Genomic DNA, 57,671 nt, shown 5'->3' on the forward strand with positions numbered 1-57,671 from the left:
GCCGGCGTCTCCTGAAGAGACTCCAGGAGTACCTCAGCGAGTCGCGCCCGCTCTTCGGCGGACAGCGTACGCGCGACCCTCTCGAGTTCGGATGCCAACATGGCCCCTCCTGCCTATAACAAATAGGTTACAATTATAGCATATAACGTCGGGGACATACGCAGCGGTTCGCGTGCGGCAATGTATCGCGCCGTGGGCTTTGTCTGCAAACACAATCAGCCTTGCCGGGGCGCGCTACCACCACTTGCGACTGAAGTCGGTGGGACTCTGTTGTGGCGGCAGGACCTTGATGCGCCGCTCTTCCAGCCACGCCTGCACGTCCTCCTCGAACCACAGAGGTTTGCCTGTGGGGAGTTTTATGAAGGGTGGTAGCCGCTCCGGATGCCTGATTGTGTAGTCCGTAATCGTGTAGGGCTTCATGTGCAGCACCGCCGCCAGCTGTTTGGCGTCGAGCGTTGTTTTCGGCATACTGGTTCACCACGGTTTTGGCTGTGGTGTTCTTAGGCCCCGGGTGAAATTCACACGGATGTGGCTCCCGCCCGCGGGCGCCCGCCGCGACCGCTTTGGGCGCACTTTGGGCGCACTTCCACTCGAAAAACCGCCTCAGGGACGGAATTATCGGACTGGTAATTCATTGTTTTTGTGGGATTTTGTTGCGGGCGCTCAAGAGCTTAGCGCATTCACACGGCAGGGGTCAGTGGTTCGATCCCACTATCGCCCACCATTAAAATCAAGCAGTTACGATCACTCCTACCGATCACAACCCCGAATATGCGGTCATCCCGCCATAACGCGTATGGCAAATGGAAAGACGTTATGGTGACGTTCCGCAAGCGGCCCGGTTGACCTGGCAAAAACGCCTAGCAGGCGCAGATCATCCGGCGGGGGCACGAGCCTCTCTATAAAACATTCGACACCAAGGCCGGGGCCGGGGCATGGGTGCGCCAGATCGAGAGGGAGAAGGACCGCGGGGTGTTCGTCTCGCGCGCTGAAGCCGAGGCTACGACCTTGTCCGAGGTCCTGGAACGCTACCGGCGGGAGATCACGCCCCGAAAGCGCGGTGCGGCCATCGAGCAATTCCGACTCGACCGATGGGCGCGACATCCCTTGGCCCGCCGCTTCCTGGCCACTATACGCGGGTTAGGCATTTTGTCCGGCTTGACCTGAAGCGCTGCACTGTTTGATGTATGCCCCACGCAAACAGAGATGAGAGGAGGTCGGTGTAGTGCCCCATGTGCTCACGGACGTATGCCCCGCGCGAGCGGGGATGAGGGGGTTAGACTCGAAGACCCGACAATGCCACAATATCACTGGGTATTACCCGGTAATAGGGGCTTCTTATGGCGACATCTCTCAAGATCAGCGACATACTAAAAAATCGTATCCATCGGCTCGCTAGCCAGCGTCGTCGCTCGCCGCACTGGGTCATGCTTGAGGCGATCCAGCAGTACGTCGAGCGTGAAGAGGCGCGAGAAAGCTTCAAACAGGAAGCCCTGGCATCATGGGCAGCTTATCAGGAAACCGGGCGGCATCTGACTGGCGAAGACATTCGCGCCTGGCTGGATACTTGGGGCACCGGTGACGAGAAAGGCGTTCCTGGGTGCCACGAGTAATCATCACCGAGGGTGCGACGGAAGGCTTGGAGCGATGCCGGAAGTTCTTGGCCACCAAGGCCCCTGAAGCCGCCAGGCGGGCCGGCCAGGCGATTGCGCAACAATTTCAACTACTGGAAACGGCCCCTGACGTGGGTCGGCCACTCCCGGATATGCCTGAACTGCGCGAGATGGTAATAGCCTTCGGAGACTCCGGCTATGTGGCCCTGTACCGCCATGATCCCGCCCAAGGCAGGGTGTACGTTCTGGCTTTTCGTCACCAGAAAGAGGCGGGCTACTAAGGTTCCGGCCAGAACTCATCCATTGAACCAACACTGTTCGTGGTCCCCCACCGTATTCCCCACGCCGAGTTTTCTACCGACTAAAGAGCCGCACTCCCTTCAAGACTCAAATTCGCCACGCGACACACCGGATTGGCGAATAATAGACTGCAAGGTTCCCGTACGCGGTTCCTGGTGATTCGGTTCGGGCACCGTCACTGTGGTGTTCGGAAGTTTCTGCTGCATAATGATATGGCTGCCACGCTGACGCGCCTCCACAAACCCGTGCCGAGCCAAGATGGCACAGACCTCCTTCCCGGACAGAACGCGCAGCTTACCCAACGGCCACGTCTACCCGCGTGACATAGACCTCCTCGTGCAGACGCTGCTTGATTTCCTCAGGCGAGGCCGTCTCGAAAAAGAGCTCAAGCGCCTCCTGAAGGTTCGTGCGCGCCTCTTCTATGGTATCGCCTTGGCTTGTATGGTATCGCCTTGGCTTGCGATATCGAGTTCGGGGCAGAGCGAGACATACCCCTGCGCTTCACGCTCGATGATAGCCGTCAGTTGTTTGTGCATGGTATGGTCCTCTGGCGATGACGGGATCGCGGAAACCGATTACCGCCAAAGGCAGTGACGGTGATTCGTGCTTCGCGCGAACCCGAAAGTCCGCGCCTTCGCTCGTCCTCGCGAAAAGTACCACTTTATCGTGGCACGCCGAGCGACGACCCGTTATCCTTAATGCGCGCGACGCGTATTGTAATAGGCGACTTCGGCCGCGAACTCGGCGCGCGAGGGCGCCAAAAACCGCGCCGATTTCACTGGCCGAGGAGGCGCACTTCCGCAAAAACCGCTTCGGCGCTCACACTCTCGAGTTCACCGTGCTCATAGGCCTTAAGACGCGCCTCTATCTCGCGGTTCCAGGCGGCTGCCACCTCGGCCGCCGACGTGTCCTGAAGCGACTCCAGAAACACTTCGACAAGCCGCGCCCGCTCTTTGGCGGAGAGCGTGCGCGCGATGCCCTCCAGTTCGGATGCCAACATAAGCCCTCCTCACCCGCTTAACCAGGACCTCAATCTAGCAGCTAGCTGGTAATCGGCGCGCAATTCACCGCCACCCATACCCAGCATACCCAGGCCGGCCTCTTCTTAGCGCCAGACAAGTCCGAGAAGGGGAATCGAAGTTGCGCGCGGCAGACTAAAGCGCGTTTTGCTCGGTGACGCCCGCCGTCCCTAATCCGTTTTCGCCGGGCGAATGGCTATGTACTCCTTTCAGCCAGAACCGGCAATATTGAGCGTCACAAGCTTACCCGGCGAGCGGCGGCGAGGTTTTCGCCAGGGGCAATACAGGCAGCGCCGCGAGCCACGCCCCACATGGGACTGGCGCCAATACAACAACCTGGAGCCACTCGGGCGTACAGGTGGGGGCGGGGAGCCGCTACAGCGTCTAAGCCGCCGACGAATTGCGGCCAAAGTCGTCGCCAGCATCTCAGCCACGTCTTCGGTGGTAAGCCGCTTGTCTATGAGGTGGATACTACTACCACTCGCGACTGAAGTCGGTCGGACTCGTTTGCGACGGCAAGACCTTGACCCGCCGCTCCTCCAGCCAGACATGAATGTCCTACTCGAACCATAGCGTCTTGCCGGAGGGGGGCCGCACAAAGGGCGGGGCTTGACCGAGGCCCAAGTCGTCTTCAATATCGCTGGCAACAAATACCGTCTGGTCGCCTGGATAAACTATGCGCACAGGGTTCTCTACATCCGTTTCCTGGGCACACACCGACAGTACGACGACATCGACGCGCAGACTATTTGAGAGGATATCATGGACATTCACCCCATCAAGACTGACGCCGACTATCGCGAAGCATTGCGCGAAATCGAAACCCTCATGACGGCGGAACTGGAATCGGAAGCGGGCGACCGTCTCGATGTGCTGGTGACCTTGGTGGAGGCGTATGAGCACAAGCACTTTCCGCTGGATTTACCTGATGCCGTGGAGGCTATCCAATTCCGCATGGAGCAGCAGGGCCTGACTGTAGACGACCTAGTGCCAGCGATAGGACGCAAGAATCGGGTCTACGAGGTTCTGGCCCGCAGGCGCCCGTTGACCCTGCGCATGATTCAGGCCTTGAGCGGGCAATTCCATATCCCGGCCGAAAGTCTCCTCAACCAACAGAGCCAAGGCAAGCCACGGCATCCATCCCGACGCACGGTGCCTGCATAACGAACGACATGCGGGACTTCCTCCAGGCGCAACAGAGAGCGGCCGCTCGTGATGCCTGGTATCCGCCGCAGTGTACACACGCCTCGGCACCGTCTGTGTAGCTGCTGTTGACTCCCTGCATGGACGCCGGATGCTCCCCCACGTTATTCTTGCCCAAAACCCACCAGTAGCAGGATTTGTGGAAATCTGCGAAGGCTTTGCGGCACTTGCTGATGAGCGGGTGGGGAACCCCCCTGACCCGCCATGATGTGGACAGGAAACCCACACCCACGGTCACGACCGAGGAGATTTTTGCCCTGCACGAGCACCTCAACCTCTCCCGCGCCGTGTTCGCGCGTACCCTGCGCGCCACAACATCCGCACCCTGGAAAATTGGGCACAAGGCCGGGCGCGGCGCAAGGCCAAAGTCGTTCTCTTGATTCGCATGATGGAGAACTACCCGGATGCGGTGGCGCGGCCCTCAGGGCCTTCGTAAGCGCGTCCAGGCGTGCGGATCCGGGCCAGGTTACGCGACCCTGAGCGCCGGACGATGGTGGAGCACCAGCCAATCGGCCTCGGGTGCCGCGAGGAAGGCATAGGGCTCTCCCTCGACGTCCGCGAATTCCACCAAATAGACGCCCGGGGACGGGGCATCCACAACGGTACCGACCTGCCCGCGCCGCAAGCTTTCCTCGGGATAATCCTTGACCAAAGCGACGACATCAAGCGTTTTCATATCCACCTCGCAATGCCACCTTACGCACGTAACAACTAACCAGACGCGGTACTTCTTCCCCTCCGCGGATTATCCACACCGACCGCACAGGCGCCGTTCTGCCCCCAACCTGCATGATGAAATCCACGACGTACAAATCACCCTACGGGGTGGTTCCCGCTCGCTCTGCCGACTCCTCTGCCGCGGCTTTGCGAAGGGCCTTCTTCAAGATGTCGGCCTGTGCCGGTCCTAGACCAAGCACGGACTGGAAAACGCGCGCCTTGTGCCGGCCCTCCGGGTGCTCAGGACTCAGGCAATACCCGACGAGCTTGTCCTCTCCAACAATAGCCCGCTCTCCGCCTGGGAGCTTCACGGTCTCATCTCGCCCATCTCGCCCTCGCCACGCGAAAAAGTATAACGCGCCCCCTTGGGCGCGCAAAGCCGGACGTGAACCGGGTAACCCGGACTCCTAGCCCAGCAATGCCCCTTATTACCCTTCGCCCCGAGCCCCCGCCTCCCGAAACGCCGCATACACGAGACGCGCCAGCATGCCCTGCATGGCAGCGAAGGTCCTGTCGTCCTTGAGAATCTGGTCGGCGATGCGGTTATGCCCTTCCTGGCCGTCGAGTACGATATCGGTGAAGATATTCTTGAAATCGCCGAGCGCGAACTGCTCCTCGGTATTGGTGGCGGCTTGGGCGGCCAGCGTCTCGTTTTCCAGGAGCTTGCCCTTAATGGTGGTGACGTAACCCACCATGTCGGCCTCGCTCAAATCCCCGGAGAAGAGGTCGTTCATCTTCTCGACGATTTCAGCGAGCTTGCGCTGTTCGTCCGTGTGCGCCGTACCGGTCCCGGCTTCGCTCACCGGCTGGAGAGGCGTGGCCTCCCCGCCTTCGAGGTCGAGCGATTGTTCAGCGAGGCGCTGCAGACGGTAATGCGTCAACCGCACGTCGGCGTCAATCTGGAGGACACCGCTCCAGCAATTCTCAATGTGGGGCTCTATCCGACGTTCCCCACGGTATCGGCTTGATAATCAGGTAGGGCTGATGGGTGTGGCGGCGTAAACGGGCCAGGGTGGGATAGGCGTTAGGTAGGGTGATGTCTGTCGGGGTGTACAAGGGCTTGCAATGGAGGGTAAACACGGGGTCTCCTCTTAAGTTGTTGACGACTCATCGACAACCAAAAGAGGAGGCCCAGAGCCGCCTGACGTGGCTTACGAAAATACACCGCCTGAACGATCGGGAAATCACCGCACCCATTCCAACAACGCGATACGGAACTCCATCTCTGGGTCAAGCCCTTCAAAAACGGCTGCCGCTGCCCGGTGTGTGAGCGCCGCTGCCCCATCGTGCGCCAGGCCCAGGAGGCCCGTTCCTGGGAGGACGTAGCGATCTTGGGCCGCAAGACTCTGTTCTGGTACGCGCCTAAAGAGATCGTCTGTCCGACCCATGGGCTCGTGCAGGAGAAAATCCCATGGGCGGCCCCTTATGCCCGCATCACCTATCGCCTGGAGTTTCGGATCTGTGCGCTCTGCCAGATCATGACGCAAAAGGCAGCGGCCGCCATACTGAAGATGGCCCCGTCGACGCTCTCTAACTGTCTGCACCGGGTCATCACCCGCGTGCGTATGGGCATAAGATCCGGGGCTTGGTGACCCTCGGTGCCGACGAGATCGCCTACTGTAAGGGTAGGAAATACGCTACGATACTCTCTGACCTGGACCGTTCGCACGTCGTGTGGGTGGGGCGGGGTTTGGGCCGCGAGACCATCGACCGGTTCTTCAATGGGGAGGTATCGGATGGCCAGAAGCAGCGCATTCGCTGGGCGAATTGCGACAGGGGCCGCGCCTATACCGGGGCCATTAAGGAGCACTGCCCGAATGCTACCCTCGTGATCGACCGCTTTCACGTGGTGAAGGCCTTGAACGAGGCGCTTGATGCCGTCCGGAAAGACGAGTGGCGGGGACTGGATAAACGGGGGCGTCAGGCCATCAAGGGGCTGCGGTGGATGCTCGGGATGCATGCACGCAATCGCTCCAAGAAACAGTCGCGCTTCTTAAACGCGCCACGCACCTCCAACCGCCGCATCCATCGCGCCTGGCATTGCCGGCCGCATGGCCGGGTCTTGAAGGATGAGTTCGAGCGCGTCTGGCACTTCACATACCCCGGTGCGGCCAAACAGTTCTTGAAGCGCTGGATGACGGCCGCCTTAAGAAGCCGCTTACCCTCTCTCAAGAGGTTTGTGACCACCGTGCGTAACCATTTCGATAACATCCTCTCCTTCATGGGACGCCCGCTCACCAATGCCGTGGGCGAAGGCATCAACCGTCTACTCAAGATCGTGAAGAACCGCGCCTCGGGATTCCGCGGTTTGGAGCCCTTCGCTGACCTGATCTTCCTGACCATCGGAGACCTTGATATCCCTGCGCACATTCCTTCCGATTTACGTACGTTGTGAGGGCAGAGGAAACCACTATGAAGCTAGGGAATCTGAGGGTTTTAGTGGTGGGGAGATCCGGATATAGCCATATTATTGTCTTCCAGCCAAAGACCGAATTAGATGCTCGTGCGTATTCTGGTCATCGTGATCAACGGTGGTTGGTGCGTAGCGCCGGTCCCTTTGTTTTAATGTAAGAGCCTCAGAGGCGAGCCATTTTTGATGCTTGTTTATTCGTAGTGAGTCCACAATCGCAACACTTTAACGATTCGTTCCTTATCTAGTACTTGATAGACCAAACGGTGCTGAATATTGATCCGGCGCGAATACGTGCCCGCAAGATCGCCAACAAGCTTTTCGTAAGGCGGCGGTTTGCGGTAGGGATCCTCAGAAAGTACCGTCAGGAGTGCTTGTGCCTTAGGCTTCAGCCCAGAGGACGCCAGTTTTTTTGCGTCCTTCTGCGCCTGTTTCGTGTAGATCAGTCGCCAACTCACCAATCCAGGTCCTGAGCACATTCGTCGACAGACGCACCAACACCTTCCCGGATTGATTCACGCATCCCTGGGACAGACAAAAGGAACAGCGTTTCCTGAATTGCGGTCCAATCCTCGTCCGAAATCAGAACCGCCTTATTCCTCTTGCCTGAAATAAGTATAGGTTGATGAGAAGAGGCGGTCTCATCAATGAGTTGGTACAGGTTGGCGCGCGCTTCACTAGCGGTAATGGCGGTCATAAGTTATCTCAAGAAAACTTTGCTCTGTATGGTACGCTAATACGTACGTACGTCAATAGGTACGTATTATTTGGCAAGCTACCGGGCCTACTCGTGCTGGCAATTAAACACTAAGTTACACTAAATGACACTTAGTGTTGAGTCATGTCTCATGCCACCTCTCCGATACTTGATGCAAAGTTTAGCAACGCTCGCCACCCCAGAGCGCTATCTATCCACGTCCGATGACTTGCGTGCGCTCTAGGTTCGGCCCTACCCTTGGACAAAATCTCCGGATCCTTAAGTGCTAGACAGTGCCAACTTTTCCTATGCTGCCAATTTGTATTTCTCCTGCGGCGCATCGCGACGACGATATGTCTCGATTATTTTCTCGAGGCCAGGGAATTTAGCGGCAACCGCGAAAAATGCCGGCAGTCCGCTGCGCAGGGTGTAGGCGACGACCAGTTCGGATGGCGGCATGGCCTCGTTCATGGTGCGTAACCAGCTGCGAAAGCCGTGCCAGACTGCAGCCGTGTGGTTGATGGCAAGGTGCTGCAGCAATCCCTGAGCGATTACCCCGAGTGGCCCTTGGACGTGATAAGCGTTGAGCTTACGTCGTATCTCGGCGCGGTAGCCATCCGATGTCCGGTGCAGATACTGATCGCCACTGCCACGTCGAATCGGCTTCATGTCGGCGATCCAGAAATGATAGGCATGAGCCCCAAGACGTGGACAGCCTGTTTGAATCCGATCTCAATTTTGAAACGGAATCCGTAAAGTTGCAGGATCTCCATGGGTTCGAGTGTGAGGTCGGTGCAGAGTAGAAATATCGTGCCACGATGAGGGTGGTGGACGATCACAAATCGCACGAGGTGTCCCACGGGGCGCCAGATCAAATTCCTGACGCGGTACCGCACCTGCACATGGTTCTCGCCGTAGACAGGACTGGGCGCCTCGATGAAGGCATGTTCCTCTTTGGCCGCGTCCTTAAGTCGCACCTTGTGACCATAGAGTTTTGGCCTTCCCTTGCCGCGACTGACAGGCGCGGGTGCCGGCCAATAGGCCACCACGCAGCCCTTGGCCCGTGCCAGGAGTTGGTGGCCACCGGCCAGCAAGGGCAGGATGATTTTTGCGCTCGCGTAGTAGGCGTCAGCGATGAGCAGAACCTGCCGCTGGCACATCCCGACCAATGTCAACAGGAGCGCCACCAGTTTATCGAGGAGCGTACCGGCATCGCGGTTGGAGAACACCAATCCCTCATGGATCCGCGACACCAGCGGCACGGCAGCCACCTGTCCGGCTGCGCACTGCACCAGCATGGAAATGGCCTGCATCGAGTGCCCCATGATGTAGGTAGGCTTAGTGTTACCGGCCCATTGTTGATGCAGCAGCTTCACGCCCGGCATCTTGCGACCCTCCTTGGGTGCTTTTATCCCGTCGGCGAGGAAGACCAGGCGCGAGTTCACCTCGAATGGACGAAATAGCCTCAAGCATAGGCGTAGCCAGCAAGCCGTCAGTGTTTCGAGATTGAGTCCTGCGCTGTGGAAGAAATGCAGGAAGCGGTGATAAGCCTTGCCGGAGAAATCGAGCGCTCGCACGAAGCTAGTAACGCCGGCATTGTCCGCGCGGCAGCACAGACCTGCCAGAGTCAGTGGCATCCAGAAGAATGTGCGGGTACGGGAACACGCTGGACGCAGTTCGAGCACGGCTGTCAGCCAATAATTCCAGAGCATAGATTCTCCACACAGTTTCTCGCAATGTCCGATAGCATTCTCCGGCTACCGGACGCAACATGCTATACTTCAGCGACGCAAACAGGGATCCATTTCATCATGGCCACGAACCGCGAAACGACACTGGAGAAACAGATAGAGAAAACCAAGAAGGCGTTGGTGGCGCTGGGAGATATGCGCCCAGGCAGTCTGTCAAAACAGTACAACGTATGTGGCAAACCGGGATGCAGCTGCAAGGCAGACCCGCCTAAAAAACACGGTCCCTACTACCAGGTGAGCTACACGCGCAAGGGAAAGAGCAGCAGTAAGTTCGTCAAAAAAGAAGATTTGCCTGAAGTGCGAAAGCAGATCAAGAATTACGAGAAGATGAAGCTACTGGCGGACCACTGGATTGATTTGGCGACGGAATTATCCAATCTCAGGATCGCCAAAGAAAAAGCTAAAATCACAGCGAGAACTTAGCACTGTCTAGATAGAAGCAGAAATAGAATTTTACGGTGCATGGAGATTGTGGATAAGCGGCTTATGGAACGCGACTTTCTTTGTGGTGAGGTATCTATAGCGGATATCGCTATAGATACCTGGGTCTGCATTCTTGAGGAATTCACGGATGTGCCGTTGGCTACCTTTGGTCATGCCATGGCCTGGTCCAGACGCGTGGAGGCGTTATCCTGAGGCGTCGCTCTGTTCGGCCAAACCTCGGTGTGGACACACAGCTTAGGGCTTGCGCAACTAATGAAGCAAAGTCGCGGTCTGCCAGAGCCTTGCCACCAGCCTCGCGAGAGGGGAATATAGCCCAGGTGTTGCGGCTCTAAGCGTCAGCCCAGAGTCGGTATATAGCGTCTGGGCGCGCGCCATGTTTGCGCACACCCCGCACACTAACGTCCGCACGGCGAAAAATTGGGAACAGGGCCGGGCCCGTCCCAATGCCCAGAGCGCTCCTTTGAAACAAACACTGGAGGGTTACCCCGATACGGTGGCGTGGTTGGCGGAAATGACTTGAGGGCCGGTGTCGCCCAGGCACCCTGGGTCTATTTGTGACACCAACACGGGGGGCCATCCAGTCCGAGCGTCAACCACGGCCCACGCCACCGGCAAGCCGCAATAGTCTCTGGCAGAGGACCACGGGGTCGGGCCCCCGGCCCCATGCGCCGATTACGGATCACCGCGGAACTCTCTCGACTGGCCCTCTATAGCCGCTCCCATAGGGTCACTTGCGCAACCGAGTGCTGAAACTTGCGCGCGGTTTCGCGGATCACGAACGGAAGATCGAGGGGGCAGTCCGGGAGGAGCCGAAATTCACGCCGAAGAATCTCCTGGAGGGCGTCAAAGGTAGTCCATGTCTCGCCGTGTTTCTTGAAGCCTCCAAGCCATTCATCACGCGGCGTGTGCTCCATAAGCCATGTGTAAGGGGATGTGAGCACGAGCAGGCCGCCCGGGTTGATGCGTGCGCCAATATCCTCGAGGAAGCGCCGGGGCTGATAAAGCCTATCGATCAGGTTGGCCGCGACGACGAGATCATAGCCCCGAAAATGGGGCTTCAGATTGCAGGCGTCGGCTTGAAAAAACTCCACGACCTGCGCGCGCTCGGCAAGCCCGAGCTCCTCGAACTGTACGGCATGATGGCTCTTGATCTCCCCTTCCACAGGAAGCGTGTAGGTGTATTGCCCGGCGGCGCGCAGCCGCGTCCCCACTTGAATGAAGCGGATCGAGAAATCGAGCCCCGTGACGCTCTCAAAGGCCCGCGCGAGCTCGAAGCTCGTACGCCCGACAGCGCAGCCGAGATCCAAGGCCCGCCGCATGGGACGCCCCCGCATGGCGGCGACTGCCACCGCCGCCACCGCCGCCGGGAAGTTCGCCACCCCAAAATGCTGGGCCCCATAATGGAATTCGAGGTATTGGGAGACCGCCTCGTCCGTCTCGTACACGGGCACCTCCGGCAGCGCATTGGGGGATTCCACATAACGGAAGCCCGCATGTTGAAAAAAGTGACGACGAAACGCGTAGCGCGCTTCCACCTGGGTTTCGTCACCGAGACTCATGAAAGACCCTCCCTTCATGAGATTGTGCTGTTGGTCGAAGGTGGGCACCGAGAAGTCGTCGTAATGGGGGTGGGTAGCAAAGCCCTCGTAGGGATAGATGGGCGTCACAGTCCACTGCCAGACGTTACCGACCACATCGTAGAACGCCCCGTGCCGAAAACGATCGACAGCACAGGGCGAGGCGCCATGGGCGAGCCCCGTATTCGCCGGGACATCGGTCCATTGATCGCCCTCCGAAAGGCCACTCATGTCCCGAAGCCTGCGCCACTCATCCTCGCTCGGCAACCGCAAGGAACAGCCGGTCTGCGCCGACTTCCATGCGCAGAAGGCCTGCGCCTCGTGGCAATTCACCTCCACAGGCCAGTTCCATGGCATGGGCCGCTCACAAGCGAGAAGCCGTAGTTTCCAGCCCTCAAAGCCCTCGACCCAGAATGTCGGATGCCGCGCACATGCAAACTCCTGCCAGCGCCCACCCTCCTCCGACCACCATTGCGATTGCGTATAGCCCCCGGCCTCCACGAAGGCCCGGAACTCCCCGTTACTCACGAGATACCGACTCGCCGCAAAACCACGCAGCATGGCTTCGTGACGCCCGTATTCATTATCCCAGCCATATAAGGGATGCCGCCGCTCCTTGCCCGCCACCACAAGCCCGCCGGGCGCCGGGATGAGCGCATTGGTGGGCGCCTCCGCGGCGTCGGCCCAAGGCGCAAACTCCGCCACCGGACGCACCCGGGATAAAGGCAGCTGACGGATCAGGACGGAGCTCGTCTCAAGATGGATGTTCTCGTGTTCTATGCCCATCAGGATGACCCACCAGGGCGAATCCATGCCGATGGGTAAAGTCAGCGGCAAGGTGTTTATCGTTTCGTCCACGAGTGCGCGCACCTGCGCGCGATAGGCACGAACCTCACTCACCGAAGGCCATGCGACCTCGTGCAAATCAAGATCGTCCCAGGACATCTCATCGACTCCCACGGCAAAGACCGCCTCGAGTGTGGGATTTAGGCGCTCGGTGATAAGCCCCGCGACCTGGAACTTATTCACATAAAACGTCGCCGTGTGCCCAAAATAAAAGATCAGCGGATGGCGTAGCGTAATGGCCTGCTCATACCAAGCCTCGGGGGTTGCCAGATGCTCGAAGAGCCGCTCATAGAGCGAGAAGGTCTCGTGGAATACATACCGGATCTCGGCCCTCTTGGCTGCCACATCATCGCCATCTAAGCAAATGAGAGGGATGCGCAAAGGGCGCATGGTCTGATGGCCGACGTTGTCTGGATTCGGTAGCATGGTTCCTCGAATATTTCGATGGCCGATCACTCAACGGCCGTTTTGCAAGGTTGCGGCGAAGGGCGCCGGTCGCCGCGTGGCAGGCCTGGCGCGGCCATAGGCGATTGCGTCAACGATACGGCCCCAACAAGACGGGGTGACGGCGCACATCGTTCCTGGTCGTGACCCATACACGGACCGACGACAGGAAATGTGCAATCATTGGAGTTTGGCGCAATTTTACCAGATTAAGGGCTTGGACCCAAGCGGTCCCGCAGGTGACGCAGTTCTCGACCCCGCCCCCGCGACACGACCCTTGAGACGGTAACTCACCAACGCCCCGCGGATCCTCAGCTGCCTCAACTATGGCTGCCGGCGCGCCGAGAGAAGTGTCCCGCCTGGGGACTTGTTGGCGCACGCCCCTCCGAGACCTTGACAGGACTCGGTGTCGCTCGCGTATTGCCTTCTTGCGACCCACAGACCACAATCATCTTAAGAACCCGAAAAAGGGTATCGTCATCGCCACTATCCCGTCGGGAGGCACGTCATGAAAACGCACCCCTCATCCGATAAAGACCTCGAGACCATGGGCGAGGCCTATCGCGAGCTCCTGGAGGGCGCCCTGCGCAAGGCCCGTCAGGGCGGCAGCAGTCTCTTTCATTGGCTTGGCGGTCACGGTCACGACGACCCCCAACATGACATCGATCAAAAGGGCCGCGAAGTGGCCGAGCTCGAACGCTACGTGCGACGCGATCTTGCCGACTCGGCGCGCTACCGCCACGAGACCGGGCGTGATCTCCATGATTGGCTGGGATTCGATGTTGCTCTGATCGAACAGGCCTTCTGGAATATTTTCTCAGACGCCGCCGATCAGACGCTGCTCGCGGTGCATGAGATGCGACTACAGGCCGAGGTAAGCGAATACCACACCGGTGAAATGGTGGGCCTTGGCACCCTGGCGTGCGACAAATGCAACGAACGCCTGCACTTCTCCGCGGTCGCGCGCATCCCCCCCTGCCCTCGGTGTGGCGGGACGCACTTTCATCGCGCAGTAGATGGACCACCTCTCGCCTGACGGCGGGCCAGAGGGCCGGATACAGCCATGCCCCTCACGCGGCCCCTACCGGCACCCAAGGGCCGCGCCTTAGGAAAACACCTGATCCACGCCGCTTAGTGCGTGCGACCTTCCCCGCCCATGGGGCTTGGATTGTCGAGATTCACCGTAAAATCCGACCCCGGATGCTCGGTCATGATGTCGAGATAGGCCTTTCGGCTCACCTCGTCATCGAAATAGATCTTGAGCGCATTGGGGCCCATCCCTTCCATAACAAAAGGATGTCCTTCGGTGTCCACGATGGTGTGACCTGTGATCGGGTCAGTCCTTTCGATACGCATACGCGCCTCCATCCTCATTCGAGGGAAAAACGCACTGCATCCGAGCCTGCTATATGCCTCCGGGACCCCCTTGTCAATGAGCGGCGACAAAGGCTTCCCGGTCCTTTCATCACCCTCGCACGACCCCGGACGCGCATCGATATGGCCGGGGCCCCAGCCGCGCCTAGCATCCTGAGCGCTAGCGCAAAACGGCATGCGGCCCAGTCCGCGCCGCACCTCGCGCCGCTCTCCGGCGCACTACGCCCCGGGCTTTCGGCGACCGACAAAGCGACTATCATGGGGTTTAGGGCCTTGACCCTGGAGGGCGGTCGATCATGATCCGCAAGGAATGGATTCGGTTCTTCGCCGACATTGATGGCGGGGATGTCGTGCTTGTCGGGGGCAAGAACGCATCGCTCGGCGAACTCTACCGCCACTTGACGCCCCGCGGGGTCCGTGTCCCCAACGGTTTCGCGGTCACGACCCAGAGCTACCGCGCCCACCTCGCGGCAGCCGGCGGCGAGCTGGCCCTGCGTGCCCTGTTCGACGGGCTCGACCCCCAGGACGTCACCGATCTCGCGCGACGAGCACAGGCGGCGCGCACGCTCTTCACTCAGACACCGCTGCCACCGGATATACGCGCCGCCATCCTGCGTGCCTATGGGCGTCTCAAAGAACAATATGGGGACGGAGTCTCGCTTGCGGTCCGCTCCTCGGCCACCACCGAGGATCTGCCGACAGCGAGCTTCGCCGGACAACACGACAGTTATCTCGCGATTCGCGGCGAAGACGCCCTGCTCGATGCCTGCGTACGCTGCTTTGCGAGCCTCTTCAATGATCGCGCCATCCATTACCGGCTCGCGCAGGGGCTCGGCCCCGCCGACGCGGCCCTCTCGGTCGGGGTCATGAAAATGGTGCGCTCCGACCTCGCCGCCTCGGGCGTCATGTTCTCGCTCGATACAGAATCGGGGTTTCGGGATGTCGTGTTCATCACCGCGTCCTATGGGCTTGGCGAGACCGTAGTTCAGGGGGTCGTGGGCCCGGATGAGTTTTACGTCTTCAAGCCAACGCTCGCGGCGGGCCTGCGCACCGTGCTGCGCCGGACGCTCGGCACGAAGGCCATTAAGACCGTCTATGCCCCCGAGGGATCGGCCGCGACGACCGAGACCGTCGATGTGGCGCGCGATGACCGCAACAGGTTCTGCCTTACGGATGAGAAGGTGCTGGCGCTCGCCGATATCGCGGTCGCCGTCGAACGCTATGCAAGCGAAAAGGCCGGGCGAGCACAGCCCATGGATATGGAATGGGCGCTCGATGGAGAAGACGGTGTCTTATACCTCGTCCAAGCGCGCCCCGAGACTGTGATCTCGCGCGCCTCGGGCATGCTCCTCGAGGAATACAGCCTGAAGGGCGAGAGCACCGTGTTGGCCACTGGACGCGCAGTGGGCGCACGCATTGGCGTGGGCCGAGTCCGCGCCATCAGCGATCGCGAACGGATCCGCGACTTCAAGGACGGCGAGGTGCTGGTCGCCAACGACACAACCCCGGACTGGGAACCCATCATGGCGCGGGCGGCGGCTATCGTCACGCGTCGCGGCGGACGCACATGCCATGCCGCCATCGTCGCGCGCGAACTCGGAGTGCCGGCCGTAGTCGGCGTGGAGAGCGGCTTCGAGCATCTGACGACCGGCGCGGAGGTGACCGTGTCGTGCGCGCAAGGCGAAACCGGGCGCGTGTACCAGGGTGCCCTGCCCTTCGAAGTCGCGCGCACGGACCTAAGCGCGCTTGCGCGGCCGGCGACCCATATCATGATCAATATCGGCAACCCGGCCGCCGCCTTCAGAGTAAGCCGCCTACCCAATGATGGCGTGGGACTTGCGCGCATGGAATTCATCATCAACGAGGCAATCGGTATTCATCCCATGGCGATCGCGCACCCGGAACGGGTCGAGGACCCGGAGGCCACGCGGGAGATCAGCCGCCGTGCCCGCGGCTATGCGAGCCCCGCCCATTTCTTTGTCGAGCGCCTCTCGGAGGGCATCGCAACCATCGCCGCCGCCTTCTACCCTAAGCCCGTCGTGGTGCGCCTCTCGGACTTCAAGAGCAACGAATACGCCGCCTTGATCGGAGGGCGCGCCTTCGAGCCGATCGAAGACAATCCGATGCTCGGGTTCCGTGGGGCTGCGCGCTATGTCCATCCGCGCTACGCCGATGGGTTCGCACTCGAGTGCGCCGCCTTGCGACGGGTGCGCGAGGACATGGGCTTAAAGAACGTCCTCATCATGATCCCCTTCTGTCGCCGCGTGCAGGAGGGAAAAGAGGTGGTGACGCGGCTTGCCGAACTTGGACTCACACGTGGCGAGGACGGTCTCGCCCTCTACCTCATGTGCGAGATCCCCAATAACGTGCTTTCGATCGACGCCTTCGCGCGCGACTTCGACGGATTCTCCATAGGCAGCAACGACCTAACGCAGCTGACTCTGGGCGTCGACCGCGACTCCGCGATCGTCGCCTCCTCCTACGATGAGCGCGACCCGGGTGTCAAAGCCATGATCCGGCTCGCCGTCGAAGGCAGTCGTCGCAACGGACGCCACTCGGGGCTCTGCGGTCAGGCACCATCTGACTATCCCGAGATCGCCGACTTCCTAGTCGAGATCGGGATCGACTCCATGAGCCTGAACCCCGACGCCGTCCTGCCCGTCACGCGCCAAGTCCTGGAGACCGAAAAACGGCTCGGCCGCTCCCCACGGAAGGAGTCATCTCCCACGCATACGGACACAGAGGCCCGATGAGACTGCCGTTTGGGTTTGAGCGGTCACAAACGGCCCGTTGATCCCAAAGAACTCCCCCGGGAGGCCCGCGTGCCCGTTCAACACGGCCCATGGCCTTGAGGAGACCCCGAAGAGGTTTTGCGGGGGCGGGGGACGCGAACGGCGAAGACGCACCCCTTTACGCGCAGGCCAGCGTGCCCAAGGCCTTTTGCGCGCGGCACCACATGGGACGCGCGCGGCCACGCGACCTGAAAATCGCAGCGCACAGACCGCTGTGGGCCGCCCTAGCTCTTCGGGCAGGCTTTGATATGCGCGCCCGACTCGCTATCATGCGCGGCTACGCCCCGCCCAGCGGGTCTCTACCTCGGGTTCGATCTGCGCATGAAAGATGACAGCAAAGCGGCGCTCCCCTGGCTTGCCATGGCCACGCTCGGTGTCGTATTCGGCGATATCGGCACAAGCCCCCTCTACACCGTGAGCGCCTGCCTGAGCGCGCTTTCGATCTCGACGACTCCCACCCACCTGCTTGCCATCTTGTCGCTCATCCTCTGGGCGCTGATCCTGATCGTGGCGGTCAAATACGCCTGGTTCGTCATGCGCGCGGATGAACACGGCGAGGGTGGCATCATGGTCCTCACGGCACTTGCCGCCCGTGCCACACCCGAGGGCTCGCGTGGCCGCTGGGTCATATTTGCTCTAGGACTCCTCGGGGCCGCGCTCTTCTATGGAGACGGCGCCGTGACCCCCGCGATCTCGGTCCTATCGGCGCTGCAAGGCATGGAGATCGCGTCGACGCGGTTCACGCCCTTCGTGGTCCCCCTATCGGTCGGTATCATCGTCGGTCTTTTCTGGATTCAAAGGCGCGGGACCGGGACCATAAGCCGCCTCTTCGGCCCAGCCATGCTCGCCTGGTTCCTGCTCCTGTTCGCATCAGGCCTCGGATGGGTCGTGCAGAGCCCCTCCGTGCTACGCGCCCTCGATCCGTGGCTTGGCTTGCATATGCTGATGAATCACGGCGTCGGGGGTTTCACCATCCTCGGGGCGGTGGTATTGGCGGTGACGGGCGCCGAGGCCCTGTATGCCGACATGGGGCACTTCGGGGCCCGCCCGATCCGCCTCGCTTGGTATTTTGTAGTACTGCCGTCCCTCGCCTTCAATTATCTTGGCCAAGGGGCTCTGCTCATCCTCCACCCCGCGGCCGCCAAGAATCCTTTTTTCGAGATGTTTCCGCATTGGGCCACGATCCCCATGGTAGTAGTGTCGGGGATTGCCACCGTCATCGCCTCGCAATCGATCATCACCGGCGCCTATTCGGCTACGCGCCAGGCCTCCATGCTCGGCTATCTGCCACGACTTACGATAAGGCACACCTCGGCGGCCGAGCGGGGCCAGATCTATCTGCCCGGACTGAACTGGGTCTTGATGATCAGCGTCATCCTGATCATCCTGGCCTTCAAGTCCTCGAACGCCCTGAGCTTCGCCTACGGCACGGCGGTGACGGGCACCATGCTCTTTACGACCATCCTGGTCTTTTTCGTGGCCCGCGAGAACTGGCAGTGGCCAATCTGGAAGGCCAGCCTCTTTTGCGGCTTCTTCGGCCTCCTGGACGGGGTCTTTTTCGGCGCCAATGTCTCCAAATTCGTAGATGGTGGATGGGTGCCGGTCTCTATCGGCGTCGTGGTCTTTACCCTGATGTCCACATGGCGCCGCGGACGCAAGCTGCTCTCACAGGCGCTCGCGCCCTCAGCGCTGTCGATACCCGACTTCCTCGGCATGATGGCGGTGAGCCCCATCGACCGAGTACCCGGAACGGCGGTCTTTCTCACCGTTCGCGTCGGCGGCATCCCCCACACCCTCCTGCATAATCTCAAGCACAACAAAGTCCTACACGAACGCGTCGTCATCCTGACGATCCAGTTCGAGACCACACCGCGTGTGCCGCGCGCCGAGCGCACCACGATCCGCGACTATGGTGAGGGCATCTACGGTCTTACCGCCCGCTACGGCTTCATGGAACAACCGGACATCCCCGAGGTCTTGGGGACGGCTAACCTGCCCTTTCACTGGAACCCGGCCGACACCACCTACTTTGTTTCACGCCAGCACATCCTACCCAAGGCAGGCGGTTCGCTCAGCTTGTGGCGCCAGAGACTCTTTGCGGTCATGTTGAAAGCTTCGGCCACCGCCATCGATTTTTTTCGTCTGCCAGCCAATCAAGTGATGGAACTGGGCGACATCGTCGAACTCCCTCAACGGATCCAGCAGCCCCCCACCGATCCCTGACGGCCGTCACACACCGCGCGCCGCGAAGAGGTGCGGGGAAGTTCAGAGCCTCACCACACCCCTCAAGCGCGACCCGCCTGACGACGCCCGGCCATGACTAGGGCGCACCAGTCGCGCCCCTCTTCGCCATGCGCCACGCAATCCAGGAAGCGGTCGCGCAATACCGTCCCGAAGGGCAAGGGCATAGCCGCCTCCGCGCCGGCCTCGAGCGCCAAATTCACATCCTTCAGGCCGAGCGCCAAACGAAAACCGGGTGGCTCGAATCGATCCTCGGCGATGAGCGCTCCATACAGCTTGAAGGCAGGCGACGAAAACAAGGTCTGGGTGAGCATGTCCAGGTAGGGACCCGCCTCCACCCCGTAGGCGCCGGCCAGTCCCGCGGCCTCTCCCATGGCCTCGATCGCACAGGCAAGCGTCAGATTGGTGGCGATCTTCACGGCATTGGCGCTCTCCGGCCGCTCGCCAAAACGCCACACCCGCTGGCCGAGCACCGCCCATAGCTCCTCGAGCCGCGTGATCGCCGCAGCCGGCCCCGCGACCAGCAGCTGCAAGCGGCCCTCGGCCGCCGCATCGGGGCGCCCCAAAACGGGACTGGCGACATAGGTTGCGCCGCACGCCTCATGAAGCTTGGCGAGATCGCGCGCAAGATCCACCGAGACCGTGGCCATGTTGATGTGGATCGCGCCCGGCGCGAGAGCCGCGAGAAGTCCTTCGGCCAGAAACACCGCACGCACCGCGCCATCGTGCGCGAGCATGGAGATCAGCACCTCGCTGTCGGCGAGGTCCAAGGGCTTCGGCACCACCACGACTCCCTCAGGGATCAGATCGCGCGACTGCGCGCTGCGGTTCCAGGCACGCACCGCGTGTCCCGCACCGGCCAGACGCCCCGCCAAGCCGCGCCCCATGGCTCCCAGCCCCACGAATCCGATACGCATTCGACACCTCCTCTGATAACAAAAGACAGTATTGTGGCGGCGGCCCCAATTGTCGCCATCGGTCGTCAGACGGCTTGCGGCCTCAAAGGCCGCGCCGAGGGCCGCCAAGACTTGATGGCGGGCTCGGGCCTGCGCTATCGCTTTCGACACGGGCGCAAGCGGCGGCGTTCAAGGCAAAATCTGGGTTTGCTCTTCGGCCGTTCTCGCGTACTCATGCTCGATCAGGAAGTTCTTGAAGGCAAGCGGCGCCGGGGCCAGCCGTTTGCCTTTGCGGTGCACGAGATGCCAGGCGCGTCGCAGCGGGAAGCCTTCCACCGAGAGTTCCCGCAAATAACCGGATTCGATTTTCACCAAGACGCTATGGCGCGCGACCACCGCAACCCCCATACCCACCTTCACCGCCTGCTTGATGGCCTCGTTACTGTTCATGACCACCCCCTCCCGCACGCTTAAGCCCTTTTCAGAAAAATAGCGCAACACAGTCTCGCGCGTACCGGATCCCTGTTCACGCAAGACGAAGCTTTCCCGCACCAGCTCACTTTGCGGGATGTTCGAGCGCCTGACCCAAGGGTGGTTGCCAGCGGCTATGACGATGAGATCATTGCGATGAAAGGGTAGTGCCACCAGATCCAGGGATTGCGGCGGTTCCCCCATGACAGCCATGTCGACGTCATTGCGTTCCAGGCTCGCCAGCACCTCCTTGCGATTGGCGATATTGAGGCGGATATTCACTTGGGGATGCTGATCCAGAAAACGGGCGAGCATCTCCACCGCAAAGGCATTGACCGCGGAGGTGACAGCAATGCGCAGCTGCCCTTGGTCCACGCCCCGCAAATGCTCAAGAGAGCGGGCGAGCCCCTCGAGCTCCTCCCCTATACGTTGCCCATAGCGCAGAACCTCCTCGCCGCCGTCGGTGAGGAAGACCTTCTTCCCCACCTGCTCCGTGACCGGCAGACCGATTTCCTGCTCGAGCTTGCGCACCTGCAGGTAGACCGCCGACTGCGTGAGGTTCAAGCGTGCGGCGGCCTTGGTGTAGGAGCTGGTGGCCGCCAACATCCGCAGTATCTCTAATTGGCGCAACGTCACGTTTCTCATACCCTCCCCTCTCACCCACGAGGCGCGTTCCGCCTCACTCAGCCACAAGATAATATAATTTACCTATCGTATCTATGACAGATAATCGTTTTTATTGATTATATTGGGCGAGTATAGTCCGTGCATTCATCCTCAACCAGGAAGCCCATGATGGACCAGTCCGCCCGTTACGCCGACCTTTCGCTGCGCGAAGAAGACCTCATCGCCGGGGGCCAACACATCCTCGTCGCCTACAAGATGAAGCCGAAGACCGGCCACGGCTATCTCACTGCCGCCGCGCACTTCGCCGCCGAGTCCTCGACGGGCACCAACGTCGAAGTGTCGACCACGGACGATTTCACGAAGGGCGTCGATGCCTTGGTCTATCACATCGACGAAGCCAGCCACGACATGCGTATCGCCTATCCCATGGCCCTCTTCGATCGCAATATCACCGATGGGCGCATGATGATCGTCTCCTTCCTCACGCTCGCCATCGGCAACAACCAAGGCATGGGCGACATCGCGCACGCCAAGATGGTCGACATCTACTTCCCGCCGCGGGCGATTCAGCTCTTCGACGGTCCGAGCCGGGACATTTCCGATCTCTGGCGCATCCTGGGCCGCCCCATCCAAAACGGCGGCTACATTGCCGGCACCATCATTAAGCCTAAGCTCGGCCTGCGCCCCGAACCTTTTGCCGAGGCTGCCTACCAGTTCTGGCTGGGCGGGGACTTCATCAAGAACGATGAGCCCCAGGGCAACCAGGTCTTCGCGCCACTCAAGGCCACGATCCCGCTTGTGGCCCGCGCCATGAAACAGGCTATGGACAAGACCGGCGAAGCCAAGATCTTCTCCGCCAATATCACTGCGGACGACCATTACGAGATGTGTGCGCGCGCCGACTTCATCCTCGAGACCTTCGGCTCCGATGCCGATAAAGTCGCTTTCCTGGTCGATGGCTTCGTAGGCGGCCCGGGCATGATCACCACGGCGCGTCGCCAGTATCCCGCGCAGTATCTGCACTACCACCGCGCAGGCCACGGCATGATCACCTCACCATCCGCTCATCGCGGCTACACGGCGCTCGTGCTCGCCAAGATCTCCCGCCTGCAAGGAGCCTCGGGCATCCACGTCGGCACCATGGGCTACGGGAAGATGGAAGGTGAAAACGACGACCGCAATATCGCCTACATGATCGAGCGCGACGAGTGCCAGGGGCCGGTCTACTACCAGAAGTGGTATGGCATGAAGCCCACCACCCCGATCATTTCCGGCGGCATGAATGCCCTACGCCTGCCGGGCTTCTTCGAGAACCTGGGCCACGGCAACGTCATCAACACCGCCGGAGGCGGATCGTACGGCCACATCGATACACCGGCCGCCGGCGCCATTTCCCTGCGGCAGGCCTACGAATGCTGGAAGGCCAAGGCCGATCCGATCGAATGGGCCAAGGAGCACAAGGAATTCGCGGGCGCCTTCGAGTCCTTCCCGAACGATGCCGACAAACTCTATCCGGGCTGGCGCGACAAGATCGCCGCGCACCGCTAAGGGAACACCACCCCTGCAAACCCCTTGCAGGGCGGTAAAGGGCCGGACCGCACGCTCGCGGCTCCGGCCCCCTCTTTCCCCTAAACGCCCCTGAAGGCAGGCAGGACAGGAGCCCCAAGCATGGTTCAAAGCGACCTACTCCACGATTATCGCGTCCACCAAGAACCGTACTATCGCCCGCAGGGCGACGAGATCGAGCTCTTCCTTGCGGCCTATAAAAGGCGACTGCCGGTCATGGTCAAAGGGCCCACAGGCTGTGGCAAATCCCGGTTCGTCGAATACATGGCGTGGAAGTTGGGCAAGCCCTTGCTCACGGTGGCCTGCAACGAAGACATGACGGCCGCAGACCTCGTGGGACGCTGGCTGCTCGATGCCGATGGCACTCGTTGGCAGGATGGGATGCTGACGCTCGCCGCGCGTCACGGCGGCATCTGCTATCTCGATGAAATCGTCGAGGCGCGACAGGATAGCGCCGTCGTCATCCATCCACTCACCGATCATCGCCGCCAACTCCCCTTGGACAAGAAGGGCGAGCTCGTGCACGCGCATCCCGACTTTCAGCTCGTTATCTCCTACAATCCCGGTTATCAGTCCGTGATGAAGGACCTCAAGCAATCCACCAAACAGCGCTTCACGGCCTTTCGCTTCGACTATCCGTCCGCGGACTTGGAGGCGGAGATTCTGGTGCGCGAAACCGGCATAGACCCGGATCTTGCGCCACGGCTCATAGAAATGGCGCAAAGCGCCCGCCGACTGAAAGGGCATGGCTTGGATGAGGGCATATCGACGCGCCTCCTGGTATACGCGGCCGCCCTCATGGCCGATGGCGTGGGGGCGCGCCAGGCCTGCCGCATGGCGCTCGTGGATCCCCTCACCGACGATGACGACATACGCGCGACTTTGGAACACGCCATAGATGCCCTGTTCCCCTGATTCCCCGCGCGCGCCTTCGGAACGGCCAGACATAGAGGGCCGAACGGAGGACTGGCGGCGACGGCTCGATTGCGCGTTCGATCCCGTACAATCGATGTTCGCCGATTGCCTCACGGCTGCCCACGAGCAGCTGGGCGAGGCCGCGCTCGCCGCCTACATCGACACGGCGCGCCTGCTCTGTAAACTCGGGCGCGGCGCGGAACCCGTTCTGGCCTTTCTGGAGGGCTGGCCCGCCGTTTGCCAACGCCTCGGCCAAGGCAGTCTCGACATCGTCCTCTCCTGGGTGCGGAACATTCAGCGCACCCCCAATGGCGATGTCCTCGGTGCCTTCTTTCAGGCGCTTCCGGCCACGGCCGCATCCCTCGGTAGCCACGAACTCCTGGCCGCCTACCTCGATCTCCTGATGGAAGTCGCGCAGCAAAGCAGCACCTCCATCCATCGCCGGCATGCGATCCTGCCAAGCCGGGCCTTGCCCGAATTGATTCGCATAGCACCCCAACTCCTTAAGCAAGTCAATCTACAGGGCCTGCGGGAATGGGCGTGGCAGGGCCTGCGCCAACATGCCAAAAACCCCGAACGGCAGGCGGATTATTTCGCGATGCAATCCGCCGATAGCCGCGCCCTCTTCCAGGGCCAGCGCCAGGGGACCCTACTGCGCGCGCACGAGCGCCAATTGGACTTCTATCTGCGCGCCCTATGGGATGATCCGGTGGCGCTGATCTCCTACTCCGAGGCCTTCGACGCGCTACGTCGCCCCCAACCCTACGCCGACGCCAATGGCCTCCACCTCCCCGACCTGCGCGTCGATCGCGACGGCGTCTCCGGGCTGGACCAATACCGGCTGACGCTGGCCCATCTCGCGGCCCATCGGCGCTTCACGCAATCCTTGGCCGCCGACAACGTCAGTCCCTTCCAACGCGTGAGCATCGAATGCCTGGAGGATGCCCGCATCGACACCCTGGTGCTGCGACGCTTCCCGGGCCTGCGCAAACCGCTGCTGGCGCTCCATCCGCGACCGGAGGAGGAGGCCTGCAATCCTGCGCGCGAGTCCTGCATCCGCCACCGGATGACCATGCTTTCGCGTGCCATTCTGGATCCGGATCATGGCTACCGTGACCCCGTGACCCGGAAATTCGCGGACTTGTTCCATGAGTGTCTCGCGCGGGACCTGAGCGACACGGCGAGCATGGCGGAATTGGCCAAGGAATATCTCGTCGCAAGCCGCCGGCCCAGCGATGCCTTCGCTCACGTCTATTTCATCGACACGGAAGTGCCATACCGCGACGATAATCGCCACCTCTGGCATTTCAACGATCTTGACGACGAATCCGAGCAGGATATGGCCGCGGCCCCCCCGGCGAGTGCGCCTGTGTCTCTGGTCCACCACTATCCGGAATGGGATTACGTGACGCAAAGTTATCTCACGGACTGGGTGAGCCTCTATGAACACCTCCATCCCCGCGGGCGCGCCGAGGACATCGAACAGCTCTTACACAAACATGCGGGCCTAGTGAAACGCCTGGAACATATCCTCGCTCAACTGACCCCCCAGGATCGCGAGCGCTTACGCCGCCAGGAAGACGGGTCCGAGCTGGACCTCGATTGGGCCGTGCGGTCCTGGCTCGATCAGCGTTGCCGCAGGGATCCCGACACACGCATAAACCAGAGCTTCCGTCAGGTCCGCCGGGACCTTGCCGTGAGCCTGTTGCTCGATCTTTCGGCCTCTCTCGGCGACCCCGTGCAGGGCAGCCGATCTCCGCAGAGCGTTCTTTCTTTGGCGCAGGAGGCCGTGGCTCTGCTCGCCTGGGCGATAGACCGGCTAGGCGACCCCTTCGCCATTGCCGGATTCCATTCCAATACCCGTCACGAGGCTCGCTACTGGCATATCAAAGGGTTCTCCGAGGCCTGGCGAGAGGAACCGCGCGCCCGGCTTGCGGCGCTGGAGGCGGCCTACTCCACCCGCATGGGGGTCGCCCTGCGGCATGCCGGCCATTACCTATCGGGGCAGAAAAAAGATAAGCGACTGCTCCTCATACTCACCGACGGTCAGCCCGCGGACATCGATGTGAGCGACCCGGACTTTCTCATCGCCGATGCGCGACAGGCGGTCCTGGAGCTTGAGCGTGACGGCATCCTCTGCCATTGCATCAGCCTCGACCCTCACGCCGATGACTATGTACAAAAAATCTTCGGCAAGCGGTTTAGCATCATAGATCGGGTCGAGCGCCTGCCCGAAAGGCTCCCCGAGATCTTCCTGACCCTGACTGCCTAAAACGACCTTCACTCACCTTCAGACCCTTTCCAGCACGAGCAGCCCACAGGGCGCACGGCCGGCCAATGGCTCAGACACCATAATGGGCGCTGGATCTTTCGATCAGGCCGCCTGGCCCGAGCTGGAACCACTCGGAGGCCCCGTGTCCGTCGTCACGGCTATAGTTGATGACGATGCTCTGGATGCCCCACCGCACCGATTCGAGTCGGAATGCGAGGTCCGGCCGGCGCGCGAGGGCCTTTCTCCAGTAGGCGCCGACCGCATCCTTGCCGATCAAGATCCCGGAAGGCTCCCCGGCAATGGCCACGATCAGAGGCGAGGAAAACACGAAATCCTCCGCATACAAACGCAAGATGTGCTCCAAATCGCGACTGTTCCATGAGGCGATCCAGCGCGCCGCCAAGTCCTCGGCTGTTGCCCGATCCAGCATACCTCCTCCTCTGCGGCCCTTGGGCCCTCGTCGATCCGCCGCCACGCCAGCCCGCGTGGCGGTCGCAAAGACGCTATCACAAGGGCACGACACCTGCACGCGCGGCATCATACAGGGACGCCATACCGGCCGGATCCGTGAGACAGCAAGCCGGGAAAGCGGGTCCAAGGAAGGGCCTGCCGCTATCAAGGTCCGGCCAACAGACCTCCGTCCGCACGGAAATGCACGCACCTGACTGAGCGCACGCCGCTTTGCGCCCGATCGACGTCGCGCCAGGACGCGCCCCGCCTGCGCATGAAGCCAGCACCCTATAAGCCTTCCGGCAGAAGCAGCGACGCACAAGGCGGGCTACAGTCGAGCTTTTGAGGGTGCCACTATGTCTCACTTACGATCCATCGTTGCCCTGCTTGCGGTCGCAGCCGGGTCCGCCGCGTTCGGCGCGGACGTGAGCGTACCCCATGACCCGCGCGGCAACCTCCTAGACCCCCTGAGTCCATTCGCGACCCTCTATCTGCCACGCAACGCGCCAAGCCCCGTCGATCGCGTAGGCCCCAAACGCTGGACACACGCCTATGGCGGACCGAACCACAATGCCGCCTTCGCTGTGTCCGCCCGCGCGCCCGCCTGGATACGCCATGGCGTGTCCTGGAACTTCCCGGAGGCACGGGCCTGGCCACTTAGCAAAGAGCGCCCCTTCGGCGCGCAAATCTATGGCATCAAGGAGGCCCTGCCTGTGCAGACCCAATCCTACGGGAATGCGCTCGGGGTGTCCGTGGTAGGCGGCGTCGTGTACGCAGAAAGCGACGACTCCTTCGCCTACGCGATCAATGCGCGCACCGGTCATCTCATTTGGCGGGCAAGCCCGGTAGGCAACACTCTCATGGGCAATCCACTCGTGAACGACAACCGCGTGTACCTGTCGGCCGGTAGCGTCGCGTTCAATTTCGCGAACGTGACTCTCTACGCGCGCGATCCGCATGCCGCCGGGCGCGGCAAGGACATAAGCTACAACGGCATCTACTGTCTCAGCGCCCACGACGGCAAGCTCCTCTGGTACTTTCCCACCGCCGGGGACGCCATGCCCACGCCGGCCTTGGCCTATGGGGCGCTTTATATCAGCACCGGCGACGGGAACATCTATGCCATTGACGAGCGCACTGGGGTCAAGCGATGGGTGACGCATGTAGGTGGCATCGCCAATATGTCGAGCCCGACCGTGTGGCGCCATAGGGTGTTCGTGGCCATGTCGGTGCTCCCAAACATATACGCCCTCGACACCCGCACAGGCCGCATACTCTGGAGAGGCAGCATCCCAGGCGCGGCCAACACCGGGATGGGCGACGTCTCGCCTGCCGTGGCGCGCGGCATCGTCGTCATGGATGCCGTGGCCCATCCGCGCACCGTCGACGGCCACCCGACCCTGGACACCATCGTGCGTGCCTACGACGCGCGCAGCGGACGTGTACTCTGGACTCACGACATGGGTCGTGGCCCCAAAGTTCCCGCCTTCAAGGGCGGAGTGCCCATGATCCACCGAGGGATGGTGTATGTCGGCTCCCCCATCACCTCGGCGTACCAAGCCATAAACGTGCGTAGCGGCCAGGTCGCCTGGACCTGGCATGTGCCACATGCGGGACCCGCGGGCGCAGGGCGTGGTGCGCCAACCTACTATCGTGGGGTACTCTACATTTCGACGGGACCCGACGTGTATGCGCTGGATCCGAGGTCCGGACGGAGCATCGGGCGTCATCACGTCGGGGGACGGTTCGGCATCGTGAGCCCCACCATCGTTGGCGGGACCATCTATCTCGGCAATTCCTGGGACTGGATCGACGCGCTCCCGGTCAAGGCCGTGAATCCGCGCTTTCACCTGCCACTCTAGGGGCACCGCCGCAAGAAACACATCTCCCGCGGCAGGCGCCGCTTACAAACCGGAGGCGTGGCCCACAGCGAACTGCTGCCCGAAGTGGCCTGCGGCCACAAGGGCAGGACTTGGGCCCTAGCCGGTCACCGCTACGATCGGCCCCTTCGCCATCTTGACCGTCATGGATGCTCGCCTGCGGATGACAATGGCGCCCAGCCGCTGTCTTTTAGACGCGCCAGTTCAATACAATCGCCAATGTGATGGCAAGGACCATCGCCTGATGAAAGACCACCACCGCGCCCGGCGCTTTGGGCTTTAGATTCACGCCATGAAAGAGCACGAACCCCACCGCGAACTGGGCGATCGAGAGGTAAAACGCCACCGGATAATTTGGCATCATCCACCCCAGGGTCCCCACCACGAGCAAGGCCGCGACGATGTGCACAGCCACCGTCCATTGCGAGGCCTGCTTGGGCGCGACGAAGAGCTCGATCGGTTTCCCAAAACCCCTCTGGCCCGTGGTCATGCCGCCCAAGAATATGGCCAGAAACACGGCGTGCAGCGCGACATTGGCGTCCAGGTATTGCAGAAAATGGACATCCGGATAGCGCAGACCCACGAGATAGGACACGAGCACGCTATAAGCAAGCAATCCATGCGTACCGTGCACGAAGGCCGGCGCGCGTCCCGCCAGGACATATAAGGTTCCCATCCCGAAAAGCGCTGTGGCTACGATCAGGGCAAGGCCTGTGATCGTGGCGGCGTCCGGGTGCAGGATGACCAGCGCGACCCCTATGAGGCCGAGCGTGGTCGCCACGAGGCGATGGGCGGCCTCCGGGTCGCCGCGCACAAGCAAGGTGAGGATGTTGCGCGTATAGGGCCAGCGGGTCCCCAGGGACAGGCCGAACCCAAAGCCCTCCACGAGACTACCGAGAAGAATGATGGCGACCGCGAACAGGACCTGGGTCAACATGAGCGCCTGGACCCAGGCCTCGCGCCCGAGCGCAAGTGACGTCATGCCGCGCCATATTCCCGCCGCTATCGCGACAAAGATGAGGCCCGCGATAAACACATTGGCCACGCGCACCGCAGTCGTGACTTCGCCCTGCACCTCGTGGTGCTCGGAATTTTTATGTTCCATATCCTCCTCATCGGCCCACCGGGGCTGCACGCGGACAATACCGCAAGAGGCCTCTTAAACCAACACCCGGACCTAAGCCCCTGAAGGCAAACCGCCGAACGGCGTCCCCGTCGGACGACCCCGGATTTAGTGCATGAGGCCCATGAGCATGGTGCGAGCATCCAAGGAGTGGAACATCCACATACTAAGCCCCACCGCGATCACAAAGAGCGGGACGGCAAGGACAAAGGACACGGTAGTCCAGATCTGCGTCGACGAGAAATCGAGCTGCAATAAAAACACGATCTGGACCGCAACGGCTAGCGCTGCTGCGCCTGACAACACAAGCATGGGGTGCGGGATCTCGCCGCCATGCATAGCGACGGCGAGCGCCCCGGTCATCAAGGCGGTGGCGACGATGAAGGCGGCGACGTAGGCGCGGCCGTTGACGAGCCGCACCTCGGGATGCTGCAAAGGATCATGGGCCATCAGAGGACTCCTCGCATGTCGACGAAGGTATAGACCAGCACCCAGAGAATCGCCTGGAAGTGCCAAAAAAGCTTCAGGTTCAACAAGCGGTAGACCGTCTTGTCGGTCAAGCCCTGGGCCGCCACCTGAAAAAACATCGTCGCCATCCACAGGAGTCCGAAGGCCATGTGGATCCCATGCGTCATGACCAAGGCAAAAAACGCCGACAGGTAGCCGCTCCCTTCCGGATAGATGCCCATGCGAAACAGCGCCGCGAATTCGTGAACCTCGAGCCCCACAAAGACCGCCCCCAAGATGAAGGCGGCCACGAGGCCCGCAAGCACGCCCGCGCGGCTGCCGCGCTTCAGGGCCACCATCACGCCCCCGTAGGCGAGCACGCTCGCGAACACCGATAAAGTCTCCGCGTAGGCTGTCCACGGATGCACGAGCGCATGCAGGACCGGGCCCCCGGCCGCATTGTAGGTGTGACTCAAGACCCCATAGGCCGCGAAGAGGCCCGCGAAGATCATCGCGTCGCTCAGCATATACAACCAAAAGCCCAGCGTGCGCGTCGCTATCACATCGTGGTGATAATGGGGCTCCCAGAGTCCGCTTTGCCCCGATTCCGTACCGCCGCTTGCCGTTATCATCGCTTACCCCCAAGACTTCTCTTACACCCAAGCCGCCTGCGTAGTATATCTATCAGGGGCTCGACTCCCGCGGACGAAGCACGTCGATTCCACCTGCGGACGCCCCCGCGCGTGCTACCTCGGCCGCGCGCTGCCGCAGCTTCTTTTCGATCCGCTCCACCTCTTCGGCCTTCACCACGTAATCCGTATCACGCACAAACGAACGCGCGATCACAGTCAGGATGATGGCGATAAATGAAGCGTCCGTAAGCCACCAGATACGCCACACAAGCCCGAAGCCGAGCCCCAAGGCGAAGGCGCCGATCACAAGCGGCACGGACGTGTTCCGGGGCATTGGGATATCCTCATAATGGGTCGGTGCCGCCCCCTCTAGGCCCTGCCCCCGGCGCCACACGAGTTCGTCGCGCGCGTTTACGCGCGGCGTGACTGCGAAGTTATAAAATGGTACGGGTGACGGCGCGAGCCATTCAAGCGTACGCGCGCTGCCCCAAGCATCGGCGCCGACACGATTTGCGTTGCGATCGCGCAGGCTGACATAGAGTTGGCGCACGAAGTAATAGACCGAGACGAGATAGAACCCTATGCCAAGCTCCTCCGCGACCTCGAAGGGAAAAAGTGCCGGGTTCGTCAGAAAATCGAGGCGGCGCGTCATTCCCATAAAGCCCGAGGTGTACATCGGAATGAAGACCATGATGGTGCCTATCGTGAAGGTCCAGAAAAAGCGCTTGCCGAGCGACTCGTTCAGCCGGAAGCCGAAGACCTTGGGAAACCAGTAGGTGACCGCCCCGAGAATGCCGTAGACCACCACCATCAGCATGGTATGGAAATGCGCCACCACGAACACGCTGTTGTGGACACTGTAATTGACAGGCGGCATGGCCAACATCATGCCCGTAAGCCCCCCCACAAGCAGCATGAAGAGCGCCCCTATCGCCCACATCATAGGGGTCTCGAAGCGGCTGCGACCACGGTAGATCGTAAACGCCCAATTGAATACCTTCACGCCCGTGGGGATCCCCACAACCATCGTGGCTATGCTAAAAAAGGTGTTGACGCGCGGACCGGCCCCCATGGTGAAAAAGTGGTGCAGCCAGACGGACCACGATACACCCGCGATCGCAAAGCTCGCCGCCACCATCGTGACGTAGCCGAAAAGCGGTTTCTCGGAGAATGTCGGAATGATCTCCGACATCATGCCGAAAGCCGGCAGAATGACGAAATAGACTTCAGGGTGACCCCATATCCAGAAGAGGTCGGAATACAGCATGAGGTTGCCGCCCATGCCCGCCGTGAAAAAGTGCGTCCCAAAGTAGCGATCGAGTCCGAGCAATCCCAAGGCCACGCCTAGGACCGGAAAGGACGTGAGCGCGATAATGTTGGTGCTGAGCGCAGTCCAAGTGAAGATCGGCAACCGTCCCCAAGTCATGCCCGGTGCGCGCATCTTGATAATGGTCGCGATCAGATTCGCAGCCCCGAGCGTCGTGCCGACACTCGAAATCTGAATGGCCCACATCCAATAGTCCGTGCCCACCCCTGGGCTATACGCAAGCTCGGTGAGCGGCGTAAGTCCGACCCAGCCCGCGTGCGAAAAATCGCCCAGGAATAAGGACAACATGATGAGCGCCGCACCCACGGCGGTAAGCCAGAGGCCCAGCGCATTCAAGTAGGGAAAAGCCATGTCGCGTGCACCGATCTGCAAGGGCACGACGACGTTCATGAGACCGACCAGTATGGGGGTCGCGGCAAACAGGATCATGATGGTCCCGTGCGCGCTATAGATCTGATCGAAATGGTAGGGCACGAGATAGCCGTGCGCGGCTCCCAGAAAGCCCGGCGAATGGGCTCCGTCAGCCAAGACCTGCTGGGTGCGCATCATGAGCGCATCGATGAAGCCGCGGAACAGCATGACGAGGCCTATGATGATATACATGACCCCGATCTTCTTGTGGTCGACGGTCGTCAACCACTCTCGCCAAAGATAGCCCCATCGGTCGGCATAGGTGAGGTAAGCGAGAACCAGGATTCCGAGCACGACCGAGAAGATGAAGGCGCCGGCTATGATCGGATTGTCCGGGATCGCCCCAAGCGACAGACGCCCAAAAATCGGGCTCCAGGGTCCTTGCACGTTCACCATAAACTGGCACTCCTGTTAAGCGAGAAAGACTGGGTGACCAAGGGCGGGTGGATCAGCCCCAAGCGGTCGTGCGGCCTTACGCCGATCCGGGCGGCGGCAGTTGGGTCGTATAGACCCTACCCTTCAGGACTCCCTCGATGACCTGATCGAAGAGTCGTCCCTTGACGTCCGAGAATTCATAGGTCTTGCCATTGATATTTTTTGTGGGCTTTGCGAAGGCGTTGAATTGCGCATAATCCATATGCAGGGGTGCGTGTTGAACAGATTGCACCCAATCCTGGAAACGTTTCGGGCTTATGACGTGCGTCTTGAAGCCCATCCAGGAAAAACCGCCGCCGCTGAAGTTCGCCGAATACCCCTTGTAGGTGCCCAGCTTGTCCGCCACCAGAACCTGCTCGGTGCGCATCCCCGGCATGATGTCGATCATGCCGGCAAGGTTCGGTATAAAGAAGTCGTTCACCACGGTGGCCGAGGTCATATGGAAATCCACGGTCGCCCCACGCGGTATGACGAGCTCATTGGCGGTGGCGATGTGCTGCTTGGGATAGATGAACAGCCACTGCCAATCGGTCGTAATGACATCCACCCGCAGGGGTGGTGGTACCGCTCCGGGCGCTGCCTGGGCGACCTTCAATAGGCGCGGATGAAACGGGTCCACCGCGTAGGTGCCTCTATAGGCGTAGTAACCCAACAGCGCGACTGTGAGCAACGGTATCGCCCAGACGACGAGCTCTATGACATTGGAGTGGGACCACGTGGGGTCGTAAGCGGCGGTGGTATTGGCCTTGCGATAGTGAAGCAGGAAGAAGGTGGTGACGACTGCGGTAGGGATAATGATGCCGAGCATGACGGCGACATCGAGGACCGTGAACCGCATATCCGCCGCCGACAGGGGTCCGGCCGGATGGAAGATCAGGAATTGTCGGGACAGGCTATGGGCAGAACATCCAGAAAGAAGCAGAAGAGGAAGGAAAGCGATGGAACGGACAAGCCTGCCTATCCTACGCACGACGAAACCGTACTGCCTTACCCGCATTGCAACGCCTCCCGAGTAGTCCCCTGGGCGGATACGAGGCAACGCCGATTGGGGCGCACCCCCTACACCATCTAAGCATATAATAATATGCGTGATCGCAAAATCACAAGAAAAAGTTTGCGCCCCACAACACGTCTCCGACAAGCGCTCGGTAACGGAGGCCTCTTTACTGGTGATCGCCGCAAAGTCGCAAAGCCGCCGCGCGCACCCCACGGACCCGGATGCAAGGAAGCGTCCGAGCGCGGGGCCAGGCAGCCTTCCAGTCACAAGGACGCGGGCGACCGATGAGAGCCAGGGCCGTACCCATGGAGGGCCTTCCACCACCTTCCTCAGTCTGCACAAGGCAAGGCGCGCAGGCAGGTCAGGTCCGATTTTTTTGATCGATCCCGGTCTCTATGCCGTCTATGCTGATCGCATTGCGCTCCTGCCAATAGCGTCGCACGCCGTCCTCCCCCTTCTTCTCGGTCCAGGCGCGCAGATCGGGCCTGTCGCCCACGAAATCGAAATAGGGGACCCCGAACCCGCACGAGGTCTGTACGAGATCGATCGCCACATCAAAGATCTGGCGGGCACCTGGCAAGGATGGAAACAGCGCTGACAGCATCCCCCACTCCTGGTCGGAGTGATGCACGGCGCGCGCCGTGCCGTACAAGCGCAGAATGACCGGGTCGCCGGTGAAGGCGCAGAACATCAAGGTCATGCGCGGATCGGTTTGGACGTGGGCTGCGGATTCGTTGCCACTGCCCGTAAGGTTCAACCACGCCACCCGGTTGGGGTCCAGGATGCACAGGCTCTCTAGCCCCTTGGGCGAGACGTTGACGCGCGAATCCGCGGTGGCGGTGGCCACGAAGAAGATCTTTTGTTCGGCTATGAATTGCGCCCAGCGCTGCGGAATGCTCGGGTACTGCTTCGCCATGACCGCGTTCCCGTCTCTCTTTCCTGGGGTTTGGGGGCCTAGCGTATCATGGCTACGATGTCCCGGCGCGCCCGGCAGCCGCTCAGGGTACGTCGCGCACTTCGTAGCCGCGCGGGGAGCCTACGAGAACTGCGATCGGAAACTCTGCCAAGAGTTCGGCGGCGAGCATCCTTTGGCTCAGCACTGCGCCCGGCCCCGCCACCCCCGGTGCCAGCACGTGACGCCAGGACCAAGCCGCGCAGGACGCCGGAACCGGGACGCGGGTGCCACCCCATACGGCAGAACCTGTCGGCAGACGCCGCCCACCCTCGGTAAGCGCCCAATAATGGCGAGGCACGACCACGAGCCACGCCTGGTCCTCGTGACATCGCGCAAAGCAGATGAGGTGCCGCGCTCGCTCGCCTTCGGCATACAGGGCCTCGTAGCTGCCGCGCGTGCAAATCTCGGGGTGCGTGCGTCGCAGCCGCAGAAGACAGCGCGTCGTATGCATCTTCACATGGCCGTCTTCGGGGTTGGCAAGCCAAGCCGCGAGAGCGTGGGCGCGCGCCAGCTCGTCCGCATCATCCAAGCGCGCGATCTCCGCAAGCATCCGCGTCCGCTCCCCGTAGTCCACGGGGCGACGATTATCCGGATCCACGAGACTGAAGTCCCACAACTCGGTCCCCTGATAGATATCCGGCACACCGGGGGCCAGAAGCTTCAGGGCGAGCTGACTCAAGGCCGTCCAGAGCCCCGCTCGCGCCACCGGGGCGGCGAAGGACTCCAGCGCATCGAGCGTGCGGGCGTTCGCCTCGGGATCGGTGACGGCGTCCACAAAGGCGATCAAGGCGTCCTCGTATTCGCAAACGGGCTTCACCCAACTCGTCTCGCACTTGGCTTCGCGCGCGGCCTTCAGCATGTAGTCCCGAAGCCGTGCGCGCACATCCGCCCACATCTCGGGCGTGCGCACGAAGGGCCACACGCCGATCAAAGTCTGATAAAAGAGGTACTCGTCCCGGACCGAGGGTGCGAGCCCGCCCAAGGCCTTTAAGGACTGATGGTGCTCTTTCAACTGTTGCGCGCACGCGGCCCACGCCTCCGGGATCTCCGACAGCACGTGCAGCCGCGCGCGCACATCCTCGCTACGCTTCGTATCGTGCGTGGATGTCGCCAGCATGGTCGTCGGACGTTCGCGAAGCCGTGTACCGTTCGCCTCATGGAAAGCCTTCAGCGAGACTGCGAACCGCGATGGATCCCCGCCTACCTCGTTCAAGGACACGAGTCGGTTGTAGCGGTAGAAAAGCGTGTCCTCCAGGCCCTTGGCCATCACAGGTCCCGTGTATTGCTGGAAAGCGGCAATGAACTCCAGTATCTCGACACGCTCCTCAGGCGTCCGGCTCTCAAACCCCTCGAGCAACAAGAGGTCACGTATGAAGTCGACCGCTGCGACCTCCACGAGCGGATTACGCTCCTTAGCGCGCGCACAGGCCGCCTCAATGATCGACCGATCGGCCGAAGAGGCGCCCGGCGCGCTCACATAGGTCCGATACACGGGGAAACACGCGACAATCTCGAAGAGCGCAGTCCTTTGGGCCGACAAGGTAAAGTCTCGCGTCCGTCGATCCCGTTCCGCGATACGATCCAGCGCGATGCCCAAGGTATGGACCTCGCTTCCGAGACTCGTATGCATGATGAGCCCCTTGCATTCGTAGAGCATGCTCGCATAATCGTCCCGCGCCCCCATAAAGGCCTCATAAGCCGCGTCCACACCGGCCTCCCCGTCCGCCGACACCAGAACGCCACTGGCAAGACGCAGAAAATCGTAGCCAGTCGTGCCGCTCACCGGCCAATCGTCGGGCAGCGACTCATCGGCGCCCAGGATCTTCTCGACAACGAGATAAAAGGGTACGCGTCCGGCGGAAGCCTCCACGCCACGCGCACCCCCATCTCGCGCCGCGCACGCGAAGTCCTGAAGCCTCGCAAAATATTCGCGCGGGTCACGCAAACCATCCGGATGATCGACCCTGAGCCCCGCGACGTCGCCTGAGGCAATCCACGCGCCGATCAGGCCATGGGTCGTGGCGAACACCCCCGGATCCTCCATGCGTAAGGCGGCAAGCTCGTTGATGTCAAAAAATCGCCGGTAATTGATCTCATATCCGGCGACCCGCCAAAACGTCAGGCGGTAGGCCTGCTGCTCCAAGAGGCCGTGCAGCGCATCGTAGCGCTCCGCGCCCGCGCCCGCGCCCGCGTTATAGCGCGCCAACACCTGGCTCAAGGCGCCCGCGCAGCGCGCGTTACCGGAGACCCAGGCACCCAACCGGCGCGCCCCTTCCTCGATGAGGCGCGCGGCCTCCTCGGGTGCGGACCCGTCGGCCGGGACACTTGTTCGCTCGAAGAGCGCAATGAGCTCCGATATCTCCTGACCGAGCGCCTCGTCGCCGGCGCCGAGATGGATCGACTGCGCCACCTCGGCCAGGATCTGCGGATAGGATTTGGGACTTATGGGTAGGATATGATCGTAATAGCGCACCACGAACCCGCCCCGTCCCGGATCAAAGTCAAGGGCCATGGCGCCCGATTCCAGCACCTCGCCGTACTGCCCCCCGAGGATCGGGATAACGAGCTTGTCCTCATAGGAGCGCTCGGGCGTTTTCCAATCAATATCGAAATAATGCGCAAACAGCGAACACCGGCCATGCGCGAGCACGTCCCACCATAGCCGGTTGTCCGGATCATCCACGCGCATGTGGTTTGGCACGATGTCCATGATCTGGGACAGGCCCTGACGGCGCAAGGCCGCCACGAACTTTCGACGCTCGTCCTCACTGCCCACTTCCGGGTTGACGCACGAGTGGTCGACAATATCGTAGCCGTGGGTACTACCAGGATGAGCCTTCAAGTAGGGCGAGGCGTAACAGTGGCTTACGCCGAGATCCGCAAGATAGGTCGCAAGCCGCGCGGCATCCCGAAAGCCAAAGCCTTTGTGAAATTGCCAACGGTAGGTCGCGGTCGGCACGGCTCCATCAGGCGCCGTGCCGTGCCGTGCCGTCTTGCCCGAAGGCCGATCGCCGCTCATGCGCCGTTTGCCTGCGGGCCGCACGCCGCGGACCATAGTTCCCAGCGCACCTCCCAGGGTTCAAGCGCCTCGTCCGCCGGGGTCGGGGCCGACTTCGTTGCATGGAGCAGTACGGCAGAGGCGCGTGCCTCCTTCGCTATGCGATACCCCACCTTCACGGGCGTGGGGCCGAGGTTCGCACGCAGATGTAGCAAGGAGCCGTCGGCGAAACGCCACGCAGCGGCGATCCCGCGCCCCCCGAAGAGCTCAAAGCCCTGGGATCGAACGGGGCCTTGGGCGAGCCGCCCGGCCAGATGCCGGGCACGGGCCTGAAGGAGGCCCTGATGAAAGGCAAGCCATGCAACACCTACCGCGCCCTCCGTCTCACGCCAGTCGAGACGACTGGACAGGAAAGTCTCTTCGCTATTAGGGTCAGGAATGCCCGCCCTCTGGGCCTCGTCGGCAAACTGCCGAAAGCGCGCGAACTCGCGGCGGCGCCCCTCGGTGACCGCCCGCCCAAGATCGGCCTCGAAGTCGCAAAAAAAGAGAAAGGGCCGCGAGCACCCGAATTCCTGGCCCATGAAAAGCAGGGGTGGCGAGGGCGCGAGCAGCAAAACCGCAGTGGCGGCCCGCACCGCCTCAGGGCTCGCTAGCGCTGTGATGCGCTCGCCGAAGGCCCGATTGCCGACCTGGTCGTGGTTTTGCAAGAAACTCACGAAAGCGCCCGCGCCAAGCGCGGTCGAAGGCTCTCCACGCGGGCCCTGCCGATAGGGCGAGAACTCACCCTGGTAGGCGAAGCCTTCGGTGAGGCAGCGTCCGAGCAGACGCATCGTATCTTGCGCATAATCCGCGTAATAGCCCTCGGTCTCGCCGGTCAAGAGGACGTGTAAGATGTGGTGAATATCATCATTCCATTGCGCGGTGAATCCGCCCTGCCCCAGATGGCGCGCCTCGTTGTTCTCGTTCTCGAGGATGAGATGAATGTGGCGGCCGGCGCTACGCAGCGGTTCTACCGTCTGCGCGATGGACGTCAAGATGGACTGCGGCGAATCGTCGACGATGGCATGAACCGCGTCGAAGCGTAAACCATCGAGATGGTATTCGTTCAGCCAATAGCGCACGTTCGCCTCAAAATAGGCACGCACCTGCGCGCTGCCTGGCGCGTCGAAGTTTATGGCATCGCCCCACGGGGTGTGGTGGCGCGACGTAAAGAACGCCGGGGCATAGCATCCCAGATAATTGCCGTCGGGCCCGAAGTGGTTGTAGACGACATCCAGGAGGACCATGAGGCCCAAGCCGTGGGCCGTCATGATCAATGCCTTCAGGTCCTCGGGACGGCCGTAGCGACTGTCAGGGGCGAAGGGCAGCACGCCGTCATAACCCCAATTCGCGCGCCCGGGGAAATCCGCGACCGGCATGAGCTCGATGGCCGTCACCCCGAGCGCCGCCAGACGCGGCAGAAGGGCCGCAGCCCCCGCATAGGTCCCCTCGGGACTGAAAGCGCCGACATGCAGTTCATAGAGGACGGCGTCCGTCCAGGGGCGCCCCCGCCACGTGGTATCGGTCCAGGCGAAGGCGCCACCGTTCACGACCTCGCTCGGTCCGTGTGCGTCGCGTGGCTGGAACCGCGACGCCGGGTCCGGGATCACAAGCCCGCCATCGATCCGGTAACGATAGAGGCTGCCAGCGCCCGCGGCGCCAGTTATCACCTCGAACCAGCCATCACCTGCAGGCCTCATCGCGATTGGCGGCGCAGTCGACCCCTCGAGCATCAGATCCACCGTGCAGGCCGACGGCGCCCATAGACGAAAACGCACCCCGGAGGCCTCACACTCTGCCCCAAACCCGAGCCGCTCGTATCGCCTCGTCACGCCGGAGTCCGTCGCTCCCGCCTCGCCGCTTCCATCCATGGCGACTCCTCTGCGAATATCGCTCCTCGATCAGCGCGCATGCCCGCCGCGACGGTCAGGCGTCGCCTCCCGCAGCAAGACAAGCGAGCGCCCCTTGAGCGGATAGGATCCACTCGTGATGATAGGCTCGACGTCACGGGTGGGGCTTGTGTAGCTCGTATCGATCTCCACTTGCCACCCGAACACCCGATATTTCGGTAACGAGAAAGGGATTTCCTCGTGATGCGCGTTTAGAAGCCAGAGAAAGTCGACATCCCCCATCATGCGCCCCTTCTCATCGAATTCATCCAGTCCTTCGCCTGCCAGGAACAGCCCCAGACAGCGCGCAAAACTCTGATGCCACTCTTCGTCGTTCATCTCGGTCGCGTCCGGCTTCAACCACATGACGTCCTTAACGTCACTGCCGCGGATGTGCCGCCCCTGGAAGAATGACCGGCGGCGAAAGACCTTGTGGTTCTGCTTGATGCGAATCACATGCTGCATGAACCGCATGAACTCATGATCTTCCGGAGTGAGCTCCCAGTTCACCCAATTGATGGGGTCATCGTGACAGTAGGCGTTGTTGTTGCCGCGCTGGGTGCGGCCCATCTCGTCGCCGGCCACGATCATGGGCACGCCCTGGGAGAGCAACAAGGTCGCAATCATGTTGCGCTTTTGCTGGGCCCGCAAGGCTCGGATATCCGGGTCGTCTGTCGGTCCCTCGGTGCCGCAATTCCAGGAGAAATTGGCGTCGGTCCCGTCGCGATTGTCCTCACCATTAGCTTCGTTATGCTTGTCGTTGTAGCTGACGAGATCCTGAAGCGTGAAGCCATCGTGCGCCGTCACGAAATTGATCGATGCGTAAGGGTTGCGTCCGCCATGACCGTAGAGGTCGCTCGAACCTGTCAGTCTATAGGCCATCTCGCCTATGACGCCGCCCTCGCCCTTCCAATACGCGCGTACCGCGTCACGGTACTTGCCATTCCACTCGGTCCAGCCGACCGGGAAGTTACCGACCTGGTAGCCTCCCTCGCCCAGGTCCCACGGCTCGGCTATGAGCTTGACCTGCGAGAGCACGGGATCCTGATGAATAATGTCGAAGAATGCAGACAGCCGGTTCACGTCATGGAGTTCGCGCGCCAAAGTCGAGGCCAGATCGAAGCGGAAACCGTCCACGTGCATCTCAAGGACCCAGTAGCGCAAGGAGTCCATGATGAGCTGCAAGACCCTCGGATGCAGCATGTTCAAAGTGTTCCCGCAACCCGTGAAGTCCATGTAGTAACGCGGATGCTCGGGGCTCAGACGGTAATAGGACAGGTTGTCTATGCCCTTGAAGGACAAGGTCGGCCCCATGTGGTGACCTTCGGCCGTGTGGTTGTACACCACATCCAGGATGACCTCTATCCCGTTGGAGTGAAAAGCCTTCACCATGGTCTTGAATTCGGATATCTCGCCACTTGCCGAATAGCGCGAGTCCGGGGCAAAGAACCCTATGGAATTGTAGCCCCAATAATTACGGAGACCCTGCTCCACGAGATGACGGTCATCTATGAAGGCATGCACGGGCATGAGCTCGACTGCCGTCACCCCAAGCGACTTCAAATACTCAATCACACGCGCCGAGCCTAAGCCAGCATAAGTGCCGCGCAAGGGTTGTGGGACCAGCGGATGCTGATAGGTGAACCCCTTGACGTGCAACTCATAGATGATCGTGTCGTGCCAAGGCGTGCGCAAGAGTCGGTCGTCGCCCCAACTGAAGGCCGATTCAACAACCCGTGACTTGGGCATGAATGGCCCATTGTTGGTCCGATCGAAGGACAGATCTTCGAGCTTATGGCCGACGCGGTATGCAAAATTCGCATTGCTCCAGCGGACCTGGCCTTGGATAGACTTGGCGTAGGGGTCCAGCAAGAGCTTGTGGCCGTTGAATCGGTGCCCGTTTTTGGGATCGTAAGGCCCATGGACACGATAACCGTACAGCCACCCAGGCCGCGCCTCCGGGAGATAACAGTGCCATACCTGATCAGTCTGCCAGCGTATCGGGATGCGCGCGATCTCGTGGCGGCCGTCCTCGGCGAATAAGCAAAGCTCCACCGCCTCGGCATGCTCTGAGAAGAGCGCAAAATTCACCCCCTCGCCATCCCAGGTGGCGCCCAAGGGATAGGGTCGCCCAGGCCACACCGCGAAACGCGCGAGCCCTCGCCCTCCCAAGCGCCCACGCTCCTCGATCACAGGACCGCTCCGCGGGATGCGGCATCCGCCAGACGCGTAGCGAAACGCGCCAGCCTTCGAGCCGACAAGTCCGCGCCCGGCGCCACCAAGGTAAGTGTCGTCCGCCGCGGCCGTAGACACTGCCAGCTCTTCTGCCGGGACACGAGCGCTGCATGCGCGATTATCATCGTTGCACCCATTCTTGTTCTGTCACCAAAGGCGTGTCGGACGACGCCCTGGGGGCGCCGGATTGAGCCGTAAGGGGAAATCTACGCGCCCGACGGGTCTTGCGCCACCGCCTCAGGCTCCAGAATAGTCAAAAGACCCCGCAAAGGAATCCCCACACCCTGGGGGCGATTCTTCATTTCATAGCGTAACTCGTAGAAGGCCTTTTCGAGCAGGAAGAGCCGCAACCACTCGCGCGCCTCCGTAAAGGTTTCCCATAAGCTCGTGCCCTCCATGGCTGTGGCATAGGAACCCATGAAGGCTGATACCGTGGCGCGCTCCCAGGAGCGGGCATGGGGTAACAAGGTCGCCATGTGCTCCGCCTGCCCCACGGTGACGTGATCCAAGGCAGTATACATGGCGTAATTGAAGGACCGAATCATGCCCGCGACATCCCGCAAGGGCGTATGCTTGCGCCGCCGCTCCGCGATGGTGCGTCCAGGCTCGCCCTCAAAATCCGTGATTGCAAAATCGTTCTTCTGCAAAAGCACCTGTCCCAAATGGTAATCGCCGTGATAACGGATCTTTTGCCCGATGGTCGGAGCCGATAGCGCGGCTTTACCCAAAAGCTGCGCACGCACGGCGAGCACGGCGTGGGCATCACCCTGCGCCTCCTCGGGCAATGAGGGAAGCCGCGCGCCAAGCATAGCGAAGGTCTCCTCGATCTCCGCGCGCACACCCTCAACCCATCGCGCCCCCTCGTCAGGCACGAGGGGTTCCGGATCGAAGGCCGTGTCACCCGTGGGCACGGCAAGCGCCAGATGCATCTGTGCCGTACGCAAGCCGAGCGTGCGCACAAGCGCGAGATAGCCGCCGTGCGCCTCCTCCTCACCGTCGGCCGTTTGCACCGAACCATGCAGGCACAGCTCGAGGTGGTTCTCGAGGTAATTGAGCGTGTAGTCCCAGGCGTCCCCTTGATTCTCGAGATAGCCTTGCAGGAGTGCCAGCGTAATGACCCCGCCTCCGGCCGGCCGGTATTCCAAGGTCCCGAGCACCGGGACCGTATAAGGGAAATGGGCGACATCACACAAGAACCGACCCATCTCCGCCTCTGGACTTATACCCTCCTGGAGGCGCCGATAGCCCTTCAGGAACAACCTCTCGCCGATGGCCACGGCCGTATTCGTGCTACGGGAGTTGGGATGCCGCACGGCCTCGTCCGGCGCGACCGCATCGTGGAGGGTGCCTGCAGGCACCCCTTGCATAACGCCCGCCTCCGCTTCGAAGCGCTGCCCATCGCGGATCGCCATAACAAGTTTGCGGCAAAAGACTTCGTCCCCAAAGGCATCGCCCAGAATGCCAAGCGTCGCCTGCTGGCGCACGCGCGCCATGGCAAGCGGCAGGACAGAACGCATACGCGCCTCGTTGTCCGTCTCCCACACGAGTGATACCGGCAGAAAATACCGCGCCGGGCGATCACCGTCCTCCACATCGACCAGCGTAAGAAAAAAACCTCCGTCGGGCGTCACCCATTCGGCGGTCTCGGTCATGACGACGCGCTTTTGCGTGGCACCCTTTTCGCCATACCACCGCTGCGCGGTCATAAACCGCGGCACAGCATCTTGCTCCCACTGCGCGCGCGCCCGGTCGGCCATGGTCATGCGCCAGGGCACGACGCGCTCGCGGAACAAGCTGCGCCATCCATCGAACAAGACGAGCAGCGGCAGCTCCTCCGGCGGCAACCGCTCCTCGTGCCACGCCGGGACCTCGCCACCCTCGGCGAGCCGGAACCAATAAAAGCCGTGGCCATGAAGGGTCAGGAGATAGGGCAACTCGCCAATAGGTGGAAACGGCGTGCGTCCCATGAGCTCGATCGGGACGCGCCCTTTGTAGACCGACAAATCAAGCTCCACAGGCTGCGCGGAGTGCGACAGATTAGCGACGCACAAGACCGTCTCGTCACCATAGGCGCGCACGTAGGCCAGGATCTTGCGGTTTCCAGGTTCAAGGAACACGAGCGTCCCGCGCCCAAAGACCTTCGTGCCCTTGCGGATCGTGAGCATGCGGCGGGTCCAGTTGAGGAGCGACGAGGGATCGCGCGACTGTGCCTCCACGTTCACGGCGCCGTAGCCATAGATCGCATCCATGATCGGCGGCAAGAAGAGACGCTGGGGATCGGCGCGCGAGAAGCCCGCGTTACGGTCCGGACTCCATTGCATGGGCGTGCGCACGCCATTGCGGTCGCCGAGATAGATATTGTCACCCATCCCAATCTCATCGCCGTAATAAATGATGGGCGAACCAGGCATCGACAAGAGCAGACTGTTCATGAGACGGATCTTGTCGAAATCGTTATCCATAAGTGGTGCGAGCCTGCGCCGTATACCGAGATTCAAGCGCGCCTTGCGGTCGGCCGCATACATCTGGTACATGTAGTCACGCTCCTTGTTCGTGACCATTTCCAGGGTCAGCTCATCGTGGTTGCGCAAGAAGATCGCCCATTGACAGGTCTCCGGGATATCGGGCGTCTGCTTCATGATCTCGACGATCGGGTGACGGTCCTCTTGCGCGATCGCCATATACATGCGCGGCATGAGCGGGAAGTGGTAGGCCATGTGGCACTCGTCCCCGCCACCGAAGTAATCACGCACATCCTCGGGCCATTGGTTGGCCTCGGCTAGCAACATACGGTTGTTGTAGCGGCTGTCGATGACCGAGCGCATGTAGTGCACCACAGCGTGGGTCTCGGGGAGATTTTCGTTGCTGGTTCCCTCGCGGACGCACAGATAGGGAATGGCGTCGAGACGCAGGCCGTCCACGCCCAGCCCAAGCCAAAACTCCATGACCCGCACCACCGCCTTCACGACCTGCGGGTTGTTGTGATTCAGATCCGGCTGATGAAAAAAGAATCTATGCCAATAATAAGCCTTGGCGCCTTCATCCCATGCCCAATTGGACTTCTCGCTGTCGGTGAATATGATGCGCGTGTTTTCGAATTTCTTGACCGTGTTGCTCCACACATAGAAATCACGCTTCGGCGACCCCGCCGGCGCGCGTCGCGCGGCCTGAAACCAAGGATGCTCGTCCGATGTGTGGTTTATAACAAGTTCCGTGATGACCCGAAGCCCGCGCTCATGGGCCGCCCGCACGAACTGCAGAAAGTCGCGCCGCGTTCCGTAATCCGGATGGACATTGCGATAATCGGCAATGTCGTAGCCATCATCCCGCATAGGCGACGGGTAGAACGGCAGGACCCACAGAGTATCCACTCCGAGGTCCTGTAGGTAATCCAGCTTTTGGGTCAGCCCCACGAAATCCCCGATGCCGTCGCCATTACCGTCAAAAAAGGCGCGCACGTGCAACTCGTAGATGACGGCGTCCTTGTACCAAAGTGGGTCGTCCGATATTCGCGACGTCTCGGTTTTTGTTCTTCTTTGCATGGCGCGCCTAAGAGTAGTAGTCGAAATCGTGCTCATTACCCACATAGCCTCGCGGACGGAAGATGTGGGCTGGCGCCTGTTCCGGCGCAAGCTCCACATAGTGGCGGCCTCCACTCCAGAGATAACGGGCGTCAGATAAAAGGTCGTGCATCTGCACGGGCCGCCCCCCTGCCCCAGCCAGACTATGCGCCGGCCACTCGAGCCACCCGGACTGGCGATGATGCGGGTCGAGATTGACTACCACGAGCACGGGCGACGCCCCATCATCGGCGGTCTTGCTAAACCCGATTAGATTGTCGTTATCGATAGCGTGAAAGACGAGATTCCGATCGCTCTGCAAAGCCGGATGCGCACGGCGAATGGCGTTCAAGCGGGTGATGATCGCCCGCAGACTATCGCGCCTTGCCAGATCCCATACGCGTTTTTGATACTTTTCGGAATCACGGTACTCTTCGCTACCGGGTTCAAGCGGCTCCGATTCCAGAAGCTCGAAAGCGGGCCCGTAGATCCCGTAGCTGGCGCTCAAGGTTGCGGCCAGCACGAGCCGAATAACGAAGGCCGCGCGCGGAGCATGCTGAAGGAACGAAGGAAGTATGTCCGGCGTGTTAGGCCATACATGCGGCCGGAAATACTCCCGTCCCGGCCCTTGGGTGAGCTCGGTGAAGTATTCGGTCAGCTCGCGCTTGGTATTCCGCCATGTGAAATAGGTGTAGGAGTGTGTGAAGCCGAGCTTGGCGAGCCCGTGCATCACCTTGGGCCGCGTGAATGCCTCCGCCAAGAACAAAACCTCCGGGTACGCTGATCGGACCTCTCGTATGAGCCATTCCCAGAACAGGAAGGCCTTAGTGTGCGGGTTGTCGACACGAAAGATGCGTATGCCCTCCCCTATCCAGAATGTGACGACGCTCTTCAATTCCTGCCATAGCGCCCGCCAATCGTCCGTCTCGAAATCAAGGGGGTAGATGTCCTGATACTTTTTCGGCGGATTCTCCGCATACTGGATCGTGCCGTCAGGCCTGTGGCGGAACCACTCCGGATGCTCAGTCACGTAAGGATGGTCCGGGGAACATTGAAACGCGATATCGAGCGCCACGGCCATGCCATTCTTGGCCGCCTCATCGCAAAACACGCGGAAGTCCGCGAGCGTGCCAAGTTCGGGCGCCAGCGCCTTGTGGCCACCCTGCGCGCTCCCGATCGCCCACGGACTGCCGACATCGGCTGGGTTTTGACTCAGGGTATTGTTGGGCCCCTTGCGCAGACGCTCTCCGATCGGCGAGACGGGCGGCAAATACACGACGTCAAAACCCATGCTCGCCACATAGGCCAGCATGGGACCTGCATCGCGCAAGCGGCCGCCCGGAATGCCTCCGACCGAGCGCGGGAAAAACTCGTACCAGGCGCTGAAGCGGGCCCGTTCCGGATCCACGCGCACCGCAAACTCGGTCTCGAGCGCCGTCTCATGGGGGTGCGCCGCGAAGCGGTACACGCGCTCCGCGAGCGTCTCGTCAAGAAGCGCGGCGCGCTTTTCCCCAGGCACGGCATCCCCCTGGAGAAGCGCCTGGACCGTACGCAATGACCGCCCTTCCCGCGTGCCTGCGTTCACCGCCGCCTCCCCTATCATGGCGGCCGCTTGCTGAAACACCATCGCAAGGTCTGGGTCATCCAAAGGTCTGCGCACGAGTTCGTGGCAGAGCGAACCAAAGTGGTCTATAGCGGCACGCACGGTATAGTGGTAGACACCCAGCTCGCCCACCGTGAAGGATGCGCGATAGCGGTCATTGCCGATGGGCGCCATGCGCGCGCGACTCCAGGTCTTTCCGTTCGGTCTGCGCACACACAAGGTACAGACCACCACATCGTGGCCGTCAGCAAAGACGTCGGCATCGACCGTGACGCGATCACCTATGATCCGCTTGATCGGAAAACGCCCGCAATCCACTACCGGACTCACCGCGTCGATGACAACCCGATTGCGCCCGTCCGACGGCATCGTTCCCCGCTGCGCTTGGGCTCGTGCCACCGCCTACCCTCCCTGCCCAGGCGGCACCTGGAAGACCACGAGCGAGAGCGGGGGCAAAACGAGATTGAGCGACTGGAGCTGTCCGTGGGCGCCCACCGGCGCCGTTTCCAGGCCCCCAAGATTTCCCTGGCCACTTCCTCCGTAGATCGTGGCATCCGTATTCATGATCTCCTTCCAAAACCCCGCGCGCATGACGCCCAGACGATAGTTGTGGCGCGGCATGGGCGTGAAATTGCAGACCACAAGGACCGGATCTTGTCCCAGCCCCGCAAACCGATAGAAACTGATGACGCTCTGCTCCCAATCCCCATTGTCCGCCCAACGAAACCCTTCAACTTCGGTATCGGCAGCATGCAGCGCCGTTTCCTCGCGATAGAGGCGGTTCAGATCGCGCACCAGCCTCTGGATGCCCTGATGCGGGGCGTAGTCCAACAAGTGCCAATCGAGACTGCCCTCGTGACTCCATTCCCGCCACTGGGCGATCTCGGCGCCCATGAATAACAACTTCTTTCCCGGATGACAGAACATGTAGCCGAGAAGCAGGCGCAGGTTCGCGAACTTCTGCCAGTCATCGCCCGGCATTTTGCCAATGAGAGACCCCTTCCCATGGACCACCTCATCGTGCGAAAGCGGCAACACGAAGTTCTCCTGGAAGGCGTACCAGAGACTGAATGTCAGTTGCCCTTGGTGGTACTTGCGATAGATAGGCTCCCGCTCCATGTAATCGAGCGTATCGTGCATCCAGCCCATATTCCATTTGTAGCCGAACCCGAGGCCACCCATGGAGACCGGCCGGGACACCTGCGGCCAAGCGGTCGACTCCTCGGCTATGGTCTGGACGTCGGGATGTTGGCGGTAGACGGCCTCGTTCAGCTCCTGCAGAAACTGAATCGCTTCCTCGCTCTCGCGACCGCCATGGGCGTTGGGAACCCACTCGCCCGCCGGTCGCGCATAGTCCCGGTATAACATGGAGGCGACGCCATCGACTCGCAGTCCGTCGATATGAAATCGCTCGAGCCAAAAAAGCGCGCTCGAGACCAACACCGACCGCACTTCGTGCCGCCCATAATTAAAAATGCTCGAATGCCATTCCGGGTGGTATCCGCGGCGGGGATCGGCATGTTCGTAAAGATGCGTACCATCAAAGAATCCGAGGCCGTGCAGATCGGTCGGAAAGTGAGACGGCACCCAGTCCAATATGACCCCGACGCCTTCGCGGTGGAGGGCGTCGATCAGGAACATCAGGTCTTCTGGCGTTCCAAAGCGCGCAGTGGGCGCAAAATAACCCGTGGTCTGGTAACCCCACGAGCCGTAGAACGGGTGCTCCGTAAGCGGCATAAATTCAACGTGGGTAAAACCCAGATCGGCGACATAGGCGGGCAGCGCGGCTGCGAGTTCCCGATAGCTGAGCCAGCGCCCGCCCTCCTCGGGGACACGACGCCATGACCCCGCGTGCACCTCATAGATGCTTACCGGGGCGGATCGGCCCAGTCTCCCTCCACGCGACTGCATCCATGCACCGTCGCCCCACGTATAGGGGGCGTCGCACACGATAGACGCGGTACGCGGGGGTTCCTCTGCACAAAACGCAAAGGGATCGGCCTTCTCGACTTCGTAACCTGTCTCGCGGGAGATGATGTGGTATTTGTAGGGCGCCCCGGGACCGATCCCCGCGACGACGCCCGCCCAAAGGCCTGAGCCATCCTCGCGAACATTAAGCGGGTGAGCCTCCTTCCGCCAGCCGTTGAAGTCCCCTATGACCGAAACGGACCGCGCGTTGGGCGCCCACACAGCGAAGTGGACCCCCATCCCGTCGGGCAAACGCACCGGGTGGGCCCCGAGCTTATCGTAGAGCCTAGCGTGCCGACCTTCGCGGAAGAGGTAGATATCCTCCGGGCTGAACCATGAGCCGACGTCTCCAAACGGCACCTCGCGCTTCGCTCCCCTCCCACCTGGCATCCACTGCCCTCCTACACTCGATCGCGCCCAGGACGAACGCCCGAGCCGATACGGCCCTGTTGAGCCATGTTACGGACCATGTCGGGGCATGACAAGTAGCGAAACGTCCGGGATGGCGCAGACGGACACCGGTTCCTTCGACAGCCGTGAGACCATCCGCAACGTAATAGCCACACGACGCAAGGGTACGCACAGGCCGTGCCCAACGGCGCGTAGACGCGGCAGATCCGCGACCGTTCAGCGTAACGAGCACTCCTTCCACCGAAAGAACGGCGCCTACCTCAAGCCGTCTGTGGTATGAATAAGGACGACCGCGCGGCCTGTGGCATAATAGCTGCAAGCGCCATCAGCAGGATGCAAGTCCCAAACCCACGATCGCCAAAGGTCAACACGTGCCCGGTACCCGCTACCCTCTAGAAGTCCAGCCCAACATTCCCGAGCGCCTTGCGCGCCTGTCTGAACTTGCCGTAGACCTCCTCTACAGCTGGAACCGCCCGATCCGCCTGCTATTCGTGCGGCTCGACCCGGCGCTCTGGGAACGGTGCGGGCGCAATCCCAAACTCATGCTGCGGCGCGTAGCGCAGGAGCGCCTCGACGAAGCAGCGCAGGATCCCCTGTTCCTCGAAGAGTATCAGCGGGCGCTGTCGCTCCACGACACCTACCACACGGTGCACATCCCATCGCGACTTATGAGTCTCGACCCCAAGACCGATTTGGTGGCCTACTTCTGCGCCGAGTTCGGCTTGCACGAGAGTCTCCAGATCTACTCTGGCGGCCTTGGTATCCTGGCGGGCGACCACTGCAAGGCGGCAAGCGACCTCGGTCTGCCATTCGTGGCCGTGGGACTGCTCTATCGCCAGGGATACTTCACGCAAACGATAGATGCGCAGGGCAATCAGATCGTGGGGACGGCTCCCGCGCTCCTCGCAGACCTCCCGGTGACCCCAGCCTGTGATAGCGAGGGCCGCGAGATCCGGGTATCGGTCACCCTTCCTGGGCGCAGCGTGGCCCTCAAGATCTGGCGCGTAGTGGCAGGCCGCATCTCCCTCTACCTGCTCGACAGCGACATCCCCGAGAATACGGCTGCTGACCGGGCCATTACGTGCCAACTGTATGGCGGCGACCGCGAGACGAGACTGAGGCAGGAGATCGTCCTCGGCATAGGCGGGGTGCGCGCCCTGCGCGCCGCAGGCCTCGCGCCCACCGTCTGGCACATCAACGAAGGCCATCCCGCCTTCCAGATCCTGGAACGCTGCCGGGAACTTGCGCATCAGGGGCTCGATTTTGATACAGCCCTGGAGATCGTGGCGGCCGGGACGGTCTTTACGACACATACCCCCGTGCCGGCAGGTCACGATATCTTCGACGAGGAGTTGTTCGCCCGCTACCTGGAGCCCTATGTGGCGGACCTTGGGATCGGCATCGCCGAACTCAAGGAGCTCGGTTCGAGCCCCATAAGCCAGGGCGGGTTCAATATGACGGCCCTCGCGCTACGCGGATCCCGCTTGCACAATGGGGTAAGCCGTATTCACGGCGAGATCGCCTCGCGCATGGAGGCCTACATCTGGCCGCAGATCCCCTGGACCGAGAACCCGGTGGGCTATGTCACCAACGGCATCCATGTGGCCACCTTTCTTGCCCAAGAATGGAGCAGCCTCTTCGATATGCGATTCGGCAGCGAATGGCGCAACAAACTCACCGAAGCCCGTTATTGGGAACGGATAGACACGATCCCGGACCACAGCTACTGGAGTGTGCATCAGTCCTTGAAGGCCGCGATGCTGGAGGCGGTCAAGAAACGGGTCATCCGCCAGTATCGTCGCAATGGCGTGGGCGAGGGAGTGATTCACAGGCTCACCCGCCAGCTCGAGCTGGACGCCAAAGGCCCGCTCGTCATAGGCTTCGCGCGACGCTTCGCAACTTATAAGCGCGCCGGACTGCTACTCGAGGATCCAACGCGTCTTGCGCGCCTCCTGAACGACCCGGAGCGACCGGTCCTTTTGCTGTTCGCCGGCAAGGCCCATCCCCACGATCATCCGGGGCAAAATCTCATCCGTTTGATCCATGAGTTCTCCAAACGTCCCGAGTTCGAAGGAAAAATCATCCTGATTGAAGGCTACGACCTCGCGCTAGCGCGGCGGCTTGTGACCGGAGTCGACGTGTGGCTGAATACACCGGAATACCCGCTTGAAGCCAGCGGCACATCGGGACAGAAGGCGGCTATAAACGGGATCGTCAATTTGAGTATTCTCGATGGGTGGTGGGGCGAAGGTTATGCCGGCGACAACGGCTGGGGTATCTGTCCGCACAAGGGACTCATCGACAACGCCCAGCGCACGCGCGAGGAGAGCGCGGAACTGATGGACATTCTCGAACAACAGGTCCTACCCCTCTATTTCGATACCGCCGAGCACGGCTATTCACGTTCCTGGATCGCGATATCGAAAGCCGCCATGCGTCGGGCCATGCCGGTCTTCAACGCCGAACGGATGGTCCTCGAATATGCACGCGACTACTACCGCAAGGCGGCCGAACACGCCCACCTTCTGATGCGAGAGGAAGCCGCTGGCGGCCAAACGCTTGCGCGTTGGAAGCGAGCCGTGGCGACAGCCTGGCCCGGGGTGCGACTCGAGCGCGGCAACGACGCGCCGGAATCACTCAAGGTCGGCGAATCCTTACATATTACGATCCTCGTACACGCTAATGGCCTGCACCAGGAGGATCTCGTCGTCGAGTGCCTGTTCGAATCCCAGGATGACATCGGCGAGCATATTGTGCGTGCGCAAGTGCAGCTAGCACCGACGGGGGTGGACGGCGAAGGGCGTCTCACCTTCCGCCTCGACCATAAGCCCGAGACATCGGGCTTCCAGACGCTGCGGGTGCGGGCCTACCCTTACCATGCCCTACTCGCTCACCGCTTCGAGATGGGCTGCATGGTCTGGCTCTAGGGGGGCGGTAGGCCCATCATCCTCAATCCCGGACCGGCGCTACCGACGCGGCATCCATCGACACCCAAGGTACACACGGTGCCGCGCAGGCCTCGTGCCACCTTCCCGACTGCGCCCTGCGATAAGGCGCGGGCTTAGGCTCGCGCGCCGCAAGGCCATCCCTGGCGCCTCAGTCCTCAGTGAGCCAGCGGTACAGTGTCCGCCGCTCTATGCCCAAGATCCGCGCCGCAGCCCGCTTATTGCCTCCCACGCGTCGCAACACATTCCGCACGTACGCCTGTTTCCATTCCTCCAGGGTGACAAGATCTCCCGTGGCCAACCCATCGTCCTGCGCGTCGCGCCTGCACCCGTCGTCTATCCCGCCATACTGACGGCGGACACTTGCCGGCAAATCCTCGAGGGCGATCTGAGCATCTCGCGCAAATACCGCGGCCGACTGCACAATGTTGCGAAGCTCGCGGGCGTTTCCTGGAAATGCGTAGTCTTGCAGTGCGCGCAAAGCATCGGGACGGAGCCTCGGCGTCGCACCGCCCACCTCCCTCCGGCACCCCTGCAAGAAGTGTCCGGCGAGAACCGCGATGTCATTGAACCGGCCAGCGAGATCCGGGAGGGACACTCCCAGAACATCTATGCGGAAAAGGAGATCGTGCCGAAAACGCCCTTGCTCGACCGCCTGCGATAGATCCCGGTTCGTGGCCGCCACGATACGCACGTCGACGCGGCGCTCGCGCAGCGCGCCTACCGGCCGTAACCACCCGCCCTCCAGGACACGCAAAAGCTTGGCCTGGCTTGCAAGCGACATCTCTCCAAGCTCGTCCAAAAACAAGGTGCCGCCATGAGCTGCGGCGAAGAGACCGTCCTGATCTCTGGCGGCGCCGCTGAACGCCCCCGCCTTGTACCCAAAAAACTCGCTTTCCCACAAAGACTCAGAGATGCCAGCGCAATTAACCGCCACGAACGGCCGATGGCGCCGAGCGCCTTCTTTATGGATCGCCCGTGCGGCAAGCTCCTTGCCGCTGCCGCTCGCCCCCGTAAGAAGCACCGGCGCGTCCGTACTCGCCGCCTTCTTGAGGCGCAGGCGGAGGCCACACATCTCCGGGCCGCACCCAATCAAGCCATGAAAGTCCACGACCTGCCCCGCGCCCGACTTTGTGTCGATCGCCGTACTCACGGGCATGCCTGACGCCAGGTTTGTGCAAGAAACAGCTGACAAGGTCGGGGGTACAATGGACCCTACCATTGGCGGCGGACCCGCGTCCCCAGCCTCGCCGTTGGCAAGAACGCCCCTCTCTGGCGAAAGCATCATGAATGCCGGCGGTCGCGGCGCCCCGCGTATCCATGCGCACAGGGCCATGCCGCCCCCCTCCCACCGCAACCCGCTTACGACCAGATCCGCCTGCCATTCCGGCAGCAACGTCAAGGCATCATGCGCGCTTTCCTAGTCCGAACGACAGCCCCGGCTTTTGCCAAATCCTCCTTCAATCGCGCGCGGAAATTCCGGCGATCGTCCACAACTAAAATACGCCGTTTTTCCATAACCCCCCCTCTTGCAGACTTGCCCGCGCGGCACCGTCTCGCCACGGCCTATGTGCCCCATGTGACTTTGTGACACATAGACACGCAACCGCATCCTGCGCAAAACGGGCCTGTACCCGCCCTTTTTTGGCCATAGGCGTAGTTCTCACGTCGATTGCAATATCTGCGGGCGGCTGGCACAACCATTGCTAACTCTCCCACGGTCACCACACAACCGAGGAATGACATAGCGATGGAGCTTGCCAGGACTGCAATTCGTTTCGCCATCACCATCACGATTGGGCTCGCGTCCGTGAGCGCCTACGCCCACTCGCGCGCCATGACGCCTCCACAGGCCGCGCCGCCCGCCGCCATGCCGCAGATCAACCACACCACCTTGCGCCACTTCGCAGTCGCCATTCAGCACGTTGCAAAAATTCGCACCGCCTACATCAAAAAATTGCCGACCATGAGGGCGCATCCCGCCGCGCTACGCAGTATCCAGGCAAAGGCCCAAGAGTCGATGGTATCCGCCATAAAGGCTCAGAAGCTGACTCTCCCGCAATACAACAACCTTGTACACCAAGTCGATGCGGATCCGGCCCTTAGAGCCCGGGTCCTCCATATGCTGCATCGGTGAATATTTGCATCCGCGTGGCGCCCTAAAGGGCGCCACGCTCCCATCTCATAACACCGTAACCTTAGCTGCCAAGAGGCCACAGCTCCCTTCACAGCCACAGGATCGCATCATTCGCACCGCGGGCCCGACCTCGCTTTATCCCCGGGAATCGCACATCGCAGACGAACCGAAAGTGGCTGCGTATCTCATGGCAAGCCCCCCACGCTCGATGCGCGTCAGAGGCGCCATCGATCTATCGACATACCAATGCGCATGACCAACCCGTCGACGTCACAAACGAGATCCTCGCGAGTCTGCCGAACTTATGCGCGGTCCGGTCGATATGACCCCCCAAGTCGCCGCGCCACCTGTGCCGCCGGCCTTTCGATCCAACGATAGGCGAGATCGGAGATCAGCATAGTCGCAACGAATGTGAGGCCAAGCAGGGGAGCAAGAGCTACACGTCCATAAAAAACGTGTAGCGCTGCCAATAACACAAGTGGATGGAACAGATAGAGACTGTAGGAAATACGCCCGAGGTATTGAAAAGCCCCGCGTTCGAAAAATCGCTTTATGGGCGCCTCGTAGGCGACCACAACAAGACCTAAGGCTGCGCCGATCATGATAGGCCAATCGTGGACCAACATGCGATGATTGCCGAAGGCCGCCAGCGTGCGCGGCGCGTAAAAGTAAAGCACAAACGCCGAAACGGAGAATCCGATTCGCATGGACGGCCGAAGAGCACAGTAGCGCCGTCTCACGGCATCTCGGTGACAGGCAAGGAGTGCGCCGAGCGCGAAGGGCGCCATATAGTAGATCGTCGCGCTATAGGCGGTCAGTCCTCCACCCATGACAACGCCGGACCAAGCCTCGCCCATGCTCTGCGCCACACCGCGCAAAAGCACCACCCCTGCGGCCACGAATGCAAAGGGCAGCCAAGCCACCTGCCAACGCAAGCGGCGGATCCATAAGGCCAGCAAAGGAAAGATCAGGGAAATACGCATCTCCTGTACAAGTGTCCAGATGGTAAAGTCGTAACGATCTGAATTGAACGCGTCCACGAAGCCGACGTGGTCCACCACTGGTCCCGTGCTGGGCGGCCACGACCAGAACTTGTTGATCCAAGGACCAAGCCCCTGCAATGGCTTCGCGTAGAGAAGCGCGGCGCCCGCAATGCCGAGACCGATAGCGGCCAAGTAAGGTATATAGAGTCGCGCTATTCTTTTTTTGAGATAGGTCCAGTAACTGAGGCTGGAACGCTCGAGCATAATGAAGAGCACATAGCCGCTCAAAACGAAGAAGAACAGGACCGCCGCGCGTCCCGCCCATAGCAATCCCAGTGGCGTCTCGGACAACCAGTGAAGCCAGCGCGAGGCATACTCATAGCGCCGTCGCCCGGCGTGCGCCACGACCAGCACATAATGCGATAAGACCACGGAGACGGCCGCAAGGCCGCGCATCGCGTCTAACGATCTTACGCGCCCATCCGCCACGCAGTCCTCCTATCATCATGGGCCCGCGTCCGGCCCCATGCCGACGCCCATCCCTTCTGTAGATAGCCGTAGGCCTCAGCAGTTCCCCATCTCGTGGGATCCGCATTGGACAAGTCCCTCACAAGATCCCGAACATACCGTTTTGCTCGCTATATGCGCGACGGGGCAACGCCGCATGGAGCCCGATATTTGCACTGAGCCGACGGATGCTAACAATATCCATGGTTTTCTTGGTAAAGAACCGCCATAAGGATTCCCGTGGGATCGTCACGGATAGGTGCGGTCTTGCTTGAACAAACCGAAAACCCGCCTCAAGATCTTCTTCGTTGCAGTAACCGTACGCGGCAGCTAAGCTCCCTCGCAGGCCCTTGCGTTGCACAAGGATCACTTATGGGACGTTCTACGTCACGTTACGGCATCAGTCCGGCTCTACGCGCCCTGTTTCTTTTCGCGGGCAGCGTCCTATGGGTCGGCATCACACTTACCGGGTTCCGAGTCGTCAGTTGGGTGCTCTATGTGCCCGCCGTATTCTTTTCCTTCGCGGCGATCACCGGTATTTGTCCAGGGCTCATCCTGGCGCGCCTGATATTTCGGGAAAAAACCTTGCCGCGGGATTCCTCTGGCCTACCAAAGGCTTAAGCCGCCAATGGGCCCGAGGAGCTGCAGCGCGGGTCGGTCGGCGGAATACTTCATGGCCTCTTTCGTGAAGCCAGGCGCCCGCCACGATCCCTTTAAGCCAGAGCGCGCCCATACAAAAATGCGAGTCGCGCTAGACGCGTGACGACAGAATCCGGGACGTCGCCCCACTGAAACCGAAACCCCCAATTGCCGCTCGACAGTCCCGGTGTATTCATGCGCGCGCCACTTCCGAGACCCAACACATCCTGCCACGGCACGACCGCGAAATAGGCGACGGAGGCGATCACAGCGCGCATGGCCGCCCATGCTGGCGCCTCATCGATCTCCGGAAGATAGGCGCGCACAATCTCGCGCTGCGCCTCCGACAAAGCGGCGCTCCACCCCGCGCTCGTATCATTGTCATGGGTTCCGGTATAGGCCACGCAATTGGGGATGTAGTTGTGGGGCAGGTGGGGATTTGTCGGATCGCCATCGAAGGCGAACTGCAAGACGCGCATGCCTGGGAGGCCGTGGCGGTCGCGTAGACTATAGACGTCATCGGTGATCAGGCCGAGATCTTCGGCGATCAGAGGCAGCTCCCCGAAGTCGTCCGAAAGCGCCGTGAGCAAGGCATCGCCGGGGACCGGCATCCATTCGCCGCCCGCGGCGGTAGGGGCATGCGCCGGGATCGCCCAAGACGCCGAAAATCCCCGGAAGTGATCGATTCTTATCCAATCGAAGAGTTGGCGCTGGGTACGCACCCGCTCGCGCCACCAGGAAAAGCCGTCGGCCACCATGTGTGCCCATCGATAATGAGGATTACCCCACCGCTGACCATGCGCCGAGAAGTAGTCGGGCGGCACACCGGTCACAATCTCCGGGCGCCCGAGCGCATCCAATACAAAGAGCTCGCGATGCGCCCAGACGTCGGCACTGTCCTCAGCGACGAATATGGGCACGTCTC

At 61.3% G+C, this 57,671-nt stretch carries 46 protein-coding genes and 4 pseudogenes (1 of these 50 running past the window's edge); 19 read left to right on the top strand and 31 right to left on the bottom strand.

The genetic code is table 11. The features are described from left to right. Positions 1 to 234: 234 nt before the first annotated feature. Complete coding sequence (locus tag ACYCTF_RS01120; RefSeq protein WP_114282480.1) at positions 235 to 468, bottom strand: helix-turn-helix transcriptional regulator; 234 nt, start codon at positions 466 to 468, stop codon at positions 235 to 237. A 471-nt stretch (positions 469 to 939) separates the two neighbouring features. Between ACYCTF_RS01120 and ACYCTF_RS01125 the strand changes: the two genes are divergently transcribed. From ACYCTF_RS01125 to ACYCTF_RS01135, 3 genes are all read left to right on the top strand, one after another. Then, a complete protein-coding gene (locus ACYCTF_RS01125; RefSeq protein ID WP_461282264.1) occupies positions 940 to 1,167 on the top strand; it encodes a hypothetical protein in 228 nt (75 codons plus the stop codon). A gap of 173 nt (positions 1,168 to 1,340) precedes the next feature. Next, positions 1,341 to 1,613 carry a CopG family ribbon-helix-helix protein gene (locus tag ACYCTF_RS01130; RefSeq protein WP_461282265.1) on the top strand — a complete coding sequence of 91 codons (273 nt, stop codon included), beginning with the start codon at positions 1,341 to 1,343 and terminating at the stop codon, positions 1,611 to 1,613. Next, positions 1,601 to 1,894, top strand: coding sequence for a type II toxin-antitoxin system RelE/ParE family toxin (locus ACYCTF_RS01135; protein ID WP_461282266.1), 294 nt, complete (start codon positions 1,601 to 1,603; stop codon positions 1,892 to 1,894). Before ACYCTF_RS01130 ends, ACYCTF_RS01135 begins: the two co-directional genes overlap by 13 nt. Before the next feature lie 99 nt (positions 1,895 to 1,993). Here the strand turns inward: ACYCTF_RS01135 and ACYCTF_RS01140 are convergent, their stop codons facing one another. From ACYCTF_RS01140 to ACYCTF_RS01150, 3 genes and pseudogenes are all read right to left on the bottom strand, one after another. Beyond that, on the bottom strand, positions 1,994 to 2,215 hold the full coding sequence (locus tag ACYCTF_RS01140) for a type II toxin-antitoxin system HicA family toxin (RefSeq protein ID WP_461282267.1): 222 nt from the start codon (positions 2,213 to 2,215) through the stop codon (positions 1,994 to 1,996). Further along, positions 2,208 to 2,449 (bottom strand): annotated as a pseudogene (locus ACYCTF_RS01145) (type II toxin-antitoxin system HicB family antitoxin). Before ACYCTF_RS01145 ends, ACYCTF_RS01140 begins: the two are co-directional and overlap by 8 nt. Before the next feature lie 239 nt (positions 2,450 to 2,688). Next, positions 2,689 to 2,913, bottom strand: a complete 225-nt coding sequence (locus ACYCTF_RS01150) for an addiction module protein (RefSeq protein WP_461282268.1) — start codon at positions 2,911 to 2,913, stop codon at positions 2,689 to 2,691. 628 nt (positions 2,914 to 3,541) lie between these two features. Here ACYCTF_RS01150 and ACYCTF_RS01155 point away from each other — a divergent pair. Continuing rightward, a pseudogene (locus ACYCTF_RS01155) lies at positions 3,542 to 3,685 on the top strand (type II toxin-antitoxin system HigB family toxin); the annotation flags it as partial. Between the two features lie 9 nt (positions 3,686 to 3,694). Then, positions 3,695 to 4,096, top strand: coding sequence for a helix-turn-helix domain-containing protein (locus tag ACYCTF_RS01160; protein WP_461282269.1), 402 nt, complete (start codon positions 3,695 to 3,697; stop codon positions 4,094 to 4,096). A gap of 505 nt (positions 4,097 to 4,601) precedes the next feature. On the opposite strand, the gene ACYCTF_RS01165 is transcribed toward ACYCTF_RS01160, so the two are convergent. The 3 genes and pseudogenes from ACYCTF_RS01165 to ACYCTF_RS01175 all read right to left on the bottom strand — a co-directional run bounded on the left by ACYCTF_RS01165 (position 4,602) and on the right by ACYCTF_RS01175 (position 5,733). Further along, entirely contained in the window at positions 4,602 to 4,811 is a 210-nt protein-coding gene (locus tag ACYCTF_RS01165; protein WP_461282270.1) for a DUF4926 domain-containing protein, read from the bottom strand. After that, positions 4,798 to 5,163, bottom strand: a pseudogene (locus ACYCTF_RS01170) (DUF6883 domain-containing protein). The gene ACYCTF_RS01165 and the pseudogene ACYCTF_RS01170 overlap by 14 nt, the downstream one beginning before the upstream one ends. 117 nt (positions 5,164 to 5,280) lie before the next feature. Continuing rightward, the gene (locus tag ACYCTF_RS01175) at positions 5,281 to 5,733 is read right to left on the bottom strand and encodes a hypothetical protein (RefSeq protein ID WP_461282271.1); all 453 of its coding nucleotides are present in this window, start codon (positions 5,731 to 5,733) and stop codon (positions 5,281 to 5,283) included. Positions 5,734 to 6,138: 405 nt separating this feature from the next. On the opposite strand from ACYCTF_RS01175, the gene ACYCTF_RS01180 reads away from it, so the two are divergent. Together ACYCTF_RS01180 and ACYCTF_RS01185 are read left to right on the top strand one after the other, a co-directional pair. Then, positions 6,139 to 6,444, top strand: coding sequence for a helix-turn-helix domain-containing protein (locus tag ACYCTF_RS01180; RefSeq protein ID WP_461282272.1), 306 nt, complete (start codon positions 6,139 to 6,141; stop codon positions 6,442 to 6,444). Beyond that, complete coding sequence (locus ACYCTF_RS01185; protein ID WP_461282332.1) at positions 6,441 to 7,247, top strand: ISL3 family transposase; 807 nt, start codon at positions 6,441 to 6,443, stop codon at positions 7,245 to 7,247. Before ACYCTF_RS01180 ends, ACYCTF_RS01185 begins: the two co-directional genes overlap by 4 nt. A 209-nt stretch (positions 7,248 to 7,456) precedes the next feature. Here the strand turns inward: ACYCTF_RS01185 and ACYCTF_RS01190 are convergent, their stop codons facing one another. The 4 genes from ACYCTF_RS01190 to ACYCTF_RS01205 form a co-directional block, all read right to left on the bottom strand. Beyond that, positions 7,457 to 7,741: a Txe/YoeB family addiction module toxin gene (locus ACYCTF_RS01190; RefSeq protein ID WP_461282273.1), complete on the bottom strand. Its 285-nt coding sequence runs from the start codon at positions 7,739 to 7,741 to the stop codon at positions 7,457 to 7,459. Further along, positions 7,717 to 7,959 (bottom strand): type II toxin-antitoxin system Phd/YefM family antitoxin, encoded by a 243-nt coding sequence (locus tag ACYCTF_RS01195; protein WP_461282274.1) that lies wholly within the window; start codon positions 7,957 to 7,959, stop codon positions 7,717 to 7,719. Before ACYCTF_RS01195 ends, ACYCTF_RS01190 begins: the two co-directional genes overlap by 25 nt. A 306-nt stretch (positions 7,960 to 8,265) precedes the next feature. Beyond that, the gene (locus tag ACYCTF_RS01200; RefSeq protein ID WP_461282275.1) at positions 8,266 to 8,628 is read right to left on the bottom strand and encodes a hypothetical protein; all 363 of its coding nucleotides are present in this window, start codon (positions 8,626 to 8,628) and stop codon (positions 8,266 to 8,268) included. Further along, the gene (locus tag ACYCTF_RS01205) at positions 8,625 to 9,671 is read right to left on the bottom strand and encodes a transposase (RefSeq protein WP_461284419.1); all 1,047 of its coding nucleotides are present in this window, start codon (positions 9,669 to 9,671) and stop codon (positions 8,625 to 8,627) included. Before ACYCTF_RS01205 ends, ACYCTF_RS01200 begins: the two co-directional genes overlap by 4 nt. A gap of 99 nt (positions 9,672 to 9,770) precedes the next feature. Here ACYCTF_RS01205 and ACYCTF_RS01210 point away from each other — a divergent pair, with 99 nt between their 5' ends. Both ACYCTF_RS01210 and ACYCTF_RS01215 read left to right on the top strand, forming a co-directional pair. Beyond that, the gene (locus ACYCTF_RS01210) at positions 9,771 to 10,133 is read left to right on the top strand and encodes a DUF6788 family protein (RefSeq protein ID WP_461282277.1); all 363 of its coding nucleotides are present in this window, start codon (positions 9,771 to 9,773) and stop codon (positions 10,131 to 10,133) included. Between the two features lie 21 nt (positions 10,134 to 10,154). Further along, a pseudogene (locus ACYCTF_RS01215) lies at positions 10,155 to 10,346 on the top strand (glutathione binding-like protein); the annotation flags it as partial. Positions 10,347 to 10,861: 515 nt separating this feature from the next. On the opposite strand, the gene ovoA reads toward ACYCTF_RS01215, so the two are convergent. Beyond that, complete coding sequence (ovoA, locus tag ACYCTF_RS01220; protein ID WP_461282333.1) at positions 10,862 to 12,967, bottom strand: 5-histidylcysteine sulfoxide synthase; 2,106 nt, start codon at positions 12,965 to 12,967, stop codon at positions 10,862 to 10,864. Between the two features lie 562 nt (positions 12,968 to 13,529). Here ovoA and ACYCTF_RS01225 point away from each other — a divergent pair. Continuing rightward, positions 13,530 to 14,057, top strand: coding sequence for a zinc ribbon-containing protein (locus ACYCTF_RS01225; RefSeq protein ID WP_461282278.1), 528 nt, complete (start codon positions 13,530 to 13,532; stop codon positions 14,055 to 14,057). Between the two features lie 95 nt (positions 14,058 to 14,152). Here the strand turns inward: ACYCTF_RS01225 and ACYCTF_RS01230 are convergent, their stop codons facing one another. Further along, positions 14,153 to 14,377, bottom strand: a complete 225-nt coding sequence (locus ACYCTF_RS01230) for a hypothetical protein (protein WP_461282279.1) — start codon at positions 14,375 to 14,377, stop codon at positions 14,153 to 14,155. A 314-nt stretch (positions 14,378 to 14,691) separates the two neighbouring features. Between ACYCTF_RS01230 and ppsA the strand changes: the two genes are divergently transcribed. Both ppsA and ACYCTF_RS01240 read left to right on the top strand, forming a co-directional pair. Beyond that, entirely contained in the window at positions 14,692 to 17,148 is a 2,457-nt protein-coding gene (gene ppsA / locus ACYCTF_RS01235) for a phosphoenolpyruvate synthase (protein WP_461282280.1), read from the top strand. 360 nt (positions 17,149 to 17,508) lie between these two features. Continuing rightward, positions 17,509 to 19,410, top strand: coding sequence for a potassium transporter Kup (locus ACYCTF_RS01240; protein WP_461282281.1), 1,902 nt, complete (start codon positions 17,509 to 17,511; stop codon positions 19,408 to 19,410). A 62-nt stretch (positions 19,411 to 19,472) separates the two neighbouring features. On the opposite strand, the gene ACYCTF_RS01245 is transcribed toward ACYCTF_RS01240, so the two are convergent. Both ACYCTF_RS01245 and ACYCTF_RS01250 read right to left on the bottom strand, forming a co-directional pair. Further along, positions 19,473 to 20,414 (bottom strand): NAD(P)-dependent oxidoreductase, encoded by a 942-nt coding sequence (locus tag ACYCTF_RS01245; protein WP_461282334.1) that lies wholly within the window; start codon positions 20,412 to 20,414, stop codon positions 19,473 to 19,475. A 99-nt stretch (positions 20,415 to 20,513) separates the two neighbouring features. Further along, positions 20,514 to 21,440, bottom strand: coding sequence for a LysR family transcriptional regulator (locus tag ACYCTF_RS01250; protein WP_461282282.1), 927 nt, complete (start codon positions 21,438 to 21,440; stop codon positions 20,514 to 20,516). A 150-nt stretch (positions 21,441 to 21,590) separates the two neighbouring features. Between ACYCTF_RS01250 and ACYCTF_RS01255 the strand changes: the two genes are divergently transcribed. The 3 genes from ACYCTF_RS01255 to ACYCTF_RS01265 all read left to right on the top strand — a co-directional run bounded on the left by ACYCTF_RS01255 (position 21,591) and on the right by ACYCTF_RS01265 (position 26,175). Continuing rightward, positions 21,591 to 22,970 carry a ribulose-bisphosphate carboxylase gene (locus ACYCTF_RS01255; protein ID WP_461282335.1) on the top strand — a complete coding sequence of 460 codons (1,380 nt, stop codon included), beginning with the start codon at positions 21,591 to 21,593 and terminating at the stop codon, positions 22,968 to 22,970. 120 nt (positions 22,971 to 23,090) lie between these two features. Beyond that, entirely contained in the window at positions 23,091 to 23,903 is an 813-nt protein-coding gene (locus tag ACYCTF_RS01260) for a CbbQ/NirQ/NorQ domain-containing protein (RefSeq protein ID WP_461282283.1), read from the top strand. Positions 23,904 to 23,997: 94 nt separating this feature from the next. After that, a complete protein-coding gene (locus ACYCTF_RS01265) occupies positions 23,998 to 26,175 on the top strand; it encodes a nitric oxide reductase activation protein NorD (protein ID WP_461284420.1) in 2,178 nt (725 codons plus the stop codon). A gap of 70 nt (positions 26,176 to 26,245) precedes the next feature. Here ACYCTF_RS01265 and ACYCTF_RS01270 read toward each other — a convergent pair whose 3' ends face one another. Then, complete coding sequence (locus tag ACYCTF_RS01270) at positions 26,246 to 26,605, bottom strand: YybH family protein (RefSeq protein ID WP_461282285.1); 360 nt, start codon at positions 26,603 to 26,605, stop codon at positions 26,246 to 26,248. 376 nt (positions 26,606 to 26,981) lie between these two features. Between ACYCTF_RS01270 and ACYCTF_RS01275 the strand changes: the two genes are divergently transcribed. Next, positions 26,982 to 28,487 (top strand): PQQ-like beta-propeller repeat protein, encoded by a 1,506-nt coding sequence (locus ACYCTF_RS01275; RefSeq protein ID WP_461282286.1) that lies wholly within the window; start codon positions 26,982 to 26,984, stop codon positions 28,485 to 28,487. 208 nt (positions 28,488 to 28,695) lie between these two features. Here the strand turns inward: ACYCTF_RS01275 and ACYCTF_RS01280 are convergent, their stop codons facing one another. The 12 genes from ACYCTF_RS01280 to glgB form a co-directional block, all read right to left on the bottom strand. Further along, the gene (locus tag ACYCTF_RS01280; RefSeq protein ID WP_461284421.1) at positions 28,696 to 29,610 is read right to left on the bottom strand and encodes a cytochrome C oxidase assembly protein; all 915 of its coding nucleotides are present in this window, start codon (positions 29,608 to 29,610) and stop codon (positions 28,696 to 28,698) included. Positions 29,611 to 29,736: 126 nt separating this feature from the next. Beyond that, positions 29,737 to 30,078 carry a cytochrome O ubiquinol oxidase gene (locus ACYCTF_RS01285; RefSeq protein WP_461282288.1) on the bottom strand — a complete coding sequence of 114 codons (342 nt, stop codon included), beginning with the start codon at positions 30,076 to 30,078 and terminating at the stop codon, positions 29,737 to 29,739. Next, positions 30,078 to 30,707: a cytochrome c oxidase subunit 3 gene (locus tag ACYCTF_RS01290; protein ID WP_461282289.1), complete on the bottom strand. Its 630-nt coding sequence runs from the start codon at positions 30,705 to 30,707 to the stop codon at positions 30,078 to 30,080. Before ACYCTF_RS01290 ends, ACYCTF_RS01285 begins: the two co-directional genes overlap by 1 nt. Before the next feature lie 52 nt (positions 30,708 to 30,759). Continuing rightward, a complete protein-coding gene (locus ACYCTF_RS01295) occupies positions 30,760 to 32,841 on the bottom strand; it encodes a cbb3-type cytochrome c oxidase subunit I (RefSeq protein ID WP_461282290.1) in 2,082 nt (693 codons plus the stop codon). Between the two features lie 76 nt (positions 32,842 to 32,917). Next, entirely contained in the window at positions 32,918 to 33,877 is a 960-nt protein-coding gene (locus ACYCTF_RS01300) for a cytochrome ubiquinol oxidase subunit II (protein WP_461282291.1), read from the bottom strand. Positions 33,878 to 34,238: 361 nt separating this feature from the next. After that, the gene (locus ACYCTF_RS01305) at positions 34,239 to 34,793 is read right to left on the bottom strand and encodes a pyridoxamine 5'-phosphate oxidase family protein (RefSeq protein WP_461282292.1); all 555 of its coding nucleotides are present in this window, start codon (positions 34,791 to 34,793) and stop codon (positions 34,239 to 34,241) included. Between the two features lie 82 nt (positions 34,794 to 34,875). Continuing rightward, the gene (gene treY, locus ACYCTF_RS01310; protein ID WP_461284422.1) at positions 34,876 to 37,851 is read right to left on the bottom strand and encodes a malto-oligosyltrehalose synthase; all 2,976 of its coding nucleotides are present in this window, start codon (positions 37,849 to 37,851) and stop codon (positions 34,876 to 34,878) included. Next, positions 37,848 to 39,740 (bottom strand): malto-oligosyltrehalose trehalohydrolase, encoded by a 1,893-nt coding sequence (gene treZ / locus ACYCTF_RS01315; protein ID WP_461282294.1) that lies wholly within the window; start codon positions 39,738 to 39,740, stop codon positions 37,848 to 37,850. The genes treY and treZ overlap by 4 nt, the downstream gene beginning before the upstream one ends. 30 nt (positions 39,741 to 39,770) lie before the next feature. Continuing rightward, a complete protein-coding gene (gene glgX, locus ACYCTF_RS01320) occupies positions 39,771 to 41,951 on the bottom strand; it encodes a glycogen debranching protein GlgX (RefSeq protein ID WP_461282336.1) in 2,181 nt (726 codons plus the stop codon). Positions 41,952 to 42,199: 248 nt separating this feature from the next. Then, positions 42,200 to 45,535 (bottom strand): maltose alpha-D-glucosyltransferase, encoded by a 3,336-nt coding sequence (gene treS / locus ACYCTF_RS01325; protein WP_461282295.1) that lies wholly within the window; start codon positions 45,533 to 45,535, stop codon positions 42,200 to 42,202. A 7-nt stretch (positions 45,536 to 45,542) separates the two neighbouring features. After that, complete coding sequence (locus ACYCTF_RS01330; protein WP_461282296.1) at positions 45,543 to 47,555, bottom strand: alpha-1,4-glucan--maltose-1-phosphate maltosyltransferase; 2,013 nt, start codon at positions 47,553 to 47,555, stop codon at positions 45,543 to 45,545. A gap of 3 nt (positions 47,556 to 47,558) precedes the next feature. Next, positions 47,559 to 49,514 (bottom strand): 1,4-alpha-glucan branching protein GlgB, encoded by a 1,956-nt coding sequence (gene glgB / locus ACYCTF_RS01335; protein WP_461284423.1) that lies wholly within the window; start codon positions 49,512 to 49,514, stop codon positions 47,559 to 47,561. Between the two features lie 392 nt (positions 49,515 to 49,906). Between glgB and glgP the strand changes: the two genes are divergently transcribed. Beyond that, positions 49,907 to 52,462: an alpha-glucan family phosphorylase gene (glgP, locus tag ACYCTF_RS01340; RefSeq protein ID WP_461282298.1), complete on the top strand. Its 2,556-nt coding sequence runs from the start codon at positions 49,907 to 49,909 to the stop codon at positions 52,460 to 52,462. Between the two features lie 169 nt (positions 52,463 to 52,631). Here glgP and ACYCTF_RS01345 read toward each other — a convergent pair whose 3' ends face one another. Beyond that, entirely contained in the window at positions 52,632 to 53,639 is a 1,008-nt protein-coding gene (locus tag ACYCTF_RS01345) for a sigma-54 interaction domain-containing protein (RefSeq protein ID WP_461282299.1), read from the bottom strand. 591 nt (positions 53,640 to 54,230) lie between these two features. On the opposite strand from ACYCTF_RS01345, the gene ACYCTF_RS01350 reads away from it, so the two are divergent. Continuing rightward, positions 54,231 to 54,617: a DUF4168 domain-containing protein gene (locus tag ACYCTF_RS01350; protein ID WP_461282300.1), complete on the top strand. Its 387-nt coding sequence runs from the start codon at positions 54,231 to 54,233 to the stop codon at positions 54,615 to 54,617. Between the two features lie 302 nt (positions 54,618 to 54,919). On the opposite strand, the gene ACYCTF_RS01355 is transcribed toward ACYCTF_RS01350, so the two are convergent. Further along, positions 54,920 to 56,089 carry an acyltransferase family protein gene (locus tag ACYCTF_RS01355; RefSeq protein ID WP_461284424.1) on the bottom strand — a complete coding sequence of 390 codons (1,170 nt, stop codon included), beginning with the start codon at positions 56,087 to 56,089 and terminating at the stop codon, positions 54,920 to 54,922. Positions 56,090 to 56,479: 390 nt separating this feature from the next. Here ACYCTF_RS01355 and ACYCTF_RS01360 point away from each other — a divergent pair, with 390 nt between their 5' ends. Further along, positions 56,480 to 56,728 carry a hypothetical protein gene (locus ACYCTF_RS01360; RefSeq protein ID WP_461282302.1) on the top strand — a complete coding sequence of 83 codons (249 nt, stop codon included), beginning with the start codon at positions 56,480 to 56,482 and terminating at the stop codon, positions 56,726 to 56,728. Positions 56,729 to 56,820: 92 nt separating this feature from the next. On the opposite strand, the gene malQ is transcribed toward ACYCTF_RS01360, so the two are convergent. Continuing rightward, on the bottom strand, positions 56,821 to 57,671 hold the 3' portion of the coding sequence (malQ, locus tag ACYCTF_RS01365) for a 4-alpha-glucanotransferase (RefSeq protein ID WP_461282303.1). The gene runs 637 nt beyond the window's last position; 851 of the gene's 1,488 nt are visible here — the last part of the coding sequence; its start codon lies beyond the right edge, outside the window; its stop codon occupies positions 56,821 to 56,823.

This window comes from Acidiferrobacter sp. (assembly GCF_054609335.1).

Coding starts and splice junctions, on each gene's coding strand:
- ACYCTF_RS01120 (WP_114282480.1), bottom strand. CDS start 468: ATGCCGAAAACAACGCTCGACGCCAAACAGCTGGCGGCGGTGCTGCAC.
- ACYCTF_RS01130 (WP_461282265.1), top strand. CDS start 1,341: ATGGCGACATCTCTCAAGATCAGCGACATACTAAAAAATCGTATCCAT.
- ACYCTF_RS01150 (WP_461282268.1), bottom strand. CDS start 2,913: ATGTTGGCATCCGAACTGGAGGGCATCGCGCGCACGCTCTCCGCCAAA.
- ACYCTF_RS01160 (WP_461282269.1), top strand. CDS start 3,695: ATGGACATTCACCCCATCAAGACTGACGCCGACTATCGCGAAGCATTG.
- ACYCTF_RS01165 (WP_461282270.1), bottom strand. CDS start 4,811: ATGAAAACGCTTGATGTCGTCGCTTTGGTCAAGGATTATCCCGAGGAA.
- ACYCTF_RS01190 (WP_461282273.1), bottom strand. CDS start 7,741: ATGTGCTCAGGACCTGGATTGGTGAGTTGGCGACTGATCTACACGAAA.
- ACYCTF_RS01195 (WP_461282274.1), bottom strand. CDS start 7,959: ATGACCGCCATTACCGCTAGTGAAGCGCGCGCCAACCTGTACCAACTC.
- ACYCTF_RS01200 (WP_461282275.1), bottom strand. CDS start 8,628: ATGAAGCCGATTCGACGTGGCAGTGGCGATCAGTATCTGCACCGGACA.
- ACYCTF_RS01205 (WP_461284419.1), bottom strand. CDS start 9,671: ATGCTCTGGAATTATTGGCTGACAGCCGTGCTCGAACTGCGTCCAGCG.
- ACYCTF_RS01210 (WP_461282277.1), top strand. CDS start 9,771: ATGGCCACGAACCGCGAAACGACACTGGAGAAACAGATAGAGAAAACC.
- ovoA (WP_461282333.1), bottom strand. CDS start 12,967: ATGCGCCCTTTGCGCATCCCTCTCATTTGCTTAGATGGCGATGATGTG.
- ACYCTF_RS01225 (WP_461282278.1), top strand. CDS start 13,530: ATGAAAACGCACCCCTCATCCGATAAAGACCTCGAGACCATGGGCGAG.
- ACYCTF_RS01230 (WP_461282279.1), bottom strand. CDS start 14,377: ATGCGTATCGAAAGGACTGACCCGATCACAGGTCACACCATCGTGGAC.
- ppsA (WP_461282280.1), top strand. CDS start 14,692: ATGATCCGCAAGGAATGGATTCGGTTCTTCGCCGACATTGATGGCGGG.
- ACYCTF_RS01240 (WP_461282281.1), top strand. CDS start 17,509: ATGAAAGATGACAGCAAAGCGGCGCTCCCCTGGCTTGCCATGGCCACG.
- ACYCTF_RS01250 (WP_461282282.1), bottom strand. CDS start 21,440: ATGAGAAACGTGACGTTGCGCCAATTAGAGATACTGCGGATGTTGGCG.
- ACYCTF_RS01255 (WP_461282335.1), top strand. CDS start 21,591: ATGGACCAGTCCGCCCGTTACGCCGACCTTTCGCTGCGCGAAGAAGAC.
- ACYCTF_RS01260 (WP_461282283.1), top strand. CDS start 23,091: ATGGTTCAAAGCGACCTACTCCACGATTATCGCGTCCACCAAGAACCG.
- ACYCTF_RS01265 (WP_461284420.1), top strand. CDS start 23,998: ATGTTCGCCGATTGCCTCACGGCTGCCCACGAGCAGCTGGGCGAGGCC.
- ACYCTF_RS01270 (WP_461282285.1), bottom strand. CDS start 26,605: ATGCTGGATCGGGCAACAGCCGAGGACTTGGCGGCGCGCTGGATCGCC.
- ACYCTF_RS01275 (WP_461282286.1), top strand. CDS start 26,982: ATGTCTCACTTACGATCCATCGTTGCCCTGCTTGCGGTCGCAGCCGGG.
- ACYCTF_RS01280 (WP_461284421.1), bottom strand. CDS start 29,610: ATGGAACATAAAAATTCCGAGCACCACGAGGTGCAGGGCGAAGTCACG.
- ACYCTF_RS01285 (WP_461282288.1), bottom strand. CDS start 30,078: ATGGCCCATGATCCTTTGCAGCATCCCGAGGTGCGGCTCGTCAACGGC.
- ACYCTF_RS01290 (WP_461282289.1), bottom strand. CDS start 30,707: ATGATAACGGCAAGCGGCGGTACGGAATCGGGGCAAAGCGGACTCTGG.
- ACYCTF_RS01295 (WP_461282290.1), bottom strand. CDS start 32,841: ATGGTGAACGTGCAAGGACCCTGGAGCCCGATTTTTGGGCGTCTGTCG.
- ACYCTF_RS01300 (WP_461282291.1), bottom strand. CDS start 33,877: ATGCGGGTAAGGCAGTACGGTTTCGTCGTGCGTAGGATAGGCAGGCTT.
- ACYCTF_RS01305 (WP_461282292.1), bottom strand. CDS start 34,793: ATGGCGAAGCAGTACCCGAGCATTCCGCAGCGCTGGGCGCAATTCATA.
- treY (WP_461284422.1), bottom strand. CDS start 37,851: ATGAGCGGCGATCGGCCTTCGGGCAAGACGGCACGGCACGGCACGGCG.
- treZ (WP_461282294.1), bottom strand. CDS start 39,740: ATGGATGGAAGCGGCGAGGCGGGAGCGACGGACTCCGGCGTGACGAGG.
- treS (WP_461282295.1), bottom strand. CDS start 45,535: ATGCAAAGAAGAACAAAAACCGAGACGTCGCGAATATCGGACGACCCA.
- glgB (WP_461284423.1), bottom strand. CDS start 49,514: ATGCCAGGTGGGAGGGGAGCGAAGCGCGAGGTGCCGTTTGGAGACGTC.
- ACYCTF_RS01345 (WP_461282299.1), bottom strand. CDS start 53,639: ATGCCCGTGAGTACGGCGATCGACACAAAGTCGGGCGCGGGGCAGGTC.
- ACYCTF_RS01350 (WP_461282300.1), top strand. CDS start 54,231: ATGGAGCTTGCCAGGACTGCAATTCGTTTCGCCATCACCATCACGATT.
- ACYCTF_RS01360 (WP_461282302.1), top strand. CDS start 56,480: ATGGGACGTTCTACGTCACGTTACGGCATCAGTCCGGCTCTACGCGCC.